The organism is Pseudomonas sp. SbOxS1 (assembly GCF_013416725.1).
In the GTDB taxonomy this organism is placed as follows: Bacteria; Pseudomonadota; Gammaproteobacteria; order Pseudomonadales; family Pseudomonadaceae; genus Aquipseudomonas.
Genome location: NZ_JAAVXC010000021.1, coordinates 189 through 56,243, shown reverse-complemented (window position 1 = coordinate 56,243; position 56,055 = coordinate 189). Strand labels below are relative to the sequence as shown.

48 protein-coding genes and 2 pseudogenes are annotated in these 56,055 nt (G+C 59.8%); 23 read left to right on the top strand and 27 right to left on the bottom strand.

The features are described from left to right. Positions 1-529 precede the first annotated feature (529 nt). From HFK74_RS18850 to HFK74_RS18825, 6 genes are all read left to right on the top strand, one after another. Complete coding sequence (locus HFK74_RS18850; RefSeq protein WP_368738167.1) at positions 530-2,314, top strand: DUF1302 domain-containing protein; 1,785 nt, start codon at positions 530-532, stop codon at positions 2,312-2,314. 22 nt (positions 2,315-2,336) lie between these two features. Next, positions 2,337-3,692 carry a DUF1329 domain-containing protein gene (locus HFK74_RS18845; protein ID WP_180204769.1) on the top strand — a complete coding sequence of 452 codons (1,356 nt, stop codon included), beginning with the start codon at positions 2,337-2,339 and terminating at the stop codon, positions 3,690-3,692. 70 nt (positions 3,693-3,762) lie between these two features. Beyond that, positions 3,763-4,728, top strand: a complete 966-nt coding sequence (locus HFK74_RS18840) for a YCF48-related protein (RefSeq protein WP_180204768.1) — start codon at positions 3,763-3,765, stop codon at positions 4,726-4,728. Further along, a complete protein-coding gene (locus HFK74_RS18835) occupies positions 4,725-7,112 on the top strand; it encodes an RND family transporter (protein ID WP_180204767.1) in 2,388 nt (795 codons plus the stop codon). The genes HFK74_RS18840 and HFK74_RS18835 overlap by 4 nt, the downstream gene beginning before the upstream one ends. A gap of 102 nt (positions 7,113-7,214) precedes the next feature. After that, complete coding sequence (locus HFK74_RS18830; RefSeq protein ID WP_180204766.1) at positions 7,215-8,627, top strand: DUF1254 domain-containing protein; 1,413 nt, start codon at positions 7,215-7,217, stop codon at positions 8,625-8,627. A 17-nt stretch (positions 8,628-8,644) separates the two neighbouring features. Further along, the gene (locus HFK74_RS18825) at positions 8,645-10,096 is read left to right on the top strand and encodes a DUF1254 domain-containing protein (RefSeq protein ID WP_180204765.1); all 1,452 of its coding nucleotides are present in this window, start codon (positions 8,645-8,647) and stop codon (positions 10,094-10,096) included. Between the two features lie 403 nt (positions 10,097-10,499). On the opposite strand, the gene HFK74_RS18820 is transcribed toward HFK74_RS18825, so the two are convergent. The 4 genes from HFK74_RS18820 to HFK74_RS18805 form a co-directional block, all read right to left on the bottom strand. Further along, positions 10,500-12,209 carry a pentapeptide repeat-containing protein gene (locus HFK74_RS18820; RefSeq protein WP_180204764.1) on the bottom strand — a complete coding sequence of 570 codons (1,710 nt, stop codon included), beginning with the start codon at positions 12,207-12,209 and terminating at the stop codon, positions 10,500-10,502. Positions 12,210-12,789: 580 nt separating this feature from the next. Further along, a complete protein-coding gene (locus HFK74_RS18815) occupies positions 12,790-14,082 on the bottom strand; it encodes a hypothetical protein (protein ID WP_180204763.1) in 1,293 nt (430 codons plus the stop codon). A 202-nt stretch (positions 14,083-14,284) separates the two neighbouring features. Further along, positions 14,285-15,370 carry a hypothetical protein gene (locus tag HFK74_RS18810; RefSeq protein WP_180204762.1) on the bottom strand — a complete coding sequence of 362 codons (1,086 nt, stop codon included), beginning with the start codon at positions 15,368-15,370 and terminating at the stop codon, positions 14,285-14,287. A gap of 175 nt (positions 15,371-15,545) precedes the next feature. Continuing rightward, on the bottom strand, positions 15,546-16,763 hold the full coding sequence (locus HFK74_RS18805) for a hypothetical protein (protein WP_180204761.1): 1,218 nt from the start codon (positions 16,761-16,763) through the stop codon (positions 15,546-15,548). 281 nt (positions 16,764-17,044) lie between these two features. Between HFK74_RS18805 and HFK74_RS18800 the strand changes: the two are divergent. From HFK74_RS18800 to HFK74_RS18780, 5 genes and pseudogenes are all read left to right on the top strand, one after another. Continuing rightward, a pseudogene (locus HFK74_RS18800) lies at positions 17,045-17,205 on the top strand (transposase); the annotation flags it as partial. A gap of 57 nt (positions 17,206-17,262) precedes the next feature. Then, a complete protein-coding gene (locus tag HFK74_RS18795) occupies positions 17,263-17,868 on the top strand; it encodes a hypothetical protein (protein WP_180204773.1) in 606 nt (201 codons plus the stop codon). A gap of 209 nt (positions 17,869-18,077) precedes the next feature. Then, the gene (locus tag HFK74_RS18790) at positions 18,078-19,172 is read left to right on the top strand and encodes an alpha/beta fold hydrolase (RefSeq protein ID WP_180204760.1); all 1,095 of its coding nucleotides are present in this window, start codon (positions 18,078-18,080) and stop codon (positions 19,170-19,172) included. A gap of 60 nt (positions 19,173-19,232) precedes the next feature. Then, on the top strand, positions 19,233-20,288 hold the full coding sequence (locus tag HFK74_RS18785) for an alpha/beta hydrolase (protein ID WP_180204759.1): 1,056 nt from the start codon (positions 19,233-19,235) through the stop codon (positions 20,286-20,288). Positions 20,289-20,307: 19 nt separating this feature from the next. Continuing rightward, complete coding sequence (locus tag HFK74_RS18780) at positions 20,308-21,480, top strand: carboxymuconolactone decarboxylase family protein (protein ID WP_180204758.1); 1,173 nt, start codon at positions 20,308-20,310, stop codon at positions 21,478-21,480. Here the strand turns inward: HFK74_RS18780 and HFK74_RS18775 are convergent. Together HFK74_RS18775 and HFK74_RS18770 are read right to left on the bottom strand one after the other, a co-directional pair. Beyond that, a complete protein-coding gene (locus tag HFK74_RS18775) occupies positions 21,468-22,361 on the bottom strand; it encodes a LysR family transcriptional regulator (RefSeq protein WP_180204757.1) in 894 nt (297 codons plus the stop codon). The genes HFK74_RS18780 and HFK74_RS18775 overlap by 13 nt on opposite strands. 60 nt (positions 22,362-22,421) lie before the next feature. Beyond that, on the bottom strand, positions 22,422-22,895 hold the full coding sequence (locus HFK74_RS18770; protein WP_180204756.1) for a GFA family protein: 474 nt from the start codon (positions 22,893-22,895) through the stop codon (positions 22,422-22,424). A 104-nt stretch (positions 22,896-22,999) separates the two neighbouring features. Between HFK74_RS18770 and HFK74_RS18765 the strand changes: the two genes are divergently transcribed. Further along, positions 23,000-23,884: a LysR family transcriptional regulator gene (locus tag HFK74_RS18765; RefSeq protein ID WP_180204755.1), complete on the top strand. Its 885-nt coding sequence runs from the start codon at positions 23,000-23,002 to the stop codon at positions 23,882-23,884. Positions 23,885-23,970: 86 nt separating this feature from the next. Here HFK74_RS18765 and HFK74_RS18760 read toward each other — a convergent pair whose 3' ends face one another. After that, positions 23,971-24,150, bottom strand: coding sequence for a hypothetical protein (locus HFK74_RS18760; protein ID WP_180204754.1), 180 nt, complete (start codon positions 24,148-24,150; stop codon positions 23,971-23,973). A 102-nt stretch (positions 24,151-24,252) separates the two neighbouring features. Continuing rightward, positions 24,253-25,035: a CHAD domain-containing protein gene (locus tag HFK74_RS18755; protein WP_180204753.1), complete on the bottom strand. Its 783-nt coding sequence runs from the start codon at positions 25,033-25,035 to the stop codon at positions 24,253-24,255. 234 nt (positions 25,036-25,269) lie between these two features. On the opposite strand from HFK74_RS18755, the gene HFK74_RS18750 reads away from it, so the two are divergent. Further along, positions 25,270-25,812 carry a hypothetical protein gene (locus tag HFK74_RS18750; protein ID WP_180204752.1) on the top strand — a complete coding sequence of 181 codons (543 nt, stop codon included), beginning with the start codon at positions 25,270-25,272 and terminating at the stop codon, positions 25,810-25,812. A gap of 68 nt (positions 25,813-25,880) precedes the next feature. Here the strand turns inward: HFK74_RS18750 and HFK74_RS33205 are convergent. The 4 genes and pseudogenes from HFK74_RS33205 to HFK74_RS18735 form a co-directional block, all read right to left on the bottom strand. Next, a pseudogene (locus HFK74_RS33205) lies at positions 25,881-25,982 on the bottom strand (NADPH:quinone reductase); the annotation flags it as partial. 37 nt (positions 25,983-26,019) lie between these two features. Beyond that, a complete protein-coding gene (locus HFK74_RS18745) occupies positions 26,020-26,445 on the bottom strand; it encodes a GNAT family N-acetyltransferase (RefSeq protein ID WP_180204751.1) in 426 nt (141 codons plus the stop codon). 89 nt (positions 26,446-26,534) lie between these two features. Further along, the gene (locus tag HFK74_RS18740; RefSeq protein WP_180204750.1) at positions 26,535-27,212 is read right to left on the bottom strand and encodes a hypothetical protein; all 678 of its coding nucleotides are present in this window, start codon (positions 27,210-27,212) and stop codon (positions 26,535-26,537) included. Positions 27,213-27,320: 108 nt separating this feature from the next. Then, on the bottom strand, positions 27,321-28,217 hold the full coding sequence (locus tag HFK74_RS18735) for an AraC family transcriptional regulator (RefSeq protein ID WP_180204749.1): 897 nt from the start codon (positions 28,215-28,217) through the stop codon (positions 27,321-27,323). Between the two features lie 138 nt (positions 28,218-28,355). Between HFK74_RS18735 and HFK74_RS18730 the strand changes: the two genes are divergently transcribed. Genes HFK74_RS18730 through HFK74_RS18720 form a run of 3 tightly spaced genes read left to right on the top strand, consistent with a single transcriptional unit; the run spans position 28,356 to position 30,502 of the window. After that, positions 28,356-29,099 (top strand): SDR family NAD(P)-dependent oxidoreductase, encoded by a 744-nt coding sequence (locus HFK74_RS18730; protein WP_180204748.1) that lies wholly within the window; start codon positions 28,356-28,358, stop codon positions 29,097-29,099. A gap of 27 nt (positions 29,100-29,126) precedes the next feature. Then, positions 29,127-29,528: a VOC family protein gene (locus tag HFK74_RS18725; RefSeq protein WP_180204747.1), complete on the top strand. Its 402-nt coding sequence runs from the start codon at positions 29,127-29,129 to the stop codon at positions 29,526-29,528. Further along, entirely contained in the window at positions 29,525-30,502 is a 978-nt protein-coding gene (locus HFK74_RS18720; protein ID WP_180204746.1) for a trans-acting enoyl reductase family protein, read from the top strand. The genes HFK74_RS18725 and HFK74_RS18720 overlap by 4 nt, the downstream gene beginning before the upstream one ends. Before the next feature lie 189 nt (positions 30,503-30,691). Here the strand turns inward: HFK74_RS18720 and HFK74_RS18715 are convergent, their stop codons facing one another. Beyond that, positions 30,692-31,105 (bottom strand): helix-turn-helix domain-containing protein, encoded by a 414-nt coding sequence (locus HFK74_RS18715; protein WP_257230361.1) that lies wholly within the window; start codon positions 31,103-31,105, stop codon positions 30,692-30,694. Positions 31,106-31,201: 96 nt separating this feature from the next. Between HFK74_RS18715 and HFK74_RS18710 the strand changes: the two genes are divergently transcribed. Then, a complete protein-coding gene (locus tag HFK74_RS18710; protein WP_180204745.1) occupies positions 31,202-31,666 on the top strand; it encodes a nuclear transport factor 2 family protein in 465 nt (154 codons plus the stop codon). A gap of 34 nt (positions 31,667-31,700) precedes the next feature. Here HFK74_RS18710 and HFK74_RS18705 read toward each other — a convergent pair whose 3' ends face one another. After that, the gene (locus HFK74_RS18705) at positions 31,701-32,609 is read right to left on the bottom strand and encodes a LysR family transcriptional regulator (RefSeq protein WP_180204744.1); all 909 of its coding nucleotides are present in this window, start codon (positions 32,607-32,609) and stop codon (positions 31,701-31,703) included. A 138-nt stretch (positions 32,610-32,747) separates the two neighbouring features. Between HFK74_RS18705 and HFK74_RS18700 the strand changes: the two genes are divergently transcribed. The 5 genes from HFK74_RS18700 to HFK74_RS18680 are packed head-to-tail and all read left to right on the top strand — an operon-like array spanning position 32,748 to position 39,905. Next, on the top strand, positions 32,748-34,121 hold the full coding sequence (locus HFK74_RS18700) for a nucleobase:cation symporter-2 family protein (protein WP_180204743.1): 1,374 nt from the start codon (positions 32,748-32,750) through the stop codon (positions 34,119-34,121). A gap of 52 nt (positions 34,122-34,173) precedes the next feature. Continuing rightward, positions 34,174-35,550: an amidohydrolase family protein gene (locus HFK74_RS18695; protein ID WP_368738168.1), complete on the top strand. Its 1,377-nt coding sequence runs from the start codon at positions 34,174-34,176 to the stop codon at positions 35,548-35,550. Positions 35,551-35,566: 16 nt separating this feature from the next. Next, on the top strand, positions 35,567-37,075 hold the full coding sequence (gene xdhA, locus HFK74_RS18690) for a xanthine dehydrogenase small subunit (protein WP_180204741.1): 1,509 nt from the start codon (positions 35,567-35,569) through the stop codon (positions 37,073-37,075). After that, the gene (xdhB, locus tag HFK74_RS18685; RefSeq protein WP_180204740.1) at positions 37,072-39,399 is read left to right on the top strand and encodes a xanthine dehydrogenase molybdopterin binding subunit; all 2,328 of its coding nucleotides are present in this window, start codon (positions 37,072-37,074) and stop codon (positions 39,397-39,399) included. The genes xdhA and xdhB overlap by 4 nt, the downstream gene beginning before the upstream one ends. After that, positions 39,396-39,905, top strand: a complete 510-nt coding sequence (locus HFK74_RS18680; protein ID WP_180204739.1) for a nucleoside deaminase — start codon at positions 39,396-39,398, stop codon at positions 39,903-39,905. Before xdhB ends, HFK74_RS18680 begins: the two co-directional genes overlap by 4 nt. 75 nt (positions 39,906-39,980) lie before the next feature. Here HFK74_RS18680 and HFK74_RS18675 read toward each other — a convergent pair whose 3' ends face one another. The 6 genes from HFK74_RS18675 to HFK74_RS18650 form a co-directional block, all read right to left on the bottom strand. Continuing rightward, entirely contained in the window at positions 39,981-40,415 is a 435-nt protein-coding gene (locus HFK74_RS18675; protein WP_180204738.1) for a VOC family protein, read from the bottom strand. 24 nt (positions 40,416-40,439) lie between these two features. Next, positions 40,440-40,835: a hypothetical protein gene (locus tag HFK74_RS18670; RefSeq protein WP_180204737.1), complete on the bottom strand. Its 396-nt coding sequence runs from the start codon at positions 40,833-40,835 to the stop codon at positions 40,440-40,442. Positions 40,836-41,002: 167 nt separating this feature from the next. Next, on the bottom strand, positions 41,003-42,718 hold the full coding sequence (locus tag HFK74_RS18665; RefSeq protein WP_257230359.1) for an FAD-dependent oxidoreductase: 1,716 nt from the start codon (positions 42,716-42,718) through the stop codon (positions 41,003-41,005). A 72-nt stretch (positions 42,719-42,790) separates the two neighbouring features. Continuing rightward, on the bottom strand, positions 42,791-43,111 hold the full coding sequence (locus HFK74_RS18660; protein WP_180204736.1) for an NIPSNAP family protein: 321 nt from the start codon (positions 43,109-43,111) through the stop codon (positions 42,791-42,793). Beyond that, positions 43,080-44,858, bottom strand: a complete 1,779-nt coding sequence (locus tag HFK74_RS18655) for an FAD-dependent oxidoreductase (protein WP_180204735.1) — start codon at positions 44,856-44,858, stop codon at positions 43,080-43,082. The genes HFK74_RS18660 and HFK74_RS18655 overlap by 32 nt, the downstream gene beginning before the upstream one ends. A 32-nt stretch (positions 44,859-44,890) precedes the next feature. Then, positions 44,891-45,709, bottom strand: a complete 819-nt coding sequence (locus HFK74_RS18650) for a shikimate dehydrogenase (protein ID WP_180204734.1) — start codon at positions 45,707-45,709, stop codon at positions 44,891-44,893. A gap of 145 nt (positions 45,710-45,854) precedes the next feature. Between HFK74_RS18650 and HFK74_RS18645 the strand changes: the two genes are divergently transcribed. Then, the gene (locus tag HFK74_RS18645) at positions 45,855-46,628 is read left to right on the top strand and encodes an IclR family transcriptional regulator C-terminal domain-containing protein (protein ID WP_180204733.1); all 774 of its coding nucleotides are present in this window, start codon (positions 45,855-45,857) and stop codon (positions 46,626-46,628) included. Here the strand turns inward: HFK74_RS18645 and HFK74_RS18640 are convergent. The 7 genes from HFK74_RS18640 to HFK74_RS18610 all read right to left on the bottom strand — a co-directional run bounded on the left by HFK74_RS18640 (position 46,615) and on the right by HFK74_RS18610 (position 55,577). After that, entirely contained in the window at positions 46,615-47,280 is a 666-nt protein-coding gene (locus HFK74_RS18640; RefSeq protein ID WP_180204732.1) for a TetR/AcrR family transcriptional regulator, read from the bottom strand. The two genes, HFK74_RS18645 and HFK74_RS18640, sit on opposite strands and share 14 nt — an antisense overlap. Beyond that, complete coding sequence (locus tag HFK74_RS18635; protein ID WP_180204731.1) at positions 47,277-48,905, bottom strand: methyl-accepting chemotaxis protein; 1,629 nt, start codon at positions 48,903-48,905, stop codon at positions 47,277-47,279. The genes HFK74_RS18640 and HFK74_RS18635 overlap by 4 nt, the downstream gene beginning before the upstream one ends. Before the next feature lie 63 nt (positions 48,906-48,968). After that, positions 48,969-50,120 carry an acyl-CoA dehydrogenase family protein gene (locus HFK74_RS18630; protein ID WP_180204730.1) on the bottom strand — a complete coding sequence of 384 codons (1,152 nt, stop codon included), beginning with the start codon at positions 50,118-50,120 and terminating at the stop codon, positions 48,969-48,971. 17 nt (positions 50,121-50,137) lie between these two features. Next, positions 50,138-51,226, bottom strand: a complete 1,089-nt coding sequence (locus HFK74_RS18625; RefSeq protein ID WP_180204729.1) for an enoyl-CoA hydratase/isomerase family protein — start codon at positions 51,224-51,226, stop codon at positions 50,138-50,140. Further along, positions 51,223-52,119, bottom strand: a complete 897-nt coding sequence (gene mmsB / locus HFK74_RS18620; RefSeq protein WP_180204728.1) for a 3-hydroxyisobutyrate dehydrogenase — start codon at positions 52,117-52,119, stop codon at positions 51,223-51,225. Before mmsB ends, HFK74_RS18625 begins: the two co-directional genes overlap by 4 nt. Positions 52,120-52,262: 143 nt before the next feature. Continuing rightward, entirely contained in the window at positions 52,263-53,771 is a 1,509-nt protein-coding gene (locus tag HFK74_RS18615) for a CoA-acylating methylmalonate-semialdehyde dehydrogenase (protein ID WP_180204727.1), read from the bottom strand. Positions 53,772-53,873: 102 nt separating this feature from the next. Next, complete coding sequence (locus tag HFK74_RS18610) at positions 53,874-55,577, bottom strand: AMP-binding protein (RefSeq protein ID WP_180204726.1); 1,704 nt, start codon at positions 55,575-55,577, stop codon at positions 53,874-53,876. Positions 55,578-56,055 lie beyond the last annotated feature (478 nt).

Here is a 56,055-nt window from a genome sequence, read left to right as displayed (position 1 = left end):
GGATGGCCCATCGCGGCGACCCACGGAGCAATGCCGGAGTGAGGGCATGCCGAGCCTAGGCGAGGCACCGAGTGGTGGGGCAAAAGCGCTTGGTTACTTGGCGCTTTTCCAAGTAACCCGCTGTAAAAGCGGAACCATTAGTGGCCGTTATCGCAGCAATGGATATGTACACCGCGCACGAGCATCCCGACGATGGAGGTAGTCACAGGTTGACGGACAGCCGACCCGGGTTTGCAGATTGATCCAATCCAGTACAGGCCCGCAGTCCATTTCCTTTGGCCTGCGGGCCTTTTTCGTTCCGTTGGCCGCTCGGCAGTCTTTTTCACCGCACGCGCGTAAAGCCAAATTCCTGTCGTCAAATGTCAAGAATGGCTTCTCTGACTTCCCATAATCATCTCAACAATAAAGCTCTGCCGACGTGCCGTGGACACCGCCACACACGCCGGCAAAAGGGCGATTCCCATAGAGGTCAGCGATGCCGCATAACAACAATAAGCTTGTGTCTCGTTTGAAACCGTTGGCGATTGCAGTGTCTGTGTCTGCCGCCGCCAGTGCACACGCCGTCACCTTCGACGTCGGTGAAGCGTGGCAAGGGGAGTGGAACACCACGCTGTCGGTCGGTTCGCAATGGCGGGCCGAAGACGCCGACAACAAATTGTATTCCGGCGCCAACGGACGCTCGGTCGGCAAGCAGGGCGGGCTTGCCGGGCGGATCGATCCGGGCAACCTGAACTATGACAAGGGCGACCGTTTTTCCAGCATTGGCAAGTTCGTCACCGATGTCTCGCTGCGCAACGGCGACATGGGTGGGCTGGTGCGGGTCAAGGGTTGGTATGACGAAGCGCTGGAAGACGAAGACGTCAACCTGGGCAGCATCTCCAACGGCTACAAGAAAGACTCGCCGCTGTCGGATCGCGGTTATGAGGACCTGCAGAAGTACAAGGGCATCTACCTGCTCGACGCCTACGTCTACAACACCTTCTACATCGATGAGTCACCGCTGCAGGTGCGCCTGGGTCGTCAGGTGGTGAACTGGGGTGAAAGCCTCTACATCCAGGGCCTGAACCAGATCAACCCGCTCGACGTCCCGGCCTTGCGTCGCCCGGGCACCGAACTCAAGGAAGCGCTGATTCCACTGTGGATGGGGTACTTCAACCTTGGCTTGCCGGCGGGCATTTCCATGGAAGGTTTCTACCAGCTCAAGTACGAAAACACGGCAGTGGAAGGCTGCGGCCATTACTGGTCGGTGACTGAAACCGCGATTGCCCGGGATGGGGGCAGTTGTGATGTCGGCATCACCCTAGGCAACCCCAATACGTTGACCTCGGCCCAGGCGATCAACGCCGGCGCCTACTTGCCCTTGAACAAAGGCAAGGACCCCAAGGACAGCGGCCAATGGGGCCTGGCCTTCCGCATTCCGGTGGACGCGCTGGATGGCGAGTTGGGCATCTACTACATGAACTACCACTCGCGCACGCCGTACCTGGCCATCCGCAACAGCGCGCCAAAAGTGCCTGATGAGTTCCCCAATGCTCCGGCCGGCGGCGCGTTGCGCGGCATCGGTCCGAGCTGGGAGTACCCGGAAGACATCCGCCTGTACGGCATCAGTTTCACCACCACGGTCAAAGGCTGGTCGCTGGCCGGTGAGCTGAGCCACTCGCCTAACCAGCCCGTGCAACTCAACGGTGCCGACCTGCTCAACGGCGCGCTGGGTGGCGTGGGGCCGCTGGCGCAACTGCAGCAGTCGGTGGTCGGTCAGCGTGTGGCCTTCACCGAAGGCTGGAACCGCTTCGAGAAAACCCAGCTGCAATTCAACGCCGTGAACCTGATCCCCAACGTGCTGGGTGCAGAGAACCTGACGGTGGTCGGTGAAGTGGGCTTCCAGTGGAACAACGTGCCCGACTTCAAGGACAACGAGCGTTACGGCCGCGCCTTCATCTTCGGCTTTGGTGCTTCGCCGAGCACCGGTGCCCTGGGCTCGCTGGGCAACACCCAGCCCGATGGCGCGAAGAACGATGGCTACATCACCGATTTCTCGTGGGGTTACCGCCTGCGTGGACAACTGGACTACTCCAACTTCCTTGGCACGTCGGTGACCGCGTCGCCATTCGTGTTCCTCGGTCAGGACGTGGAAGGGGTGTCCATGGACGGGCAGTTCAACGAAGGCCGCCTCACCGAAAGTGTCGGCGTGAGCTTCGACTACAACAAGCAGCACAAGGTCGACCTGAGCTACGTCACGTTCGACAACGCCGCTGAATACGACCCACTGCGCGACCACGATTTCTTCGCCGCCAGTTACAGCTACAGCTTCTAACAAGAATAAGAGGTACTCAACGATGAAAATATCCAACCGGGGCGTTCTCCTGACCGCCCTCGCCAGTGCAGTGATGTTCAGCCTCAGTGGTCCGGCCAGCGCCAAGATCAGCGCCGACGAAGCCGCGAAACTGGGTTCCGAGCTGACGCCGCTGGGCGGCGAAATGAAAGGCAACGCCGACGGTTCCATCCCGGCCTACACCGGTGGCCTTGCACAACCGCCGGCCGGTTGGTCGGCGGACAAGGGCTACACCGACCCGTTCGCCGCGGAAAAACCGCTGTTCACCATCACCGCGCAGAACCTTGCCCAATACAAGGACAAGGTCACCCCGGGCATGCAGGCGTTGTTTGCCAAATACCCGAACTTCCAGATGCCGGTGTACCCGACGCATCGCACCGCGACCGTGCCGGCCGGCATCGCTGCCAAGGTCAAGGCTGAAGCGGTCAATGCCGAACTCAATGGCTTCGGCCTGGCCAACCTCAATGGCACGACCACGCCATTCCCGATCCCGAAGAACGGCCTCGAAGCAATCTGGAACCACACCGTGCGCTACCTCGGCGGTGGCCTGGAGCGCACCTACAGCTCGTTCCCGGTTCGCCCCAGCGGTGACTTCTACGACGTGAAGGTGCTCGAGAGCCGGGTGTTCGACACCAACATGGACAAGTCGTCGCCCAACCGGCTGCTCAACTACACCGCGCGCTTCCTGTCGCCGGCCACCCTGGCCGGCACCATTCAACTGGTCCAGGAACCCATCGACCAGGTCGCGGAAGTGCGTTCGGCCTGGATCTACAACGTCGGCCAGCGCCGTGTGCGGCGTGCCCCGGACCTGGCCTACGACAACGTCAACGACGGTACCGAAGGCCTGCGCGTGACCGACGATTTCGACGCCTTCAACGGGGCGCCGGATCGCTTTGACTGGAAGCTGGTCGGCAAGAAGGAAATGTACGTTGCCTACAACGACTACAAGCTGGGCAACAAACAGATCCCGTACAAGGACATCCTGACCCCCGGCACGCCCAATCCGGACCTGATGCGCTATGAACTGCACCGCGTCTGGGTCGTGGAGGCCACCTTGCGCCCGGACGCCAAGCACGTCTACGGCAAGCGCTCCTTCTACCTGGACGAGGACTCCTGGTCGGTATTGGCCACTGATGCCTACGACACCCGTGGTTCGCTGTGGCGTGTCGGCGTGCATCCGCTGATCCAGTACTACGACGCCCAGGTGCCTTGGTACGCGGCCAACATCTGGCACGACCTGAGCAATGGCAGTTACTACATGGCCGGCTTGTCCAACCAGGAAAAATCGCCCTGGAAGTTCGGTGCGAAGGGTCGCTTCGTCGACTTCCAGGCCGACGCCCTGCGTCGCCTCGGTCGCTGAGTCCCGGACCCCGCGCGCGACGTGAGTCGCGCGCGGGGGCAATCGATTTCTCTCTTGGTGGATACCCCTTATGTTCTCTCATCGCCTGCCTTCACTGGCCCTGGCGCTCTGGGCGCTCGCTGCCTTGCCAGCGGCATTCGCCCAGGCGCCGGCACTCGACTATCCCATCGCCGCCGACAAAGTGCTGCTGCTCGACCTGGAAAAGGCCGGTGAACGCCTGGTCGCCGTCGGCGAACGTGGCGTGGTGTTGTATTCCGATGACCAGGGGCAGGGCTGGCACAGCCTGCGTACCCCGGTGTCGCGAACCCTGACGGCGGTGGCATTTGCCTCCGCGCAAGAAGGCGTGGCAGTGGGGCATGGCGGTGCGCTGCTGCACACCGGCGATGGCGGGCTGCACTGGCAGGCAGTCGAGGCCGATACCGGCGGTGAGTCGCTGCTGGGCGTGGTAGCCATGGGTGACCGGCGCATGGTGGCCTGGGGCGCATTCGGGGTGTATCTGGAGTCCGACGATGGCGGCGCGAGTTGGCAGCGGCGGATGATATTGGGTGAAGATTTCGACCGGCACATCGCCCAGGTCCTCAAGGCCCAAGGGCAGTGGCTGCTGGTCGGGGAAAGCGGCACCCTGGCCCGTTCGCTGGATCAGGGGCAAACCTGGGAAGCCATGGATAGCCCTTACCAGGGCAGTTTCTTCGGTGCCTTGCAAACGCGCGCCGGCACGCTGCTGGCGTATGGCATGCGCGGCAATCTCTGGCGCTCGGTAGACCAGGGGCAAAGCTGGAGCAAGATCGAAACGGCAACCACCCTGGCCATCAATGGCAGCCTGCAGCAAGACAACGGGCGCATTCTCGCCCTGGGTAACGGCGGCATCGTGCTGGCCAGTGACGATGACGGTGCGACGTTCCACGCCATCAACGGTTCGAGCAAGGCCAGCCTCGCGCAAGGCGTGCAACTGGGCAATGGCCAGGTCCTGGCCGTGGGCGATCATGGCGTCACCTCACTGGCCAAGCTTGTCATTGCCAAGGGAGCGAAGTCATGACCCAGCAAGAACTCATCCGCGACGCTGACCAGCTCGATCGCCAGGACTTTTCCCGGGGCCTGGTGGGCAAGGTCTCGTACTGGATCTTCCACCAGCGCAAGCCGCTGCTGGCCCTGTTCATTCTGCTGACCCTCGGCCTGGGTTACAGCGCCTCCAACCTCAAGGTGGAGGCCGGATTCTTCAAGATGATCCCGCTGCACCATGAATACATGGGCACCTTCCTCAAGTATCAAAAAGACTTCGGCGGGGCCAACAAGATCCTGATCGCGGTGAAGAACAACAAGGGTGAAATCTTCTCGCCCGAGTCCATGTCGGTGCTGCGCAAGGTCTCGGACGAGGTGTTCTTCCTCAACGGTGTGGAGCGCAGTTCGGTGACGTCGCTGTTCACCTCCAATGTGCGCTACACGGAAGTGGTGGAGGAGGGATTCACCGGCGGCAACCTGGTGGCGTCCGACTATGCCGGGCGGCCCGAACAGTTGGCCCAGGTGCGCGAGCGCACGCTCAAGTCGGACTGGATCGGGCGCATCGTGTCCAATGACCTGTCCTCGGCCATGGTCGTCGCCACGTTGCAGGAAAAAGACCCGGTCACCGGTGAGCGGCTGGATCTGCAGAAGGTCGCGGCGCAACTGGAAAAAATCCGCCAGGACAACCAGGGCGGCGACGTCAGCATCCACATCATCGGCTTTGCCAAATCCATTGGCGATATCGCTGAAGGCGCTTCGGGCGTGCTGCTGTTTTTCGTGGTCGCCTTTGTGATTACTGCCTTACTGTTGTACTGGTACTGCGGTTCGCTGATGTTGACCGGCTGGGCGCTGATTTGTGCCGTGGTACCGGTGGTGTGGTTGCTGGGCATCCTGCCGCTGATTGGCCTGGGGCTGGACCCGATGTCGATTCTGGTGCCGTTCCTGATCTTCTCCATCGGCGTGTCCCATGCCGTGCAGATGACCAACGCCTGGAAACTGGAAACCCTCGCCGGGGCCGACGGCGTCACCGCCTCGCGCAACTGCTTCCAGAAGCTGTTCATCCCCGGCGCCGTGGCGCTGTTGGCCAACGCCCTGGGCTTCATGGTGATTGCCCTGGTGGATATCGAGATGGTCCGCGAACTGGCGATCACGGCCACGCTCGGTGTGTCGGTGATGATCATCACCAACAAGATGCTGTTGCCGATCCTGCTGTCCTTCATGCGCCTGTCAGCAGCGGACGCGCACAAACTGCGCGGCAAGGAAACCCTGGGCAGCGGCTTGTGGGAGCGCCTGGGCCGGCTGGCGACGCGTCGCGGCAGTCTGGTCGCCTTGTCGGTGGGCGCGCTGTTGATGGTGGGTGGCCTGTACATCGCCCGGGACCTGCACGTCGGCGACCTCGGTGCCGGCGTGCCGGAGCTTCGGGAAAATTCGCGCTACAACCAGGACGTGGCGATGATCACCCGCCACTTCGCCACCGGTGTCGATCTGCTGCAGGTCATCGCCAAAGCCAAGGGTGATGAAACCCCCTGCGTGAAGCGCGAGGTGCTGGCGCCCCTGGAAGAGTTCGAACTCTACCTGCGCCAGGACGACGGCGTCGCGTCGGTGCGCAGCCTGACGGCGTTCGTCAATAACATCACCCAGGCCTATGCCGAAACCGATCTGAAGTGGCATGTGCTTCCGGAGCTGGTTCCGCAGATCGCCCAGGGCATCGGCTTTGCCACCCGCAGCGGCACCGAGTACATGAACAGCGCCTGCAACGCCATTCCGGTATCGATCTACACCAAGGATCACCAGGCCGGCACCATCAGTGAGCTGATGAACCGGATCAAGGCCTTCAAGGCCGCCTACGACAACGACGACATCACCTTTGAACTGGCCTCGGGCAACGTCGGCGTGATGGCGGCGACCAACGAAGTGGTGCATGCCGCCGACAAGGTCGTCAACAGCGCGCTGTTTGCCTCGGTGGCGTTGTTGTGCCTGTGGATGTTCCGTTCCTGGCGCGTGACCCTGTGCATCATCCTGCCGCTGGCGCTGGTCACCGTGTTGTGCAATGCGCTGATGGCGACCCTGGGCATCGGTCTCAAGGTGAACACCTTGCCCGTGGTGGCGCTGGGTGTCGGCGTGGGCGTTGATTACGGGATCTACCTGTTCGAGCGGATCAAGCACGAGATGCATGAGCGCAACCTGAGCCTGGAGGAGGCCTTCGTCGAGGCCCTCAAACAGCGCGGCACCGCGTCGGTCTTCACCGCCGTGACCATGACCTTGTCGGTGGCCACCTGGGCCTTCTCGACGCTGAAGTTCCAGGCGGACATGGGCATCCTGCTGGCGTTCATGTTCCTGGTGAACATGTTCGGGGCGATCTTGCTGTTGCCAGCGTTGGCAGCGTGGTTGTTGCAGCCAAGGCACAAGCAGGCGGTTTGACGGACGCGAACCCTGTGCCTAGGGTTCTTGCAGACATTTAGCATCAGGCGGGTGCTGCAGGCGAATTGTGCCGTCGCACCCTCTCATGAAAGGACACTCGTCATGAATGCCTCACGCAAACTTGTATTTTGTATCCTCCCACTGTGTGTCGCACTGGGTAGCGCAATGCACGCCCAGGCCAGCACGCCGGATTTACTGCTGACCACACCCGCAACACCCGATGCGGTTGAGAAGGGTATGCACGCCGATGGCTACAGCCTCGCGATCTCGGCTTACAACTGGGGCTATCCCTTGGTTCGCATGGAGCGGGTGGCGCGTGAGTACACCAAGGTTCCATCACCCAAGCCCGATACCAGCTACCGCGCAGGGCTGAACCGGATCGGCTGGGCGACTTCGTTGGCATCGCCGTCCGCCAAGGACATGCCCACCGCCAACAATGACACTTACTACATGAGTGCGGTGCTGGATCTCACCGAGCCCTACGTGTTGACCGTGCCCGATACCCACGACCGTTACTACGTGGTCGATGTATTCAACATGTGGCAGGAACTTGAGCACTACGTCGGCCGGCGCACGACCGGCACCCAGGCCGGGAAGTTCGTGCTGGTGCCGCCGGGCTGGAAGGGCGAACTGCCCAAGGACGCCAAGCGCCTTGACGTCTCGACCCGGAAAATCTGGCTGTGGGGGCGAATTCACGTCAAGCAGGGCGAAGATGTCGCGCCGATCCTGGCACTGCAAAAACAGTTCCGCGTCGAGCCATTGAGTGGCAAGGCGCATACCGATCAGACGCTGGCCGCGTTGCCGCAGACGGGTGATGATCCGTTGGGTTTCTTCACGGAGCTGGCCGCGGCGCTCAAGGACAATCCGGTCAAACCTGCTGACGCCACACTGTTTGCCCAGTTCGCCCGAATCGGCCTGACGGACCAGGGCTTTTCACCGGACAAGCTGAACCCGGCCACACGCAAGGGCCTGGAAGACGGTTTGAAGGATGCGCCGTACGTGGCGATTGCGTCGCTGGCCAGCACATCGTCGATTCGCAATGGCTGGAACTGGGTGACCGGCCTCGACAGCTTCGGCTACAACTACCCGCTGCGCGCCATGGTGGCCGGGCCGTATCTTGGCGGCCAGGGTGAACATGAGGCGATGTACCCGATCCGCTTCACCGACAGCAAGAATCAACCGCTGACGGGCACCAATCAATACGAGGTCAAACTGGCTTCAGCGCCGCCGGTGAATGCCTTCTGGTCGCTGACCATGTACGACGCCAGCGACAAGATGCTGGTCGACAACGAGATCGGTCGCTACAAGGTCGGCACCGATACGCCAGGATTGAAAGTCGCCGCTGACGGTTCGATCACCATTCCCATTTCCCATGAAAAACCACAGGGCGAGAATGCCGCCAACTGGTTGCCGGCACCTGAAGGCGGGTTCTACGTGCTGTTGCGCCTGTACCAGCCTTCGGAAGACGTGCTGTCGGGCAAGTGGCAGTTACCGCAACTGAACAAGGTCAATTGAACGCCAGGGGACAGAGCATGAAGACGTGGGCTGCGTTCGTCGCGGGCGTAAGCCTGCTGACGGTAATGGCGGGTGCAATGGCCGAAACATTGCCGCAGGGTGGGCAACCGCCTGCGGACGCCAAGGCATCGGTATCCGACTTCGACTATCAGGTCAAATACCAGCGCGCTTTCGAGGCCGTGCTCTGGGGCATTCCCGCGACCGCCATCTATAGTTTCCGGCGGGCGGGTGTCGATGATCTGGGGCTCAAGGACAATGACATCATTGCCTATTCGTCCACGGCCACGCCCAAGCTCGAAGCGATCACCGCCAACAGCACCACACCCTATATCTCGGCCTTCACCGATTTACGCAAAGGCCCCGTGGTGCTGGAAGTGCCGGTTGCCGGCGCAGAGGGCAGTGTCTACGGCCAGGTCGTCGATGCCTGGCAGCTGACCATTGCCGATGTCGGCCCCTCGGGCGTGGACAAGGGCAAAGGCGGCAAGCTGCTCTTCACGCCACCGGGTTATCAAGGTGAAATTCCCGAGGGCTACATTCACATCGCTTCGCCCAACTACCGGATTGCCCTGGCCTTTCGTTCTGTTCCCGCCCCGGGCAAGAGCGTGGCGGATGCCTACCAGTACGCCCAGAAACTGCGCATGTACTACCTGTCTGAAGCCGGGAGTCCGCCCAAGCAGCGTTTTGTCGACCCGCTCAACGAGCGTTACCCGACCCTGCCGCTCTATGACGAGCGTTTTTTTGATGACCTGCATGCCATCGTCAGCGTTGAACCGGTCAAGCCGCAAGACAAGGTCATGATGGGCATGCTGGCGTCACTTGGCATCGAGCAAGGCAAACCCTTCACACCTGACGCGACCACCAAACGAGCCATGCGACAGGCCGCCATCGATGCCTGGTACTACTTGCAACAGTGGTTCGACAACATCCCCAAGGACAGGCTGTATTGGCCGGATCGGCACTACGCCTCATTGCTGATGACCGATGCCAACAAGACATTCTCGTTCGTCGATGACAAACGCGTCGACTTGATCAACCGCGCCGCCGAGTATTTCTGGTGCACCTACATGCCCAAGACCCTGAGCGACACGCCTGCAACGCAGTACATGATGGCCATGGCCGACAAGGATGGAAAACTGCTGGAGGCGGGCAAGCTGTACAAACTGGATATTCCGGCGCAGATGCCGGTGAAGCAGTTCTGGGCATTGACGGTGTATGACCGTGCCACGATGTCGTTCATCTACAGCGAAAGCAATCGCACCACCTTGTCCTCCTACGACCTGGACAAGATGAAAAAGAATGCCGATGGAGGGGTGTCGATCTACGTAGGGCCCAAGGCTCCAGCAGGGCTGGAGTCAAACTGGATTCCAACGGCTGGGAAACGCCCTTTGCCGGCCATGCGGTTCTATGGGCCGACCGAAGAAATGAACAACAAGACCTTCAAGTTGGCGGATTTTGAATCGGTCAACTAAGTGTGGCGGGTAGGGGCCAGATACCGAGGGTATGTCCGGTTCTGGCCGATTGCTGCCCGACGAGAAGGGCTGGCCTTCATTAGCCAGTCCCAAGTGATGAGGGATCCGGTCATTCAGACCTTAAGAACGCACTTTTGGCGGTTATTTGCCTGTCACGACCGCAGTCAGCTGCCGGAGCGTGTATTAACCCGAGACGCACACAGTCATTTCTGATGCCCATTGAGTCAATTCGATTTCCAGGTGCATCCCATAGAACGCTTCTGTCCGTAGGGTGCCTATCGAGTCGGGCTACTTTCGAACGCAAGTTATCGGCGGGGTACTTTATGACCAATTGCTAGCGAAAATTCGCATCTGATTCACTTTCAGCAGATGCACGAAATGGGCTGAGTCATCACTCATTAAACTAACGAGCTTGAGGGCTTCGCTGAGGCGCCACGTCGACGTAGCCTATCTCGATCAAATACGCAGTATTAGGAGTCAGCTCAGCATCGCATGAAATATCAGTGGACCTTTCAAATCTTTTCTCTCGATACTGTTTCTTTTTATCGTCTCCGATTGCGGTACTAAAAGCTTTTACTAGTGGGATGTCGGCTAGTGCAGTCTGCGACAAGTACCCTCTGAGATACTCTGCTGTTTCAGAGCGAACATTCTCAATAGCCAAGGAGTCTATATCCGTGTATTGAACATACATTGTTGATGATGGTTTCACCTCATATTCTCGATACATGAAATTTGGAAATTGTGGATTCACATACTGAAGTGCACCCCATTGGTCTAGAAGGAATGGGTCGATAGCGGATGGCATGGCGAATTTTTGCAGCGGCAATAAAATATCGTCCCTTGGATGTTTGGATGCATACTCATTCGATATAGTTGTATGGGTCGCTATGTTGAAATTATCTAGCTTTGTATTTTTGTCAATTTTTACCAGCTTTAAACGCGGAGATGCAACTGTGAATTCTTTTTCGCGAGTCCATTTGGTTTTTGTGCCATAGTTGCGTGTAAAAACCAAGAGCGGTGTGCCGGATAAATCTGCCCCTTGTAGATTTGCACACTCTAATATAGGAAAATCAACACCCACTTTATTGTTATCTTTGAATAGACCTGTATTGTTATACAAAAAAGCATCTGATAGATCTGCTGAGAAAAATACTGTGCTACTGAGATCGGCGTTATAAAAATACGACTTTTTCAAGCTGACGCGTGTGAAGTTTGCCCTCGCCAGAAATGATTTTTCAAAATTTGTATCGTTGAGATCTGAGGCATTTTGAAAATCACAGCCCTCGCAAAAAATTCCGGAAAAGTCATAGTTTTTAGCACCCAGATTAACAAGGATTGAAACCAGCATTGCTAACCCCTTCAATGGGACTTCCTGGGCTGCATCCAATCCTTCAAAACGACCTAAAGTGTAAGTTTTAATCTTCAAGTAGTCGGCTTGTGAAAGCTTATCGAGGAAGCTCTTAGGGATGGGGTCAGGTATCTCGTTTGGCGATAATTTTTTATTCATCGAGCCGGCTATTATTTCAACATTGCGAGCATGAACTCGCGATTTATACCTTGCAAGTATTGAGCTTGTGAGATTTCGGTTTTGCTCTAGGGTTGCGCGCAGAGTACTGTCAAGTAAGTCGGCGTCTGGGTGTGAATACTTCAAGTCATGGAATACGTTGATGATTGCAGTTTGTACGATTTCATTTGTTTCAATTGAAACGGCATTTACGAGGTATTGAAGCGCATTCTTGCGAAGCCGCGTATCGCCATCAACTAGAAATAATCGTAATCCCGAGACCCCTGTGAGTCGCTCAATGGTGCTTGAGTCCGATAGACGCGATAAAGCTGCATCAAAACGGTCGGCACTACGATTCTTTTCCATCTGCTCGATTTGGCCGAAGCCGATATAGAGAGTTATTGCAGCGCCCAGTATGGCGGCGGGTACTGTAGCTGATTTCAGCCACTCCATAGTTAGCCAAGTTCGGGAAAGCTGATGGCGGAGAAGTTGTTGTTCCAGTTGCAATTTTTCCGTTTCCAGAACAATTTTCTCCTCTTGAGGGGATAGCTTCTGCGGGCCGTCATCGCTGGGAGGGCGTTGAATGTGGTTTGTTGGCTCGTCGTTCATTTGTCGGACACCAAATGTGGCGTAACAGCCTAAACAGAGTTCATAAAAAACATTCATTGAACGGTGCTGTTGGTTGTTTATTATGACTCGGCCTTTAGGCGCAGGCGTAGTAAGCGATCGTAAGCAATCGCATAATCCTCTTGAGTTTGTGTTCAGCGTAGTAGGGCTTTGCCAAAATACAATTTGAGGTGCCGTTTAATTGCGAACGTCGAACATGAGGTGCCTGTCAAGAGGAAGAAGCGAAGCTTGCAAACCACTTAAAAAGTCATTTGTGAGCGTCCAGAAGTTTCTAGATCGTTCAATCGAGTCATCTCGCCCACATTCAGGCAGTGGCGTCCTCGTTCACTTATCGGGGCTCAAGGGCGCGTTACATTTGGGCCCCCCGCAGGGCAAGGGTGCCCCTTTTCTGAGTTCTGCAGTGCTAAGTTTATTGTCCGCTCTTGGCTGATCGCTGCCTGTCGCGAAGGGCTGAAACCGACCCAAAACGGACGGTCGCAAATGGCAGCGAGAACTGGGTTGGAAGATGCAGATCAAGGTCGTAAGCGTTCCGCAGTTGTATAACGCGCGCTGCTCAAACCCTTTAACCGCATGGGGTTTGCCAGAGGGTGAAACCATAACCGATTCGGCAGTACACCGGGCCGTGTGCTCGCAACGCGAATTCAACTGCAGGGTGAGGATGAGGATGTGAGCCGAATGGGAAAGCACAGAAAACGCTGAACTCCGGCGCGATCACCCGAGCTACGTCATCGTGCCAACTAGTCTTAGCTCCATGGTGCATGACCTGGAAGACCTGAATGCAGTCAATGCGGGTTTGACCAAAATAATCCACAAGCTGTTCAAGCTGTCGCTTTGTACTTAATGACCCGTCACCAGTGAGCAGCAGCGATTTCGGCCCGCTCACTCTGGTGGTTGGGTAGAACCAGTATCCGCACCAGTGGTAGGGGTAAGAGCCTTTATTCAGGAGCTCCCAATCAGCCGACGTCAGGTCATTTGACGTGTTGTAGGCGTATCGGGGGGTAGCACCGCAGTTGATGGCACCTGCATACACGAACAATGAAATCAAATTCCGTAGGCGTGAAGAGGCTCCGAAGGTTTTGTTGTAGATCCGCTCCATAGAAGCTTTGACCGCCTCGCGATTGCCCGGGTATGCAGGATCGAGAAGAGTGGTCGTGAGCTTCCCGATTGCTTTCTGGAACGGAGCACTGGCATTTGGTATCAACGAGGAGTCGTTGTAAGGGACAAACTCCCAGATGTCCTTGACGTTGAACCGTGCGGAGGGGCTAAGCCACTCGACCGGATAGCCGCCAGCCAGGTAGCCTTCATCCACAAAGGGAGGTCGTCGGAGAGGCGGCGGCTCTATGACTACGCCATCGTCTGAAGCGAAGGGCAGTCTATCCTGGTTCTCAGGTATCTGAGTGCTGGCTGGTAGGACCAGTGCGATCCGTTCAACATTCACGTCTTGCGCGGAGGCGATATACTTGACGGGGTCGATGACGAACAGTTGCCATTCGCTAAACGTCCTTGTCTTCACCTCCATCGCGATGCTTATCCGTAAACGCATAGGTATGTACGGGAGCACTAGACGACCGACCTCGAACTTGGCTAAAAGCTCTAGGAGACCGTTGATGTGATCTCTATCGAAGTGAGAGATGAACACCATATCCAATCTCGGTTTTCCGTTGGAGCGAGATATCGCCACCGAGCGGGACAGTTGGTCGACTTCCTTAGATAGATCGAGCTGATGCTTTTTAAGATAGGTTCCGCAGTCAAAAACCCACCAGTACGGGTCAGCCCCTTTAATTTTGAGTACACCACTTGTGAAGAGACCTTGCCCGACAGGATGGAAGTTGTAAGCTGAGTGCCAATTTTTCACCGATCTTCCCTGAGAGAACTTTGCGTGATGTCATTTTGACATATTTGGATATCCCGCACAGTGTTTTTCGGTCGCCAATGATCTTGCCTCACATCAACCGCTAGGCGCGTGGCAGCTCCTAGGGGTTGGCAGCCCAAGCGAAGGACGCTCATGACGTATTGCTTTGAAATGCTTCCGGCGTGTGTCCCGTAGTGACTATCCTTTACTCGTCGACAGCATTCGATTGCTTGAGAGTGTGTGTCGGATGTCGTCCCACCTGAAGCTTGTAAAGAAGAAATAGGCCTTCCGGCATCGGCAGACCATCTTCGTAGTCTTGCCAGCGATCTTCGGTAACGAACACAAGCGCTGCGGCTTGGGCCTGGGTCTGCTCCATTGCTTCACGCAGCGCGATAATCTCTTCAGCCTTCGCTTCACGATGACTACGGCGGGGCCAGAGTCGTGGGAGGCTGCTGTTCTTATTGACAAGCCGAAGTCTAACGTCATCCCAGTCCAACAATAGGGCGATATCTGCGGTAGCGTCCCCGACGGCCCGAGCACCAAGACCGATGATTGACTCTGCACCAGCTTCCTTGTACTCGCGGATTGCCAATTCAATTGCTGACCTGGCTCGCGCTACCTGGTCTTTGGACAAGTTGCGTAAAGCCAGATGTACCTCGCCTATCGCTTGCACACTTCGTCGCGCACGCCGCCGAATATCAATTTTCTGAGGCTGCTCATCCAGAACTCGGAGCTTGAAGTCTTTATCTGCCCCAAGAGTTACTTTGTTTGCATAAAACTTTACTGTCTCGACCCAGCCGTTGGCATCTCTCATCCCATCATCGTTCGCTACAAAACCGTGCACAGCAGTAGCCTTATGCTGAACGTGGTTCCTTAAACTACACATAAATCGATAGTCCAAGCTTCGGGAAAATGCCTCATTTAGTTCCGACTTGGCCACCTGGCTGAAGCTAGGAGCTAGCTCCAAGCATTTGAAGTCTTGCACCACTTGGTCCGCATAGGCTCGCATAGCCGTAAGCGTATTCACCACATGGCGATTTGCTTTTTCTAGGATTTCAGCTGAATCCATGTACCGATGTTGGGGCTCCACTTTGGTACGCAAGCAAATTTCGGTGAAAGCCAGTTCCATGGCCAGAAAATTGCCAAGCAATAATTCGTAGCGTTGCTCGAAAGCCAGTGCCTCGGACAACACGTTTCGTGCATGTGCAAGTTCCTTGTAGCGCTCCTCGGAGATGCTCAGTTGCAAGCGCGGACCAATAATGAATTGTTCAAGAATGTATTCAGCAGACACTTTTCAACGCCTTGTATTCGACATTCCGTGAGCATAGCTTCACTGGCAAACCGGTGGCTAGGCTCTACTCACAGCGGCTACTTGGATGACCGTCCGCATCTGGCCGACTTCTGCCGGTCAGGACAGGCAGAACTGGCCAGGAGCAGTCATTTAGCGTCTAAAAATCAAGGGCGATTCATTCAGCAGTTACCATTTCAAACAGAAACTGATCAGCGCTCTTTCCGGCTTCCAGGAGTGGCGCTGAAAGCTCAACTAGAAGTGAATTGCTGTGAGTTGAGAAGAACTCACTGGCGATATCGTCTAGGTCGCCGCCGGCAGCTTGAACATGCAAATCAATTAGGGATCGACGAGTCGACAGCAAGATAATCGGCCCCCTACCATTGCGAGAGTGGATGTCCAGTACCCACGCCCCTTTCTCCTGACTGTTGAGTTTTTCGCACAACGCTAACAGGTAGCTTCGGGCCTCTTGCTGGACTTCCTCATTGAACCATAAGCCAATACCGACAGAGAGATCCGGGATTCCGTCCGTAAACGGCCCAATGTACTCATAAACTTTTCCGGTAAGGGTGCCACTCCACAAAATGAGTTGAGCGTCATGGCATTTGAATCCGTCATTGGTGAGCGTCAAGCCACAAAAAGTAGGCCAGATGAAGTCTCCACCACTACCCCCACGAGGAGCTCGAAGTTTCTCAAGACTTGTCCCTTGAAACGCGATTCTAAGGCAGTTATCCGCAACTCTACCCAGCCCTGACAACCCTTGTGTGAGTCTTTGATAGGCGGGGTAGGCGGTAATATCCGCCAGATCGATGCGGGTTCCGTTCATACCGTTGTCTCCAAGGAATTTTTTCAATTGTTTAGTGAGGTAATTCAATGCACTAGTCGACGAGTTATGGTCCGTAAAAGCGCGTAAGTACTTTTCAATAGCACGCCAGTACAAGGTCTGATGGGTCCAGTCCGATGGAGGCAAAGTGGAGTGTGTAATCAGGACAAGGCCGCCAAACGTCTCCTTCCGACTTCTACGGTATGACTGGTACATGGACAATTGATCCACTCGCCCCAGCTCATCTTGGTATTGGGTAAATCCAGCTGCGATTTTGCTCTCGATGATTAGGAAAAAATTAGAGCATCGTCCAATCAGGTCTGGGCGTTTACCCTCCGCCCCGTGGTCGCCTGGGCCGATGACGTGCTGAGTCTCCCAGACAATTGAATTGAGATTACTCAGTTCTCCAAGTTGGGTCGGTGCCAGTTTGAAGAGGTCAGTCAGCACCTCTGTGACTCGACCAGCAAGCGTCACTTGACGTAGCCACTCGGCGAAGAGCTCGGTGAGAAAATCCTCAAGGGGTGTCCGAAATTCGTTCTGTCGGAACGCGAACAAGCGGTCGAAAAAACTCATACCTTTCCTTGGGCGTTGGGGGCAAACGCAGATTCTGGCATAGTCAGATGCTCATGAGCTGGCTAAATGCCTTTACGGTTTTTGGAAACTCACTCATGTTGATCGCCTCCGCCCAAAAAACGACTTCCGAGAGCAAAAACTGGATTTAAACAGAACGTCCGCTTTTGGCCGATTTCAGCCTGTCACCCAAGGCAGCAACCGACCCTTTGCTGCCGGTTGGACACGGCAGATTTCCACCAAAACCTCCCGCCGGTCATAATGTGTAAGTAACCAAGAGTCGCCTTAATCGCAGGGTAGCGCTGGCGGGCTATCTAAAAATGGGGCTGTGCCCATCGGCAATATCCAAGTCGAGCACAAGATTCTGCCGTGGGCACTGGGTCGCTTGAACTGGCTGTTTGCCAAGTCGTCACGCAGCGGCAAACACGCGCCAGCGATCATGAGCAAGCCCCAGATGCTTTGGGACTACAAGGACGACGCAACTAACGGAGTAGTCGAAACGATGATTTTGGTTGTCGAGGGTATCAGTGCCAGCGGGAAAACCACGTGGTGCGCCAAGCATGGAGGGCAACATGTCATTGCTGAAAACGGCCGTTTTGAAAACGAGCCGGATCGGATAAAGGATCCCGTCGGAGCAGCCACTTTTTGGGCGGAGCGGAACGTGGATCGCTGGCAAAAGGCGCTGGCCATGGAAGATATTTCTTCGTGGGCTTTGTGTGACAGTGACCCTCTCAAGCTCCACTACATTTGGAGCCTTTGGCAGATCGGCGAGGCGAGCGAACACGACTGGCGAATGGAGTTGGACGCTACCAGGGAAACGATTGCACAAGGACGTATCGGCTTTGCGGACTGTTACATTGTTGGCCGAATAGATGCTCAGCTCGCGCGCGAACGAGCCAAGGCAGACACCACCCGGCGACGGAGTAAATTCGAGCTGCATGTGCGCCTTCAACAGGCGCTACTGACCTGGTACTGCGCTATGGATGAAGTGCTTCCCGGCAGAGTGCAATTTGGGTTTCCTTCAAAAATGCCCACCGTGGAAAAGTTTGAGGGAAGATATTTGGTCACGGCCTTTGATCAAATGATCGCATCGCTCCCCAGAAAATAATCAGCTCTTTTGCCGACAGGGATTTGATTGCTGCCCGTCGCAAATTGCAGCTATCGACCCAAAATTTGTCATTCGCGCCTATTGCGAACACGTCGTTTCACTCATCGAACTTATGTGAATCTGGTATCAGTGCTATGTAATTAAGGCGGTTTATCGATTAATCGCTGAAAGGTAATTTGCTCTCGGGGTTATCAAACCGAGAGCAAGCCATGATCCAGCGTTTCATCCGTCAATGCGTGCCCGCCGCGGCAAAGGCCGGCAGTCTGTGTTTTGCGCTCGGCGCCAGTGCCTTCGTCAGCGCTGAGGGGCAGGGGCCACTGGTGATCAAGGAGCAGGGCAGCCTCGTTGCCGGCGGCGGCTCGATGACCCAGCCGGGAACCTTCGACCCCTATAAACCGTTGATGCCCGATGGCCAGACCTATCACGGCGACCATGTGTACGCGTTCTATCAGGTGCCCGTCGAGGCGCGTCCGTTGCCGATTCTCATGCTGCATGGCGCGGGGCAGTCCGCGAAGTCCTGGGAGACAACGGCCGATGGTCGTGAAGGGTTCCAGAACATTTTCCTGCGGCGAGGATTCTCCACCTACCTGATCGACCAGCCGCGCCGTGGCGATGCGGGGCGGAGCCTGGTTGAAACGACGATCAAACCGGTGGCGGACGAGCAGCTGTGGTTCAACCAGTTCCGCATCGGCCTGTGGCCCGAGAGTTTCAAGGGCAGTCAGTTTCCCCGTGGGCAGGCGGCACTGGAGCAGTTCTTTCGGTCGATGACGCCCAACACCGGGCCTTACGACATTGACGTCGTATCCAATGGCGTTAGCGCGCTGTTGGAAAAGACCGGACCGGCCATCCTGTTCACCCATTCCCAGGGTGGCGGCCCGGGTTGGCTGGCGGCGATCAAAAGCCCGAATGTGCGAGCCATCGTGGCGTTCGAACCGGGCAGCAGCTTCGTGTTTCCCGAGGGCGAGGTGCCCGCGCCGATTGCCAGCGCGTTCGACACAGTCGCGGGGCAGGCCGTATCGGCGCAGCAGTTCAAGGCGCTGACCCGCATCCCCATCGTCATTTTCTACGGCGACAACATCCCCGACCAACCGGTCCGGTTGCCGGCCCAGGACAGTTGGCGCGCGCGGCTCGAGATGGCGCGCCTGTGGCGCGATGCGGTGAATCGCCATGGCGGTGACGTCAGGCTCGTCCACTTGCCGCAGATCGGTATCAAGGGCAATAGCCACTTTCCTTTTTCGGACATGAACAACCTCGAGATCGCTGATCTGGTTTCGCAGTTTCTCGCTGAAAAAAATCTGGACTGAACCAGCGCGTGGCGCTGTCGGCCACCTCTCACACTCACTTGAAATGTCAGGAGTACTCCCATGCTGCGAACCACGTTGAAGGCCTCGTTGATGGCGGCCATGATCGGGATGTCGGGCGTCGAAGCCGAAGCCGCGGACTACAAGCAGAATCCCTTCACCTTGACCTACGGTGGCGCACTGACCAGGAACGAACCGGGCAAGGTCAACATCCATCCGGTCAGCTACAAGCTGGATGGCCTGGACATTTCCGCCAACGTCTACACCCCGGCGAATTATGATGCGGCGAAAAAATACCCGGTGGTCGTGGTGGCGCACCCCAATGGCGGGGTGAAGGAGCAGGTCGCGGGACTGTATGCCCAGCGTCTGGCGGACCAGGGCTACATCACCATCACGGCGGATGCGGCGTATCAAGGCGCCAGCGGTGGCGAGCCGCGCAATGTGGACAAGCCGGCCCATCGCATCGAAGACATCCATGGCATGGCGGACTTCATTGCCCGCTACCCCGGCGTCGACAGCAAGCGCCTGGGCTTGCTGGGTATCTGCGGCGGTGGCGGCTATTCATTGGCAGCGGCGCAAACCGACAAGCGCTTCCAGTCGATCGCGACCTTGAGCATGTTCAACTCGGGGCTGGTCCGCCGTAATGGCTACCAGGACTCGCAGCTGTCGACGATTCAGCAACGCCTGCAGCAGGCGTCGGCGGCCCGCGCCCAGGAAGCGGCGGGTGGGGAAGTGCTCTATGTTGGTGATGCCAAGCTGACCGATGAGCAGATCGCCAAGCTGCCGTTCGATCTGTATCGACAGGGTTTCGAGTACTACGGCAAGACCCACGCTCACCCCAACTCGACGTTTCGATACACCCAGAGCAGCCTGATGGACCTGATGAGCTTCGATGCCACGGACCAGATCGAGCTGATCGACAAGCCGTTGCTGATGATCGCCGGCAGCAAGGCCGACAGCCTGTACATGTCGCAACAAGCCTTGGCCAAGGCCACCGGTACCCAGGACAAAAAGCTGTTCACCATCGAGGGCGCGACCCATATCGACACCTACTGGGTGCCTGCGTATGTAGACATCGCGATGGACCAGCTGACCGCGTTTTACCAAAGAACGCTCTGACTTGAAGGGATACGTGCTCATGAAAAACACCTTGATAGGCATTGCGGTGTGCGCGGCAGCTCCCTTTGCCGACGCCGCTGCAGACAAAGCTAGCGAGTCCCGCCGGCCCGAGCAGCAGATCAGCCGATCAGGCACCCAGGTTGCGGTAACGGGCGCTTCGGAAAATTTCACCGGTCGGGTACGGGTCGATCCCTTGTTTCCCGCCACGGATGAGATCAAGGCGTCCGGCGCGTATGTCAGCTTCGAAGCGGGCGCACGCTCGGCCTGGCACACCCATCCCGCAGGACAGCGATTGGTGGTGACTTCCGGCCTGGGACTGGTCCAGGAGTGGGGCAAGCCTGTGCAGGAAATTCGCCCCGGCGACGTGATTGTCTGCCCACCGGGCGTCAAGCACTGGCATGGCGCCGCGGCGACGAGCGCCATGACCCACCTGGCCGTGACGGGTTCGGTGGATGGCAAGAGCGTGCAATGGCTGGAGAAAGTCAGCGACGAGCAATACCACGCCCAGAGTTCGCTGGCACCGCAAGCCGAGCCTGTGACCCAGGCCATTTCCGAGACGCTATCCGCCAGGCAACAGGCCATCCCGTTGATCGCTGCCGCCATGGCCACGAGCAACATGTCCGGGCTCAATACCGCGTTGAACCAGGGGCTGGATGCGGGCCTGACGGTCAGCGAGGCGAAGGAAATCCTGGTGCAACTCTATGCCTACAGTGGCTTCCCGCGCAGTCTCAATGCACTCGGCGAGCTGATGAAAGTGGTGGAGGCGCGCAAGCAACGCGGCGTGCAGGACGACCCGGGGCGCGAGCCCGGTCGGCTCATTCCCGTCGGCGATGAACTGCTGGCGGCGGGTAAAGCCAACCAGACGCGCATCGCCGGTGCGCCGGTGCAGGGCCCGTTGTTCGACTTCGTTCCCGTCATCAATCAATACCTGCAGGCGCATCTGTTCGGCGACATCTTCGAGCGTGACAACCTGGACTGGCAAAGTCGTGAGCTGGCCACTGTCGCTGCGTTAGCCGTCACGCCCGGTGTCGAGCCGCAACTGCGCTCGCACATGGCGGCCAGCCTCAGGGTCGGCCTGACGGCGGCGCAGTTGCGTCAGCTGATCCGGCTGTTGGCTGACCAGGGCGATGCGGCCGCTGCCAAACGCGCCGCTGAAGCGCTCGACAGTGTCCAGGCCAATCAGCCCTCATAACGCAAGGCTTCGCGCAGCAAGGTAAAGGCCGGTGAACTCTGGCGCCGGCTCGGATAATAGAGGTGGTAGCCAGAGAAGGGTTCGCACCAGTCCTGGAGTACATGAATCAGCCGGCCCTGCGCGACATGCTCCAGCACCAGGTCCTCCGGCATATAGGCCAGTCCCAACCCCTGGAGGGCCGCCTCCAGGCGCATGGCGATATTGTTGAAGACCAGCTGGCCTTCGACCCGTACCTTCAGTTCCTGTCCGCCTTTCTCGAACTCCCAGAGGAACAGGCCGCCGTAAGTCGGCATGCGCAGGGTGATGCAGTTGTGCACCGTGAGGTCACTCGGTGTGAGTGGCCTGGGGTATCGGCTGAAATACGCCGGGGAGCCCACCACCGCCATGCGCATGTCAGGGCCAATGCGCATCGCGATCATGTCCTTGGCCACTTGCTGGCCCAGCCGCACGCCAGCGTCGAACCCCTCTGCGACGATGTCGGTCAGGCCATAGTCGACGATGATTTCGATGTTCAGGTCGGGATTGTCGGGCAGCAATTTCGCCAGCACCGGATGCAACAGCGTGATCGCTGAATGCTCACCGGCCGTGATACGCAATTTGCCGGCTGGTTTGTCACGAAACTCGCTGAGCAACGCCAGCTCACTGTCGATTTCTTCGAACCGGGGAGCGATTACCCGCAGCAGATGTTCGCCGGCTTCGGTGGGGGAGACGCTGCGCGTGGTACGGGCCAGCAACCTCACCCCCAGGCGCTCCTCCAGTTGACGCATGGCCCGGCTCAACGCCGGTTGCGACATGCCGAGACGGGCGGCGGCGCGGGTGAAGCTGCGCTCCTGGGCCACGGCTGCGAAGATCGCGAGTTGGTCGTAGCTTTCGACGGTCATTGATACGCCCCTGTTATAAACAGGTTGCGATTATGCCATCTGTGCGATTGATCGCCCGGTTTAATCCAAAGCCGGTAGCGGCGTCGTCGAAGCCAACGCCTGTTCGTTCAGGGCGCTTGCGAACGCTTCAGGCGTCGGGCTTTGTGGCCATCGCGCGACGCCCTCCGGCAGCGAGACCCAGGGTTGTTTGCGCTCGATCCAGATATGCGCCATGGGCGTCAAGCGCTCGGCGCCATTGAGCACCCCCGCACGTACCACACGCATACCGGGGGCTGCCGTCGTTTCATTGAACAGCCGGGTGAAACAGGTACCGCAGGCATGCTGGGTGGAGATCTGTCCGTCATGGGCATGGCTGTAGGTGAGCGTGTCGCCGGACACCTCCACCGCCTGTGCGCTGCACAGCATGTGCAAAGCGAACGCGCTGCCGCTCCAGCGTTGGCAATCCAGGCAGTGGCAGGCGTACAGCGGCGCAAGCGTTTCGGTGCGCAATTGAAGATGGACGCGCCCGCATCGGCATTGACCGGTGAAACCCATGGTGCTGCTCCTTATACTGCTGCGTGACAAGCGAGAGGCATATGATCGCTGTTCCTCGCGCGCGGCAGAAGACAACAAATGGAGCAACCGTTGGTAAGGAATGTATGAGCGGCCTTGAATGGGAAAGCCAGCGGGTGTTTCTGGCCGTGTTACGCAGTGGCAGCCTGTCCGGCGCGGCACGGATGCTGGGCATTGCCCAGGCGACTGCGCGGCGACGGTTGGAGAGTCTCGAATCAGGGCTGGGCGTGACTCTGTTCACCCGCACTCCCACCGGTCTTACGCCCACTGCGTCAGCGAAGGGGTTGATCCATCATGTCGAGTCCATGGCGATCGCGGCCGAGGCGTTCAATCGCATGGCCAGCGGCGAAACGGAGGTGTCCCGCGGCACCGTCAGGCTGACCAGCAGCGACTTCCTGGGCGTTGAGGTACTGCCCGGATTGATCCGCGAGTTTCACTACCGACACCCTGGCCTGAAGCTTGAGATGAGCATCAGCGACTCGCTGGAGGACATCTCCCGCCAGGAGGCGGACATTGCCGTGCGCCTGTTGCGCCCAAGCGAAGCAGGGATCGTTGCGCGACGCACCGGGGCCTTGCGCATCGGCATCTACGCCAGTGCTGAGTGCCTTGACCGCTACGGCGAACCCGCGAGTATCGAAGCGCTACGACGTGCCCCGTTGATCGGGCCCGACCGACGTTCTGCCGACCTGCGCCGGCTGGTCGACGTGGGGCTGTGTGCAGCAGACCAGTCATTCACCATTGCCACCGATAACCACCTTGCGCAACTCGCTGCGCTCAAGGCCGGCCTGGGATTCGGCTTGTGCCCGGCCACGGTGGCGGCGACCCATGGCCTGGTCCAGGTCCTGCCGGAACACTTCGGCTTCGAGGTCGACGTATGGATCGCCATGCACAACGACCTGCGCAAGGTCGGGCGCATCGCCAGGACGTTCGAAGCCCTGGGGGAGGCGTTGAACAGGTACCTGGCGAGTTGAAACAGTCGGGACAGTGAGGCTCGCATGCCAGTGAAGTTGCTGGCGCAGTGTCTGGACGATTATGTAGACGACCTCTCACGAGATGCTTACTTGATCTCCGGGTTTGCAGCATCCTGGGCAAAGGTATGAGAGGCAGCCTCTATCCGCTCTTCGAGTTGGGCGATGTAGGTCTGAGCGTCCTCCAGGTTGGGGAACGAAACGGCCGTTTCGCCAAGCCACACTTTGCAACCGCTACCTTGCTCATTTGTTTCAATGGTAATTTTCATCGGCAAACCCTTTGCTGTTGAGGCGGCGGAGGGTAGCGCATTTTTCAGATGATTCAAAATGTATCAGAGGCTCTACATCAAGCGTTTCAAGGCGATTTTATATCAGTATTTGGACTTCGCCAGGTCTTTCTCCAGGTGCGCGAGCAGTGACGCCAATTTCAGCTCGGCATCCGCCAGCGCCTGTTCTGACGCAGCTTGCCAGTAGGGGGCGATTTCGAGCAAATCAGGTTCGGCCTCGGCCCGCAGGCACCATTGGTGATGATCGTGCCAGGAGCCGAGCGACGCTTGCACCGACTTCAATTGAGCCCTGGATGTTGCCTTGAGCGGTGACAGCGTCGGAAACGCATCGGAGAGGTATCGCGCGTTTTTCACGATGATCCTCAGCTCATGCCGATCAAACTGTTTGTCCCGAAGCCCGGCGATCAGTTGAGTGATTCTTTTCTTCAGGGCTTTCTCAATCTGTCTTTTTACATCGACCAGCTCGCCGGCTCTCTCGGCTGTCCGGAACATCTCTGGCCATTGATCCAGTTCGGCAAACAGTTTGCCGAGCAGCGGGCTGGCGGCGATCTTGCGATACTGCTCTTTCAGGAGGGCGCTTCGGCGCATTGCCTGTTGCGAGTAGCCCATTTTGCGCAGTTCATCAGTGATGACCTCCAGATCTCTCGTGGGGGTCGTGGCCCTGCCTACTTCAGCGGCCGCCTGATTCAACTCGATAACCTGCGCCATGTTGCGTAGCGGTCGCAAGAGGCTTCGGATTTTTCGAACTGCGATCCTCAGATCATGCAGTGCTTCGCTATCACTGTTGGCTTGCAGCCGAGCGCGAGCGTGATAGAGGGCGACTTCCAGGGAAATGATCTGAGCCACAAAATCGTCGACAAAAGACATCATCGTCCTCGCTTGCGAGTGGGTTCGCAGAGCGTAGCAGCGATTGCGCAGGTGCGTTTTGCGTCCATCAAACGGGTCGTGTGTCGCCATGAGGGTGGGGCGGGTTACATGGCCGATGCCGGCTCGCCATAGGGTTGCCACCGGTCTACTTCCCTGCATTCAGAAAGGACTTATCTACACTTCAGCTATTGCCAGCAGTGCGCGCAATACCACCAGGTAGACGAGGAATCCGTGATGAGCACACGCGACGCTGGCATCGAATCAGTCAATTGCAAACCCTTGCGATCGCTTTTCGCCCTGGTGTGCGCCATGGCGCTGTTTTGCCCTGCGCTCGTAAACGCCGGCGCGTGGGATGACCTCACGAGAAACGTGACGAAAAGCGTTTCCGATGCCGCGAGCAAAGGGGTCGACGCTGTGACCAAGGGGGTTAGTTCGACCCTGGACGGTAGCTCATCACAGCCGGCTGCCCAGACCCCAGGCGTGCCACAATCCAGCACTTCGGCGCCTGTATCAGGCGGGCTGCGCCTGAATGCCCCAGGTTCGACCGATTGCCTGAGCGTCAAGCCTGCCGCGGACGACAAGGCCATGCTCACCAACAACTGCGGCAGCGAGATTGTGGTCTTGATTGCACCCACGACCACCGCCAATTCGTGCCTGCAATTCAACATCCCCCCCGCTAAAACCAATCGCGTTGCCTATGGCAATAACGGGGTCGTACGTGCGGTGTGCCATAGTCGTATGAATGATTCGGCAATTCATTGCAAATGCGGTACATGAGCCGAGTGGTTACAGGGCTGGACCATCGTCCAGCCCATCCTTGACGAAGTCAGACGGTGAGTGAGCGCCATGACGCGCTCGACGATATCTTCTTCGCTGACGATCACATGGGCAGCTCCGGCATCGAGCAGTGCTTGTGCCTTCGCGCGGGTTCGAGTGATCGCGATGGTATGACGTGCAGCAATCGGCTCAAGATCCACAACGTGCTCAGCGCAACGACTTTTGGTAATAGAACCGGGTATGTCCCGGCGGATAATCTGCCAGGCGTCCAAATTCGCAGTAGCCCAGTTTTTTATAAAACCCGGGTGCCTGAAAGCTGAAGGTCTCCAGCCAGATACCGATGCAGTTTTTTTTCTGCGCGACCTCTTCAGCCATCTGCATCAGCCGTTCTCCGATGCCCTGGCCACGCATCGACACGGGAACACTGACAAGATCGATCAGTAGCCATCGATAAGAGACCTTGCCATAGAGTCCACCAATGACTTCGTGACTCTCGGGGTCTCGTAGCAACAGGGCAAATGTTTCATGGGCATCGTCCCCACCCTTGGCCAGGTTATGAGCCAGCAACGGGTTCAGGATTCCCAACCGCTCTGCTTCAGTCACATTTTCCGAAAGCTGGATTTCCATAGGCATGACGCTCTCCCTGAGCGATGAGTAACCGGGTCATCAAAGGTAGCCCATTTCTGTCATTGCCAGGTGAATCGTGGTCGCTTGCGGGTCGATCACTCGGTGGTCGTTTTGAGCCAGAGCGAGGCTGACGATTTCTTTGTCTTGGCGACCTCGTCGCAGTAGTCCATGGCCTGGAAGTTCTTCGCGGCGCGCGAGGCGGGCACCCTTACCCAGTGCACATTGAGCAGAGTGCCTACAGAGGAATCCTTGACCTGGGTATTGGCGTCGTCGCGCTCGGCATAGGCGACGCTGATCTTTCCAGGCGCGCGCTGGTCGTCGAGCGGCCAGCCGCACACCATCGCGTAGAGCGGGGTGGCTTTTGGGTCCAGCGGGAACTTCGCGGGCTTCACGTTGCGTCGAGCCACCATCTGCTGCAGCGAAGGCAGGTACTCGACCGAGTGCAGCAGATGCACCTCGCCCGACTCGAACCAGCCGAACACCGCCATGCCACCCGCCGGCATGTCGCCGCTTTCAGGTGCGATGCCGTTGAGGACCGCCAGGATCGTGTACTTGCTGTCTTTGAGATTGCGACTGAAGTAGTTGCCGCCGACCAGCATCGACGCTGACGCGGTCGGGGTGTCGGCTGTGTCGTCCGCGTCAGCCGCGTGGACCGGTACCGTACCGAGCAATACGCCAAGCGCGAGCGCCACGGCAGGAAGAGCGGCTGCTGTGACCCATGTTCCGCAGCGCGATATCCGGCTTCGGGTGGTCGTGTGGGGGTAGGCGGTCATCGTCCCTCCGGCACTGATGGCGGTATGTTCATCGCAGGCGGGCGACGTCTCCCTTCAATGTAGTGTGACTTGCGAGTCCTCGCGTCGCAAAAACCGTAAACAGGCTGATCATCCCGGTGCGCTGCTGCGGATCTCCCCAAGAATGCGAGCCGCATCTCTCGAAGGCGGCAATCCGAACACGCGAGCATAGTCGCGGCTGAATTGGGTGGCGCTTTCATAACCGACTTCGAACGCCGCGCCAGTGACACTGCTGGCATGGGCCACCATCAGTGTCCGGGCCTGCAGCAGGCGCACCCGCTTTTGATACTGCAATGGACTGAGCGCCGTGACGGCCTTGAAGTGTCGGTGGAAGGCTGACACGCTCATTGACGCAAGCTGTGCCAAGGCGTCCACGCGGATCGGTTCGGCAAAGTCCTGGCGAATGTGCGCAATGGCCAGGTTGACGCGCGCCATGGCGCTGTCGGGTGCCGCGATATCGCGCAGCATCCAGCCATGGGGGCCTTGCAGGACACGGAACAGAATCTCTCGCTCGTAGACCGGCGCCAGGGCCGCGATTTCCTCAGGCTTGTTCATCAAGCGCAGCAGGCGCACCCAGGCATCCATCAGTTCGGGGGTGACGGCGGCCACCGAAAAACCTGCTTCCTGTTCATGCTGCCCGAGCGGTTTGGGCAGGTCGGCGAGGAGCGTGGTCAAGACAACCGGATCAAGTGTCAGGCTGACCGCCAGATAAGGTTCGCCGCCTGCAGAGGGGTGGACCTGGCCGACCGCTGGCAGGTCGATGGACATGACGAAGTAAGTCGCCGGGTCATATCGAAGCGTCCGGTCGGCGATGGTCATGGATTTACTGCCCTGCAGAATCAGGTTGATCATCGGTTCGTAGACGGCGGCCAGCAGGTGTTCAGGGATTTCACCCTGGACCATGGCGACGCGCGGGATACCCGTGTCCGTGCGGCGGTTTTCGGCGCGGCATGTCAGGGCACGAAGTTCTGTCAGTTGGGTTTTCATGGCGTTCATCTGAACTCACGCGGCTACGCGCACGCAAGCAAAAAGCAGAAACAGGCAGGTTTCGAGCAGGAACGGCTGCGCTGGCTGCGAGGCACAGGGCTACTGTGGTGACTCACCTCAGTGACATGGGAGCAGCGCATGAGCGTTATCGTAATTACCGGCGGCAGCCGGGGCATCGGCGCCAGTACCGCCGAGCACTGTGCCCGGCGCGGCATGGGCGTCATTCTGACCTACAGAAGCAATGTCGATGCAGCCACCTCCGTCGTCCAGCGTATACAGGCATCGGGCGGCAACGCCGTGGCGCTTGAGCTGGACGTTGCGGATGTCAGCCAGTTCGGCCATTTCCGTGAAAGGGTGCAGCAGACCCTGCAGGAAACCTGGGGCGTGGAAACGCTGGCGGGGCTGGTCAATAACGCGGGCCACGGCCTGTTCAATCCCCTGGAATCGGTCACCGAAGCGCAGTTCGACGGATTGCTCAATGTCCACCTCAAAGGTCCGTTTTTTCTGACGCAAACCTTGCTGCCCTTGCTGGGCGAGGGCGCCAGCATCGTCAATCTGACCAGCGCCACCACTCGCGTCGCCACCCCCGGTGTGGCGCCCTATGCCGCCTTCAAGGGCGGGCTGGAAGTGCTGACCCGTTACATGGCCAAGGAGTTCGCTGAGCGACGCATACGCGCCAACGCGGTGTCGCCGGGGGCTATTCGTACGGAGCTGGGTGGCGGTTTGAATGAGCAATTCGAGGCGTTGCTCGCCTCGCAAACGGCGCTCGGTCGGGTGGGCGAACCCCAGGACGTCGCTCAAGTGATTGCCATGCTGCTGTCCGAAGAAGGGCGCTGGATCAATGCCCAATCCATCGAAGTGGCGGGCGGCTATTTCATTTGAATCACTCTCTGATGGCGAGGCTACTCCATGCTTGATCACATTTTCCTGTCGGTCAGTGACATCGATCGTTCCGTTCGTTTCTACACGGCGGCATTGACCCCGCTGGGCATCACCGCAAGGCTCGATTACGACGGCAAGGATGGCCCGCCAGGGCATCCCGACCTGAAAGGTTTCGGTGCCAATGGACGGATGTTCTTCTGGCTGCGCGAAGGCGTGGTGGAGGGTCGAGCGGTGCATGTCGGCTTTGTGGCGAGCAGCAGGAGCGAGGTAGATGCGGCCTATGCGGCGGCCCTGGGAAGTGGCGCTGTCGACAACGGCGCCCCGGGTGCACGTCTGCATTACGACCCTGATTACTACGCCGCCAATGTTCTGGACCCGGATGGGTACAGCCTAGAATTCGTCTATAAAAAATGGCAGCACGCCCAATGAGCACACTTCTGATTTATGGAGCCACCGGCTATACCGGTCGTATGGCTGCAGAGCGGGCGAAAGCGCTCGGCCTGGATTTCGAAATCGCCGGGCGCAATCAGTCACGACTGGCGACACTCGCAGCGCATCTGGACGTGCCGTTTCGCGTGTTCGATTCCGGTACGCAAGCCGAGGACGCGTTATCCGGCATCTCGGTATTACTCAATTTCGCGGGGCCGTTTGCGCACACCGCAGAGACCTTGATGCGTGCCTGTATCAAGGCGGGTGTCGACTATCTGGACATCACAGCCGAGATCAACGTTTACCGGCTGGCTGAGAGACTGGGCGCAGAAGCAGCTGCAAATCACGTCATGCTATTACCGGGCGTCGGTTGGGATGTCGTGCCTACCGACTCGCTGGCGGTGCATGTCGCCAAGCGTGTCGAAGAGCCTGTTGTGCTGAGCATCGCGCTGCAGGTCCCCGGGTCCATGTCACGAGGGTCGGCCATGAGTGTCAGCGAAATCCTCGGAGCAGGTGTGCTGGCGAGGATCGATGGTGAACTCGTTGCAACACCTGATGCCCCATTGCGTCACTTTGATTTTGGTCAGGGGCCGGTCCTTTGTGCGCCACTGTCTTTCGGTGATCTGGTGACCGGGTGGCATTCGACCGGCATCCCGAATATTGCGATGTTCGTGCATATCGCGGGCGATGCGTTTCCAGAAGGAGATCTGTCGCAATTGCCTGATGGTCCGACCCCCGAGGAACGGGAGGCTCATCGGGCGCGTGCTGTGGTTGAGGTTACAGGGGCAGATGGCGCAATCGCGCGATCAACGATCGAAACCGTAAACGGCTATTCCTATACGCCGTTGGCGGCAGTGGAAGCAGCGCGCCGCGTATTGACCGGTGAACGGCAGCCGGGCTTTGCAACCCCGGCCAGGGTCTTCGGTGATGGATTTGCCGAGAGTATTGCCGGGACGCTGATCACCGATTTCTAAAGTCGGTGTTGGCTGTTCAAGAGGCCGGTACAAGTTTTCTTGCGGGGGCGACCGGCCGGAATCTCGCTGCTTCTCGCACAGGTGACCGGCGAATCCATCCGCGCTTCGGGCGGTGTTCGTGGTGTGGGTTACTGACGCAGCTGCTTGAGCCTCCAGGCGCACGCAAGCGTGTGCCTGGCTGAGCTTCGGTTAAACCTGTACCGCCTCGATTTCTCGGGAGTCGAAATCGGCTTGGGCCTTCATGACGGCGTCCAGGTGATCGAGTGTCCAGAGATACAGAGCGTTGAAAGGGTGTTCGAGTGTCCTGCCCAGCGGCGTGATGCTGTATTCAACCGCCACCTGCGAGGAGGGGATGACTCGCCTGGCCAAAATGCCGTTGCGTTCAAGACGGCGAAGGGCCTGAGTCAAGGCTTTCTGGGTGATCCCGTCCAGGCATCGTTTGAGTTCATTGAATCTCAGTGGCTTCTTGCACAGTGCTGCAAGTATCAGCACCGACCACTTGTCCGCGATCTGGTCGAGCAGGAAGCGGCTGGAGCAATCCACGCCTCGATCTGCAGATGCTGGACCGATGTTCGCTGCGGATTTATCGGCGGTCTCGAGCATGGGGTTTCCTCGGGTATACCTGATGACTTCAAAGTGCGTAATTGATATTAGGTATACACAATATACCATCAGGTTTCTACCTATCCGGAGTTACTCATGTCATCTACACACCAGACAGACGCAGCCGATCAGCTCGCGGTCGTTGATACCCTCTACCGCTTCGCCGCAGGAATCGATCTGCGTGACAAAGCACTACTCGCTTGCGCTTTTACTCAGGATGCTGTTTCCGACTTCAGGCCTGCCGCCGCAAAGGCCGGCTTCGAATATCCTGTACTTGAAGGTCGGGACGTCATCGTTGCGGCCCTGTCCAGTGCCCTGGGACAAGTCGATACCACCCATTCGGTCAGCAATCCCCGAGTGAAAATTGAAGGTGACAAAGCGCATCTGGATGCGCTGGTGGAAGCCCAACATGTGTTGAGGAACGATCCCACACGCCACTACCTCATGAAGAACCGCTACGACGTCGATCTGGTGAGGTTGGGTGAGGGATGGAGCATTCAGCGGCTGACGGTCGACAACGTCTGGCGTACAGGTGACATCGCGGTGCTCATGGGCATTTGACCGCGAAGGGGTTCCTGTTGTTTTCCTTTTCTGATCAGTTGGCTTTCACGACAGCAGTCGTGATCTGTGTCCGCCCGAGCGTGTCACGCAGCCATGTGCCCGCTTTCCCCGAACGCAAGAGTGACGACCACACCAAGTCGACACCCACGGTCCAGTCCGTGAATGGATAAGCATCCAGTTCCAGCTCAACCAGCTGCCCATCGGGACTAAGGTCCTGCATTAATTGCTTGGGTACGGTGGCCCAGCCCATTCCTTCGCGCAGCATGTTGATCAGTGTGAGATAGCTTTCGACGCGCCAATGGTTGGGTGAGTTGAGGTACTCGCTGGTGGGCAGCCTGTCCTGGAACGGCAGGTAGACGAGCTGCCGGAAGTTGCTCAGCTGGTTGAAGCTGACCGGGTGCATCTGGGTCAACGGGTGATCCCGGCACACTACATTGCTGAATGTGATGCTGCCAAGGCGTTTGAACTGCAGGTTCTTTGGGTAATGCGAGCGAGTACACATTACGCCCAACAGCACTTTTTTCTCCTCGATCATGCCAAGGGCATCCTGTCTCGATGGATGCAGTACGGTCAGGTCGACATGGGTGAAGTGCTTGGAAAAATCCTGCAGCACGGGTGCGAGTGCCTGATAGGGGATGGCATCGTCGATGCTGATCACCAGTTCGGTTTCCAGCTCTTCGGCCAAGCTGCTTGCGCGGTTCTCCATGTTGAAACATTGACCAAGAATGGCCTCGGCGTCGCGCAATAGCGCACGCCCCTCCGTCGTCAACTGGGGATAGCGCAGGCTTCGGTCGAACAGCGTGACGCCCAGGTCGATCTCAAGGTTCGCAACGGAAATGCTCACGGCTGACTGCGATTTGCCCAGTTTGCGCGCTGCGGCCGAGAAAGAGCGCTCACTGGCGACCGCAGAAAATGCGGCCAGTTGCTCCAGGGACAACCTCATAGATGCACCATAAAAAAAATCAATAGGTCCCATTTTTACAACGGGAGCGGCGGGGCGCATTTTGGCCCTGCCTTACCAGGCAACCACAACAATAACCTATCCCATCACTGCCTCGACAATAACAACCAGGAGAGGACAATGACTAATGCTGTGCACCCTGTGGATCGGCGGCTACCGCTGGCTCAAACCGTGATACTTGGCTTTCAACATGTGCTGGTGATGTATTCGGCATGCATCATCGTGCCGCTGATTCTCGGTGCCGCACTGCAACTCCCCAAAGACCAGTTGACCCTTATCATCAACGCAGACTTGTTTGCCGCGGGCCTGGCGACACTCGTGCAATGCGCAGGGAACCGGTTTTTCGGCATTCAACTGCCGATCATGATGGGCGTGACCTTCGCTTCGGTAACCCCGATGATCGCCATTGCCCTGAACCCGTCCCTGGGGCTGCCAGGCGTCTATGGTGCAATCATCGCCTCCGGCTTCTTCGGCATTCTCTTTGCCCCGGTCATGGGCCGATTGCTGCGCTTTTTTCCGCCGGTGGTAACCGGCACCGTGCTTCTGGTTATCGGCATCAGCTTGATGCGCGTGGGGATCGACTGGTCAGCCGGAGGCCATCCGCTACTGGCCGATGGCAGCTCCAATCCGGACTACGGCAATCCGGTTTACCTGGCCATTTCTCTTTTACAGCTGATCCTGATCCTGGGTATCAACCGCTTCGCCAAAGGATTCATTGCCAATATCGCGGTGCTCCTGGGGGTACTGGTCGGCTTTTTCATAGCGTTCTTTCGCGGCGATATCGTGCTTGACGGCATACATCAGACGCCATGGTTCTCGACGATTACGCCCTTCGCGTTTGGTGCGCCGAAATTCGATGTTGTCGCCATTGTTTCAATGTGTCTGGTCATGCTGGTCACCATGGTCGAGTCGACCGGAATGTTCCTGGCGCTGGGCAAGATGGTTGACCGACCGACTACTCGTCAAAGGTTGGTGCGTGGCCTTCGTTCGGATGGCCTGGGTGCCATTCTCGGCGGGGTGTTCAACGCGTTTCCCTATACCTCTTTCTCGCAAAACATTGGCCTGGTGACCATGACCGGTGTCAAGAGCCGCTATGTGTGCATAGCCGGCGCGATGATTCTGATCGGGCTGGGACTTTTTCCCAAGCTAGCCTACATCGTTGCCTCCACCCCTCAGTACGTACTCGGTGCCGCCGGCATGGTGATGTTCGGCATGGTCACGTTGATGGGGGTGCGCATCCTTTCCACCGTCGACTTCGAACAGTCGCGCTACAACCTTCTGGTCGTGGCCACGAGTGTGGGCATAGGCATGATCCCGATGGTCTCGCCGCTCTACTTTCACCATTTGCCCGACTGGAGCCGGGTGTTCACCGAAAGCGGGATCGTTCTGAGCGTTTGCAGCGCACTGATTCTCAACATCCTTTTCAACGGGCTCGGCAAGGCCGACGAAGCCGAAGCAGCAGCAGCCCGCACCGCGGCGCTGAGCGACAGTTGAACAACAGAACAACCAAAAAAATAATCAGCAAAAAGGGTTAAGTACGATGACTATTGAACTCATCAGGGCCGACCTCGTCCTCACCATGGACGCCCACAACACTGTGATCGAAGATGGCGCAGTATTGGTCAAGGACGGCCTGATCGCGGATGTCGGTCCGGCGCAGGCGCTGCTCGCGCGCCATCCCCTGGCCCCGGTACGCCGGTTGACCGATCGCCTGTTGATGCCAGGGCTGGTCAATACCCATTGCCACTCCGGCATGCTCCGAGGCACTGCAGAGGGCTTGCCGGTATGGGATTGGTTGCAGCAGTACATCGACCCCATGCATCGGGTACTGCTGCCCAGTGAGGCGCGTTTGTCTTCCATGCTTTGCTACAGCGAAGCATTGCTGTCCGGCACCACCACGGTGGTCGATATGTGGCGATACATGCACGGCAGTGCAGAGGCAGCCAATGAGCTAGGCATTCGCGCGGTGTTGGTGCCCTATGTTGCCGAACACCCGGACCATGATTACTTCGAGACCTTCGACGGCAACGAAGCCTTGATTGAGCGATGGCACGGCGGGGCGAATGGCCGCATCAGTGTGTGGGTGGGCCTGGAACATATGTTCTACGCCGTCCCGCAGGCCTTCAAGCGCATCGCGGATATCTGCAAAGCCAACAAGGTTGGTTTCCACACCCACAGTAACGAAAGCCGCTTTGACGTGGAGGAAACCATCCGGCGTTACGGAATGCGTCCCGTACAGGCCCTGGAGAAGTTCGGCCTGCTCGATGCCAGCAAGGTTCTGCTTGCTCATTGCGTGTGGGTCGACGACGAAGAGATCGCGCTGATGGCGCGCCGCAATATCGGTGTGGCACACAATCCCGTCAGCAACATGAAGCTGGCATCCGGTGCCGCTCCGATCGAAAAACTGTTGGCAGCAGGCGTTGCGGTCGGCCTGGGCACCGATGGTGAAAAAGAGAACAACAACCTGGACATGTTCGAGGAGATGAAGGTGTCCTCGCTGCTGGCCAAATTCGCCAACCTCAATGCAGCAGCACTGGATGCATGGTCGGTATGCCGCATGGCCACGATCGACGGAGCACGCGCCCTGGGCATGGACAAACAGATCGGCTCGCTGGAAGTCGGTAAAGCCGCGGACATCATCGCTGTTCGCGTTGATACGCCGAGGATGACGCCGCTTATCACCCGTGGCCCGCTGGCCAATCTTCACCACAACCTGGTGCACGCCGTGCAAGGCGGTGATGTGGACATGACAATGGTGGCCGGTCGCGTGCTGGTCGAGAACGGACAACTCAAGAACGCTGACCTGGACGTGCTGATCACCGAGGTCAACGAAACGGTCCCTGATTTGTTTGCCCGTCGAAAAGTCTGGCTGGACCAGGCCGGGGTCTCCATCAACGAGCTTGATCGAGTGAGTGGCGTTTGACCTCGAGGAAACCTTCATGCAAAACATCCGAAATGACAATTCTCCCAGGCAGGGGGTTATCCAATACGTGCTCAACGGTGAAGTGCAATCGCTTGAGCATGTCGACACTACCCGCAGCCTGCTCAATCACCTGCGCGAAGATCGCTGCCTGACGGGCACCAAGGAAGGTTGTGCCGAAGGAGACTGTGGCGCCTGCACGGTCGTCGTTGGCGAATTGCTGGATGGTGAACTGCGGATGCGCACAGTAAACGCATGCATCCAGTTCATGCCGTCCCTGGACGGTAAGGCTGTGTTTACCGTTGAGCACCTGCGCCAGGAAGCAGGGACATTACACCCGGTGCAGCAAGCGCTGGTCGATTGCCATGGATCGCAGTGCGGCTTTTGCACGCCCGGGTTCGTCATGTCCTTGTGGAGTCTCTACCTCGAACATGAGCAATGTGACGAACGTCCGGGGCGAGAGGATATCCGTTCCACGTTGACCGGTAACCTCTGCCGTTGCACCGGTTACCGACCGATCCTGGACGCAGGTGAGCAAATGTTCGAGCGGGCGCCCGTAAGATTCGAACGCGAGGCCTTGAAATTGAAGCTGGAGGTGCTCGAGCGCAGCGAGACACTCGTATACGAACATGAGGGTCGACGCTTTTTTGCTCCGAGCAATATGCAGGAGTTGATCAGGCTGCGTGCCGAATACCCCGGCGCGCTGCTGTTGGCGGGGTGTACCGATATCGGTTTGTGGACGACCAAGCAGTTTCGCGATATCGGCGACATCATTTTCGTCGGCAAGGTGCCGCAGCTCAAGCGAATCGAGCGCGATCAGCAATTTTTACGCGTTGGCTCAGCCGTATCGCTGACCGACAGCTTCGCCGCTATCGTCGAGCTCTACCCGCAACTCAAGGAACTCTGGGAGCGCTTCGCCTCCAAGCCTATCCGCAACGCTGGCACCTTGGGTGGCAACGTCGCCAATGGCTCGCCCATCGGCGATTCGATGCCGGCGCTGGTTGCGTTGGGGGCCAGGGTGGTCATGCAGGGCCTTGGTGGAAGCCGGACACTTGCACTCGAGGATTTGTACACCGGCTACATGCGCAAGGACATGCACGCCGATGAGTTTGTGGAAGCACTCTTGATTCCGTTGCCCGAAGCAGGTTGGCAGATGCGCACTTACAAACTGTCCAAGCGTTTTGACTCGGACATCTCGGCCGTCTGTGCGGCATTTTCCATTCGCCTCGACGCAGGGCGTGTCGTTGATTGTCGGGTGGCATACGGCGGTATGGCAGCAACGGTCAAAAGAGCCTGCCATTGCGAGCAACAGTTGATCGGCATGTCCTGGACCGAGGACACGCTGGAACAAGCCAAGGCCGCGCTTGATGAGGATTACCAGCCACTCTCCGATATGCGTGCCAGCGCTGAGTACAGACAGCAGTGCGCAAAGAATCTGCTCTATCGCTTCTATCTTGAAACCCGCCTGAATCAGCCAGTGCCCAAGGAACGCATTCGGGTCTTTGATGTGGCCCAGGAGCAACCATGAACAAGCCAGTCAGTCTATCCAACGAGCCATTGAGACAAGGCGCCGCCGGGCGCGCATTCACGCATGAGTCAGCTCATCTGCATGTCAGCGGTGAAGCGACTTACATCGATGATATCCCCGAACTGCAGGGCACACTGTATGCGGCACTTGGCTTGAGCCAACAGGCCCATGCGCGAATCCTGTCGATGGACTTGAGTGATGTTCTTGCAGCGCCGGGTGTGGTCGCAGTTTTGACTGCAGCTGATATTCCGGGAGCCAACGACTGCGGCCCTATCGTCCACGATGACCCAATACTCGCCGATGGCGTGGTGCAGTACATCGGCCAGCCGGTCTTTGCCGTCATCGCCGATACGTATCACGCCGCGCGCCGTGCAGCTCGACTGGGCAAGATAGATTACGAGGCGTTGCCTGCAATACTCACCCCTGAGCAAGCGAAGCAACAGGGCGCTTTTCTGTTCCCGCCGCTGCACCTGCGCCGTGGCGAAGCCGAACAGGCAATAGGAGGTGCAAGGCGCAGGCTCAAGGGCGAATTCTCCATCGGCGGCCAGGAACAGTTTTATCTGGAGGGGCAAATATCCTATGCCATGCCCAAAGAAGACAACGGCATGCATGTGCTGTGCTCCACTCAGCACCCGACAGAGATGCAAAACCTGATTTCCCATTGCCTGAATCTGCCAAACCACCAGGTTAAAGTGGAGATTCGTCGCATGGGCGGGGCATTCGGCGGCAAGGAGTCGCAATCCGGTCTGTTTGCCTGCGTGGCAGCCTTGGCCGCCGCGCGGCTGAAGCGCCCGGTCAAGGTACGCCTGGACCGTGACGACGACATGATGATCACCGGCAAGCGTCACTGTTTCAACTACGAATATGAGGTGGGTTTCGAGCCCGACGGCTTGATTCGGGGTGTGACCGTAGAGATGTGCTCGCGGGGAGGTTTTTCGACTGACTTGTCCGGCCCGGTGGCGACCCGCGCCTTGTGCCACTTCGACAATGCCTACTTCCTCAGTGACGTGGACATCCGATCCATGGCCGGCAAAACCAACACCCAGTCCAACACTGCCTTTCGCGGGTTTGGCGGCCCGCAAGGTGCGATCGCCATCGAGTACATCATCGATGACATTGCTCGCGAACTGGGTCTGGACCCGCTGGACGTTCGCAAGCGCAACTTCTATGGCAAGCTCGAGCGCAACGTTACCCCCTACGGCATGACGGTGGAAGACAATGTCATCCATGAGTTGGTGGCTGAGCTGGAGCAGACAAGCGACTACCGGGCTCGACGCCAGGCCGTCCTGGCCTTCAACCAGGAAAATGCTGTGCTCAAGAAAGGCCTTGCCCTGACGCCGCTCAAATTCGGCATTTCCTTCAACGTTGTCCACTTCAATCAGGCCGGAGCCCTGGTTCATATCTACACGGACGGTTCGGTGCTGGTGAACCACGGTGGTACCGAGATGGGGCAAGGCCTCAATACCAAGATCGCCCAGATAGTCGCCCATGAGCTGGGCATCGATCTGAGTTGGGTGCGCTCCACCGCAACGGACACCAGCAAAGTACCCAACACCTCAGCAACTGCTGCCTCAAGCGGGACTGACCTGAATGGCAAGGCCGCCCAGGATGCGGCGCGCCAAATCAAGCTCCGCTTGTCACAGATGTTGGTGAATCGATACGGCGGCACGCTCGATGACGTGGGTTATGCCAACAATCAGGCGAGCCTGCATGAGCATCGGCTCAGTTGGCCTGACCTGGTGAGGGCGGCGTATGAGAGTCGCGTGCAGCTCTGGTCCGATGGTTTCTACGCCACCCCTAAATTGAACTGGGACCGAGAGACACTGAAAGGCAGGCCGTTCTTCTACTTCAGCTATGGCGCTGCCGTATCCGAGGTGCAGATCGACAGCCTGACCGGTGAGTGGAAGTTACTGCGTGTGGACTTGTTGCATGACGCTGGCAAATCCATCAATCCGGCGCTCGATATTGGCCAGGTGGAAGGTGCCTTCATCCAGGCCATGGGCTGGCTCACGATGGAGGAACTGTGGTGGAACAAGGCCGGAAAACTAATGACCCACGCCCCTTCGACCTACAAGATTCCGGCGGTCAATGATTGCCCTGATGACTTTCGCGTCAAGCTGTTCAACAACCGCAACGCCGAGGACACCATCTTCCGTTCGAAAGCGGTAGGCGAGCCGCCTATGTTACTGGCTTTCTCGGTGTTTTTTGCGCTACGCGACGCGATTGCCAGTGTGGCGCAGTACAAACTGAACCCGCCACTGAACGGCCCTGCAACCAGCGAGCGAATCCTGCAGGCGATAACCGCAATTCGAGGCTTTGAATGACTGACTTGACCAACACGACCCCACCCGGCATTTCTGCCCTTGACGTGGAACTTCTGCGCCAGGCCATCCAGCTCTCTTCAGCGGCGAAGGCGCTTGGCCGCCACCCGTTTGCCGCATTAGTGGCCGACCAAAGCGGCAAGTTGATATCGCAGGCTGGCAACAATTCCATGCCCCCCGAAGGCGATCCCACACAACATGCCGAATTGGTCGCAGCCGCGAAAGCTGCCAGGTTGCTGAGCCCGCAGGCCTTGGCCAAATGCACCCTGTACACCAGTGCCGAACCTTGCTGCATGTGCGCCGGGGCGATTTACTGGACCGGCATCGGCCGGGTGGTCTATGCGTTATCCGAGCATGCACTGCTGGGCTTGACCGGCGACCATCCAGAAAACCCGACGTTCTCGCTGCCGTGCCGTGAAGTGTTCGCCCGTGGGCAACGACAGATCCCGGTGTTCGGGCCGATGCTGGAATCCGAAGCGGCCCAGGCTCACGTTGGTTTCTGGAAGTGAACGGCGGCGTTCCATCCATGGGGTGGATGTCGCCAGCGGTTAGGTAGCCCCGGGGGCGCGAGCGAGCCTTGCGCCTTAACCAAGCTGCTCCGCAAGCCCGACAATGATGCCCTCAGGTCCACGCATATAGGCGAGCCGGTACGATTGCTCGTATTGCATCTGGCCAATCAGTTCAGCGCCATGGACCTGCATCCGTGCAACGAGCGCATCGACGTCATCGACGGCAAACATGATGCGCCGAAGACCCAGGGCGTTCATGGGCGTGTCCACGGGCCCGAACCTGACGGGGTCTGGCGTGTGGAATTTGTCCAGTTCAATGCCTTGCCCATCGGGCGTGCGTAGCATCGCGAGGGTGGCTCGCACGTTTGCAAGCCCGATGAGGCCGCCGACGGAAGGCCCTTCAACGGTGGTTTGCCCCTCGAGCTTGAGACCCAGCGCGATGAAGAATGCCTTCACCGCTTCGAGATCGTCGACAACGATCAGGACGTTGTCCATTCGCGTGATGCTCATGTCCTTCGCCCCCTTGGCCTGGCACTAGCGACGATAGTAGCGGTGATCGTCGTCGTAGCGGTGGTGCATGGCTCGGTCCCGGTCGCGGTGGCGCTCCCAATTACGGCGTTCGGCTTCACGGCGGGCTTGCTCTCTACGCCACTGGGCCCTGCGCCATTCGTCTCGGCGCCAATCGTCCCGGCGACTGTGCCAGCGGCCGTCGTGCCAGTAGCGGTCGTCATGGGCGAGCAACGTCTGCTTGCCGGTCATGCTGGCCAAGGTCGGCCAAGGGTTGTCGGCGGCCTTGGCAGGCGCCTCGACGGCTGAGATTTGCGTTGCGACAACAGGGGTTGGCGTCTTCATCGGTGTGGCTGATGCCGAGCCCATTACCGCGAGCGCGAACAGTCCGAAGAGCACCCTCCGTGGGTCATGGAATTTCATGAGCGAAGACAACCTCTGATTGACAATTGGGCGTGTGGCCATCCTGTTGCGCGAAGCCTGCGGGTTCGCGCTAGCGAGCGGATGTGCCTATCCAAATAGACCGGCAAACAGGGAAAAGTTCTGGGGCGCCTCTGCAATTTGCACAACGCCTGCCAGAGCGCTCTGCGTCACGCCGTTGAGCCTGCAAGTGTTCTTGCGGCAATGTAGCCGAACGTCATGCCCGGTCCGAGGGTGATGCCACCGCTGGGGTAGTAGCCGTTCATGACGCTGTTCATGTCATTGCCCACGGCGAACAACCCTGGAATCGGCGCCTCGTTTTTGTCCAGTACCCGGGCACAGGCATCGGTGTGCAGGCCGGCGAAGGTGCCGAGGCTGCCGGGCACCAGCTTCACGGCGTAGAAGGGGCCTTGGCGCAGGCTGCCAAGGGACGGGTTGGGACCCTGGAGGATCTCGCCCTGGTTTTTGTTGTACAGCGACTCACCGCGGCGAAACTGTGGATCGCAGCCTTTCTCGGCAAACTGGTTGAAGGTTTCCACCGTGGCCTGCAGTTGCTGCGCATCGATCATGCACTGGCGTGCCAGTCCCGCCAGGGTCGCGTCCTTGAACAGATAGCCCTTGCGCACATAGGGCGCTGTCGGGAACGGAAAGGGTCTGGACCAGCCCAGGCCATAGCGCCGCTGGGCGCGGTGGTCGCAGATCAGCCAGGACACCGGGGTTTCTCCCGGTCCGCAGGCGTCGAACAGTGCGCACATGTAGTCATGGTAGGAGTCTGCTTCGTTGACGAAGCGTCGACCATCCTGGCGCACCGCGAGGAAACCCGGTTTGGCCCGTTCCATCAAATGCGGAAAGCCACTGAAGCCTCCGTCCTCCCGTGGCACGCGAGACACCGGTGCCCACGCAGCGGCGTGCGCCAGGTCGCAGGCGACGCGCGCGCCGACGCTTTCACCCAGGCGCAGGCCGTCGCCGGTATTGCCCTTGGGGGCAGCGCTCAAGTGGGCGCTGCCATCAGGGGCATGGGCGAACTGCCGGGCAATGCGTTGCCGGTCGTGGGGGAACCCGCCGCAAGCCATCACCACACCCCGTCGTGCGCGGATGTCGAGCAGGCGTGCGCTGCGCTCGATACGGGCGCCAACCACGCGCTGATCATCACGCAGCAGCTCATGCACCGGCGTCTCGGTCAGCAGGCGAACGTTGCGGTCCAGGGCGCTTTTCAACAGCCGGGCGACCAGGGCATTGCCGTTCACCAGGTGCATGCCCCGGCCGTGGCGCATCAGGTCACGGGCATGGCGCAGCAGGCGTTTGCCGGCATACAGCATTGACCTTGCCGAGCGGGTCGCATTGAGGAAATGGTTGAGATCGGCGCCACCGGCAATGCCCATTCCGCCAAGGCTGATAAGGTCCAGCGGACGCCGCAGCTGGTTGATCCAGGGACCCAGTCGGCGGCCATCGAACGGTAGGGCGCAGAGGGAGCGACCGCCGCGGGCATGACCTTCGCTGGCATGAAAATCAGGCATCTTGCTGCCGGAGAAAAATTGCACTTCGGTATGGCGCTGAAAAAACTCGACCATCTTCGGACCTTGTTCGAGGAACATCTCCAGGCGTGGGTCGAGCAAATCGCAGCGCAGTTCATGGCGCAGGTAGGTCCGTGCCTGTTCGAGGTCTTCCACCGTGCCTTCGGCGACTGCCAGCGGGTTGCGGGGGATCCACAGCCAGCCACCCGACCAGGCACTGGTGCCGCCGAGCACGGGTTCTTTTTCTACCACGATGACGTCGAGGCCGAGCTCGGCGCAGGTGACGGCAGTCGCCAGGCCCGAGGCGCCAGAACCAATGACCAGGACATCACAGATAAGATTGTCGACATTCATCGACGGCAAGGTGCTCATGGCGACCTCCATTTTTATTTTTTTTAGCGAAGCTGGCCGCTCCCCGGTGGCAGCGGCTCAGCAGGCCGGTGGTTACTGCAACGGTGAAAAATCGGTGGGGCGCAGCAGGCGCGATTCCAGCGTCACCACGGCGTCGAGTTCCTTGTTCTGCCGGGCAAAGTCCTGCCAGCGCGGATCGGCTGCCATGGCGTTGCGCCGGGCCATGCGATCGTCGAGGCTGGTGTAGGCCCAGATGTGCACCACCTGGTTGACCTCTCCGATTTCGGTGGTGAAGAAACCGACCAGGTTGCCCAGGTGCTCCTGCTGCACGGCCAGTGCCGCGGTTTTGTACAGGGCCAGCCAGTCGCCAAGGCGGGTCGGTTTAATCGTGTAGGTGCGCAGTTCGTAGTACATGCGGTTCTCCAGTGCGGGGTTGTTGGGTTGTGCTGGGCTCAAGACGGCTTGCGATATCACTGGCGGCGAGGTAACCGAAGGTGATGCCCGGGCCGAGGGTGATGCCGGGACCGGGGTAGGTGCCGTCCATGATCGAATTCATTTCGTTGCCAGCGGCGTACAGGCCGGGGATCGGTGCGCCACTGCGGTCGAGCACGTTGGCCTGGCCATTGGTGACCAGTCCGCGGGCCGAGCCGAGGTCACCGGTGAACAGGCGAATGGCGTAGAACGGTGCTTTGTGCAGCGGCTTCAGGCACGGGTTGGGGCCGTGAAGCGGGTCGCCCATGTAGCGGTTGTAGGCGCTGCTGCCTTTGCCGAACTGAGGGTCGACGCCAAGGGCAGCATCCGCGTTGAACTGCGCCAGGGTCTGCTCCAGGGCCGTGGCATCGATGCCGGCGATGAGCGCCAGTTCAGCGAGACTGTCGGCGCGCAGCAGATAACCGGCTTCGATCAACGCGCTGTTGTCGACCGGTCGCGGACGGGCCAGGCCCATGCCGTAGCGGTTCAAGGCTTCGCTGTCGCAGATCAGCCAGCAGGGCGCATTGGCGCCGCCGCCTGCGAACATGCCTTCGACGAAACAGTGGTAGGAGTCCGACTCGTTGACGAAACGTCGCCCGGCACGGTTGACGGCGATCACACCGGGTTTGGCCCGATCGGTTACCAGGTGCGGAAAACGCTCGAGGCTGCCGTCGGCCTTGCGCAGCACCGAGACCGGCGCCCAGAAGAAGTTTGCCGACAGGTTGTCGCCAATGGCCGCGTTGACCGAAGCGGCCAGTCGTTGTCCGTCACCCACGTTGGCCGCTGGCGACATGCTCCAGTGTTCCGAGTCCGTCGCTGGCCGCTGACCCGCGGCTTGAGCGCCGGCGGCAAATCCGCCCATGGCCAATACCACACCGCCCCTGGCCCATACCTTGCGGGTTTGTCCGCGCCAGGTGATCTGCACGCCCTTCACGCATCCCTGTTCGACCAGCAGCGCTTCGGGCGATGCTTCGAGCCACAAGTCGACACCATTGGCGAAGGCGGTGGTCGCCAGCCGGGCGATCAAGGCATTGCCCACGGTCAGGCGCGTGCCGCGTGGATGGCTGAGGCGATCCTTGGCATATCGGCCCATCAGTTTCAGGCAATGCCAGAGCGATTTTGCCGAGCGCTTGAAGCTGAGGAAATGCTGGATGTCGACACGATTGACCATCATGCCGCCGAACAGCAGCATGCCGTCCGGTGGCCGCTTCAGATCCTTGAAGTGCTCGCCGAGCTTGCGCCCGTCGTACTCGTCGATTTCCAGGGCGCGACCGGTTTGCGTGCCGCCGGGCAAGTCCGGGTAGTAGTCGGGCGACAGTGGCCGCAGGCTGTATTTGAGCTCGCTGTGGGCCTGCAAAAAGCTCAAGGCTTCACGACCATTGTCGATGAAGGCATCGATCAGCGCCGGGTTGTAGCCGGCACCGATTACTTCCTTGAGGTAGCGGCGCATCTGGTCGGCGCTCAGGTGATGCCCGGCGGCCCGGGCCTGGTCGGTGTCATGCAGCCAGACCGCGCCACCGGAAATTGCCGAGGTGCCGCCGAAGGCTTCGGTCTTTTCCACCAGCAAGACCTTGAGGCCGCGGCAGCTGGCGGTCACCGCCGCAGCGAAACCTGCGGCGCCGCTGCCAAGGACAATCACGTCGTAGGTCAGGTCGGCAGCAACAGGGAACCGGGTAGTCTTCATGTTCATTGTCTATCGCCTCTCGAGGACTCGGCCGCAGATCAGATCTGCAGCGGTGTCACACCCATGAAGTGACCAAGGTTGCCCAGTTGCGCCAGGGCCATTTGCGGGCCGGTCTGGATCGGGCAACCGCGCAGTCGGGCGAAGGCGAGAAACGGCGTGATGGCCGGCGACGTCACCACATCGGCGACCAGCGTCGTCGCTTGCAGGGTTTGCATCAGGTCTTGCGGCAACGGCAGCGGGCCCTCATCACTGGTGGCGCCCATGCCGACCGGCGAGGCGTTGACCACCAGGTCGAAGTGTTCGAGCGAGGCGGGGTCGGCGCTGATCACGATCTCGGGAAAAGCACCGCGCAACAGTTCGCCGAGCATCCCGACGCGCTCCGCGTTCAAGTCGCTGATGACCAGATGACTGACCCCGGCCTGGCACAGTGAATAAGCAATCGCACTGCCGACACCGCCGGTGCCGATCACCAGCGCCTGTTTGTCCCGCGGATTGAAATCCTGCTGGCGCGCGGCACTGAGGAAACCTTCGCCGTCGACGATATCGCCCACCAGCCGGCCGTCGGCCTCGCGCCGGATCACGTTGACCGAGCCCAGCGCCGCCGAGCGCGCACTGACGCTGTCGAGGCGGCCGGCCAGCAGCTGTTTGTAGGGAACGGTGACCACGCAGCCGCGCAGGTTTTGCCAGCCACGCAAGGTCTCGACGAAGTTCTGCAGAGCGGTCGGCGCCAGGTCGATGGCCAGCATGGCAACGTTCTGCCGGTGCTCAGCGAACCAGCGGTTGAAGTTTTCCGGCGATTTGACCTGTGTCACAGGCGAGCCGACGATGGCGACCAGTTCAGTCGAACCCTGAATCATTTGATGTACCCGCTTATTGGCTGTGTTGTGGGGCCGATAGTGCGAGCGGGGAGGGAGGCGAACAATCAAGCTGGCGAGCGTTTGCATTGATTATCGCATCGGTAATGCGATAATCGCACTACTTGTCTGAATTAGAGTCGTCGCGATGAAGCAGCCCACCATCCATCAACGGGATCTGATTGTCGGCCTGCAAAAGGGCCTGGCGTTGCTGCAGTTGTTTTCCCAGGAGCATCCGCGCCTGAGTGTGCCCGAGGTGGCGCGCATGGCCGAAATGACCCAGAGCGCCGCCCGGCGTTTCCTGCTGACGCTGGTGCATGACGACTTCGCGCAGACCGATGGGCGCTACTACTGGCTGACCGCCAAGACGTTGCGCATCGGGCAGGCCTACGTCGATTCGGCCGTGTTGCCGCGCATGCTGCGGCCGATCGTCGAACAGGTGGCGCGAACCACCCAGGAGCATGTGTCGGTGGGCATTCGCGACGGGGATGACATTGTGCATGTGGTGCGCAGCCGCTACAGCCACATCACCTCGATGTCGATTCGGCCTGGCTCACGGGTGCCCATGTATTGCACCGGCAGTGGCCGGCTCTGGCTGGCGAGCCTGAATGCCGAGGCACTCGACGCGTATTTCGAACGCAACCCGCCACAGGCAATCACGCCTTACACGCTCACAGACGAAAAGCAGATCCGCGCCGAAATCGCCTTGGCGGCGCAGCGTGGTTACGTGCTGGTGGATCAGGAATATGAAGTGGGCATGCGGGTATTGAGCGTGCCGTTGATTGATCGCGAAGGGCAGTTGCAGGCCACCTTGACGCTGACCACCCATGCGTCGCGAATGACCGTGGAGCAAATGCGCGAACGTTATCTGTCGACCTTGTATGAAGGCCAGGCATTACTGCGGCCGATCATGACGCTCTAGGTACAGCAGCCTGGAACCTGGAACCGCCAGAAGGCGTCGCCTGTAATGCACCCTGCAGGGCACCCATTACCATGTCATGCAGCAGCTTGCGCCGTGCACCCTTGCTCGCCGGCGACTCTGCGATCCAGGCCGGCAGCTGGTTGAGCAGGGACACGATGCCGCTCAAGGTCGAGCGCAGGCTGACGCTCGCCGGTGTACCGGTGAGTTGCTCTATTGTGGTCACCAGGTGGTCCTCGTAGCGCCTGCGCAACGCCAGGATCGAGGCATGCTGTTCGCTGTCCAGGCAATGGAGGTCATGCTCGGCCAGGCGAAAATGCGCGCCCATGCGCTCGTGCAGCAGCAGGTGCGCCTCCAGCAGCGCGTGCAGTCGCACAGCGGGCGCGGATTTGCGCCGGTTCACCAGGCTGGCGCCGTGCAGCAACTGTTCGTAGAGTTCCTCGATCAATTCGAACAGCAGTGCCTCTTTGCTATCGATGTGGTTGTAGATGGAGCCGACCTTGATGCCCAGGTAAGCGGCCAGGTCGCGCATGCTTACCCGGCTGAAACCACTTCGGGCAAAGAGCTCGAGGGCTTTTTGCCGGGTTTGCAGGTAGCGCGAGGGGTGCACCTGATCGATGGCCCCCGTCAACAGAGAGTGGCTCATCCCGTTCATAGGCGGAACTGCCCCAACAGCCGATTGAGCTGGCTCGCCAGTTCCCTCAGGTTCCGGCTGGCCTCATTGGACTGGTCCGCCGCCAGGGCATTCTCCTGGGCCAGCGAGGCGGCGTGGGTGACATTCTGGTTGATGTCCTCGACCACGTGGGATTGCTCCAGGGTGGCACTGGCAATCGAGGCGTTCAGTTCAGTGAGGTTGCGCAGGGCGGTGATGACCAGGTGCAGGCTTTCACCGGTTTCGCGGGCCTGTACCACGGTTTGTTGTGCGGCCTGGCTGCTGGCATTGATGACCGCTACCGCCGCTTCGGAGTTGCCCTGCAGGCGTTCGATCATGCCCTGGATCTGCGCGGTGGACTGCTGGGTACGCTGGGCCAGCAGGCGCACTTCATCGGCCACCACGGCAAAGCCGCGACCCTGTTCGCCAGCGCGCGCCGCCTCGATGGCGGCGTTCAGCGCCAGCAGGTTGGTTTGCTCGGCGATGGCGCGGATCACTTCCAGCACGCTGCCGATCTGGGTGCTTTCCTGGGCCAGGCTCTGGATTACTGCGACAGCCTGGCCGATGGTTTCGGACAACTGGTCGATCTGGCGCAGGCTGCTGTCGATGTTGTGCTGGCCCTGGCGTGCCTGCTCATCGGCCTGGCGTACTTCGTTGGCGGCGTGCTCGGCGTTCTTCGCCACTTCCTGCACGGCATGGGAGACTTCGTGGATAGCGGCGGCCACCAGTTCCATCTGCTGTGATTGCTGTTGGCTGTGGCGCTGGCTGTTGCTGGCAATCTCACCGAGCGATTGCGAGGCCTGGTCCAGGTGGCCGGCGGTCTGCATGGACTGGCCGATCACCGTGCGCAGCTTGCGGGTGAACGCGTTGAAGTGGCCGCTCAGGGCCGTCAGCTCATCGCGCCAGCGGCTGTCCAGGTTGTGGGTCAGGTCGGCTTCGCCGCTGGCGATGTTCTCCATGGCATTGACCACCTGCGCCAAGGGCGAGGCGATGCTGCGGGCGATCAGCAGGATCAGCGCGCTGAGCAGCAGGGCGATCGTCAGCACAATGACGAAGGCCTTTATCAGCTGGCGGCGAAACTCGACTTGCACGTCGTCGATGTAGATGCCCGAGCCGACGATCCAGCCCCAGGGCTTGAACAGTTCGACGTAGGACACCTTTTCCACCGGCGCATCGGAGCCCGGTTTTGGCCAGCGGTAGTGCACAAGGCCCGAGCCGTCGCGGTTGGCCACGGCGACCATCTCGTCGAACAGTGCCTTGCCGTCAGGGTCGCGGGTGCCGGCCATGCGCTTGCCCTCGAGCTTGGCATTGGGGTGCATGACCATGCGCGTGTCGAGGTCCTCGATCCAGAAGTAGTCCTCGCGGTCGTAGCGCAGGTCGCGTATGACCGCGCGGGCCTGTTGTTGCGCCTGCTCACGATCCAGACCCTGGCCTTCGAGGTTCTGGAAGTGGCGCAGGATGCCGCTGGCGGTCTCGACCACGTGCCGGGTTTTCAGGGCCTTGGCCGCATAGAGGTCGTCGTGGTTCTGCTTGAGCATCAGGCCCGCGAGAATCAGCAGCATCAGGATGGACGTCAGCAGGATCAGCCACAGGCGGCGGCTGATGGGAATGTTACGCAGGCCGGGCATGGGCAACTCCAGAAGGGGCAGGCAAGGGGGCGGCCGGCACGCAGGGCGCGTGCGGCCAAGGGCTCAGAGGGCGTAGTGGGCCAGCTCGCGGGCGATCAGCAGGCGCTGGACCTCGCTGGTGCCTTCGTAGATCTGGGTGATGCGCGCATCGCGGTAGTAGCGCTCCACCGGGTAATCCTCCAGGTAGCCATAACCGCCATGGATCTGCAGGGCGCTTGAGCACACGCGCTCGGCCATTTCCGAGGCGAACAGCTTGGCCTGCGACGCTTCTGACAGGCACGGTTGCCCGGCGCTTTTCAGGCGCGCGGCATGCAGCACCAGCAGGCGGGTCGCATTGAGCCGGGTGTGCATATCCGCGAGCAGATTGGACACGCTCTGGTGCTCGATGATCGGCTTGGCGAACTGGACGCGTTCGCGGGCATACCCCAGCGCGGCCTCGAAGGCGGCGCGGGCGATGCCCAGGGCCTGGGCGGCGATGCCGATGCGACCGCCTTCGAGGTTGGACAGGGCAATGGCCAGGCCCTTGCCGCGCTCGCCGAGCAAATGGTCCTGGGGGATGGTGCAGTTATCCAGGGTGACTGCGCAGGTATCGGAGGCCTTGATGCCCATCTTGTGTTCGCTGCGGTCGACCACGAATCCAGGGTTGTCGGTCGGCACCAGGAACGCCGACAGGCCCTTCTTGCCCAGCTCCGGATCGGTGACGGCAAACACAATGGCCAGACTCGCGCGCTTGCCGTTGCTGACGAACTGCTTGGCGCCGTTGAGTACCCAGTGGCCGTCGCGCAGTTCGGCGCGAGTGCGCAAGTTGTGGGCTTCGGTGCCCGCCTGTGGCTCGGTCAGGCAGAAGCAACCAATGGCCTGGCCGCTGGCCAAAAGCGGCAGCCAGCGGTCTTGTTGGGAGGGGCTGCCGTATTTGAGCAGAGGGCCGCAGCCGACTGAATTGTGGATGCTCATCAAGGCGCCAAGGGCGCCGTCACCGGCGGAGATTTCCTCCACGGCCAGGGCGTAGGCCACATAGTCGGTGTAGCTGCCACCCCAGGTGTCCGGCACCACCATGCCCAGCAGGCCCAGTTCACCCATTTGCGCGACCACGGCGTCATCGATCCAGCCGGCCTTTTCCCAGGCCTGGGCATGGGGGCCGACTTCGCTGCGGGCGAAGTCGCGTGCCATGTCGCGGATCATGCGTTGTTCTTCGGTCAATTCGATATCGTGCATTGCGAGTCTCCTGCCGTTCAGGCGGTACGAAGGGGTTTGCCAGAGGCCGGGCGGAAATCGTTGAAGAAGGCCTGCACCCGCGCAGGCACCAGTTCCGCCAGGGTTGGCGGGTTCCAGCGTGGGGTCTTGTCCTTGTCGATGATCAAGGCGCGCACCCCCTCCATCAGGTCGCCCTTGTCGAACCACTGGTAGTCCAGGTGCAACTCCAGGGCAAAACAGTCGGCCAGGCTCAGGTATCGACCGCGACGCAACAGTTCCAGGGTTGCCGCCATTGCCAGCGGTGAGCGGCTGTCGAGCAGCGCGACCGTCTGTTCGGCCCAGTCGCGCAGCTCGGGACGTTGCTCGCGCTGCAGCGCATTGCGAATCGCCGGCACGTCAGGCAGGGAGAAAACTTCATCGATCACCTGGCGGTAAGCCTTGAGTTCCGATCCGGCAATGCGCTCGGTGGCCAGGCCGGCCAGCAGCTCTTGCAAGTCTTCTTCGGGCGCGGGAGTCCAGTTCAAGTGATCCAGGGCGGCGTCCAGTTCGACCAGTCGCTCGCTGGGCAGGTAGTAGTCGGCCAGGTCGGCATAGAGCGCATCGGCGGCCCGTACCTGGCAGCCGGTGACGCCCAGGTAGATACCCAGTTCACCGGGAAGGCGCGGCAGGAAATAGCTGCCGCCGACATCGGGGAAAAAGCCGATGCCGACTTCCGGCATGCCCATGCGCGTGCGCTCGGTGATCACCCGGAGCGAGGCCGCCTGCGCCAGGCCCATGCCGCCGCCCAGGACGAAACCGTCGAGCAGCGCCAGCACCGGTTTGGAGTAGCCATGCAGGTACTCGTCCAGGGCGTATTCCTCCTCGAGGAACAGCTCGTGCAGGTTGTCCCCGGCCTTGTGGCTGTCGTACAGCATGCGGATGTCGCCACCGGCACAGAAGGCTTTTTCCCCGGCGCCACGCAGGGTGACGGCGACGATGTCCGGATCCTGTTCCCAGACCCACAGGTATTGGCAAAGCAGCTTCACCGTCGGCAGGTCGAGGGTGTTCAGCGCGCTGGGCCGGTTCAGCGTCAGGTGGCCGATGCGGTTGCGCACGCAGGCCAGCACCGGGGCTTGCTGCCCGCTCATGCCTGGGCTTCTCCACGGAACAGCTGGATGATGGCGGAGAAGTCCAGGCCGCCATTACCTTGCAGGCTGAAGGTCTGGTACAGCTGCTGGGCGGCAGCGCCGAGCACCACCGGTTGGCGCGCCTGTTTGGCGGCTTCGGTGGCGAGGCCGAGGTCCTTGAGCATCAGGTCCGTGCCGAAGCCGCCCGTGTAACCCCGCGAGGCCGGGGCATTTTCCAGCACGCCTGGGAACGGGTTGTTGATCTCCGAGCTCCAGCAGCGTCCAGTGGAGGTGCCGATGACACCGGCCAGCACCTTGGCGTCCATGCCCAGGGCCACACCCAGGGCCATGGCCTCGGCGACGCCGACCATGGAGATGCCGAGCAGCATGTTGTTGGCGATCTTGGCCACCTGGCCGTTACCGGCCGCGCCGCAATGCACGATGTTCCTGCCCATGGCCGAGAGGATCGGCAGGGCCTGGTCGTACACGCTGACCGGGCCGCCGACCATGAACGTCAGGGTGCCCGCCGTCGCGCCGCCGGTGCCGCCGGAGACTGGCGCGTCGAGCATCGGGTTGCCTTGGGCAAGGGCGAATTTGGCCACCTCGCGGGCACTCAGCGGGTCGATGGTCGAGCTGTCGATCAACAGCACGCCTTGGCCAATATTGGCCAGCAGGCCGTCCTTGCCGCGATAGACCTGCTTCACGTGGTCTGCGGTGGGCAGCATGGTGATGATCACTTCAACCCCGGCCTTGGCTACGCCTGCGGGCGAGTCAGCGGCGCTGGCGCCGGCCTCGACCAGGGCGGCGACCGCTTGGGGGAAGGGGTCGAAGACTGTCAGGCTGTGGCCGGCCTTGAGCAGGTTGCGGGCCATTGGGCCGCCCATGTTGCCGAGGCCGAGAAATCCGATATGCATGATGGCTACCTTTTGCGTGTAGTGGCGAGGGGATTTATCCCCGTTGGGCTGCGAAGCGGCCCCCAGCGACCGTTCAAACAGACCGAGTTATCCGGATTGGGGCCGCTTCGCGACCCAACGGGGATAAATCCCCTCGCCACAGATCATTTGAGGGTGATAGTGGTGTTCACCGCGCCAACGACCTCGTCTTCGTCAAACCAGCGCTGGGTGATCGTCTTGGTCTGGGTGTAGAAGGTCACCACTTGCTTGCCGTAAGGGCCCAGGTCACCGAGCTTGGAGGCGCGCGAACCGGAGAAGGAGAACAGCGGGACCGGTACCGGGATCGGCACGTTGATGCCCACCTGGCCGACATCGATTTCTTCCTGGAAGTGACGGGCCGCCGCGCCGGAACGGGTGAACAGGGCGGTACCGTTGCCATTGGGGTTGGCGTTGATGATCTCGATCGCTTCGCTCAGGCTGGCGGCCTGCATGACGCACAGCACCGGGCCGAAGATTTCTTCGCGGTACACCGACATGTGCGCAGTGACGTTGGAGAAGATGGTCGGGCCTACGAAATTGCCGTCCTGGTAGCCCGGCACGCTCGGGTTGCGGCCGTCCAGTTCGAGCCTGGCGCCTTCTTCGATGCCACTGGCGATCAGGCTGTTGACGCGATCCAGGGCCGCGCAGGAAATCACCGGGCCGATGTCGGTGCCAGGTTCGGTGCCGCCATTGATCTTGAGGGTTTTGGTGCGCTCGATCAGGTCCGGCAACCAGGTTTGCGCTTCACCCACCAGGATTACCACCGGCAGGGCCATGCAGCGCTGGCCAGCGGCACCGAAGGAGGCGCCCAGCAGATTGTTCAAGGTCTGTTGCTTGTTGGCATCGGGCAGGACGATGGCGTGGTTCTTCGCGCCCATCATGCACTGGGCGCGTTTGCCGTTCTGGGTGGCGCGGTTGTAGACATGGGTGCCGACCTTGGTCGAACCCACGAAGGACACGGCCTTGATGTCCGGGTGGTCGCAGATCAGGTTCACCGCATCGACGCCGCCGTGAATGACGTTGAGCACGCCCTTGGGTACACCGGCTTCCAGCGCCAGTTCGACCAGGCGCATGGTCACCAGCGGATCTTGCTCGGACGGCTTGAGGACGAAGGTGTTGCCGGTGGCGATGGCCATCGGGAACATCCACAACGGGATCATCGCCGGGAAGTTGAACGGGGTGATGCCGGCGCACACGCCCAGCGGCTGCATCAAGGTGTAGGTGTCGACGCCATTGGCGACGTTGTTGGCCAACTCGCCCATCTGCAGGTTACCGATGGAGGTGGCGTGCTCGACCACTTCCAGGCCGCGGAACACATCACCTTCGGCGTCGGGGAGGGTCTTGCCCTGTTCGGCGGTGAGCAGGGCGGCCAGTTCCTTGATGTTCTCGCGGATCAGCTGCTGGTACTTGAAGAAGATCCGCGAGCGGGCGCCGATCGGTGTCTTGCGCCAGGTCTTGAACGCTTCCTTGGCGCTGGCCACGGCGGCATCCATTTCCTCGGCCGTGGCGAAGGGCACGCGAGCGAGGATTTCCTGGGTGGCCGGGTTGACCACATTGCGCCACTCGGTGCTGCGCGATTCGACGAATTCGCCGTTGATGAGGAGCTTGACGCTTGGAACGCTGGATGAGGTCATTTTCGGGTCCTGTCTGCTTTCTTTGAGTCGAGTGAGGCCCCTCGGCCGTGTTGGCCGAGTGGTCGGATTGGAGTTCAGGAGGGCCGGCGCACCGGCCCGGGTTCAGCCCTTGAGCTGTGGGAAGTCTTCTTCGAAGTACTCTTGCGGACCGCGCGCGTCGCCCTGACGACGCTGCGTTTCCATCTGCCGCAGTTCCACCCGGCGGATTTTCCCAGAGATGGTCTTGGGCAACTCGGTGACGAACTCGATGCGTCGCACCCGCTTGTACGGCGCCAGGTGCTCGCGGGCGAAGGCGAGGATATTGCCGGCGAGTTCGGCGCTGCCGGGTTCGTCATGGGCCAGGATCAGGAAGGCCTTGGGCACGGCCAGGCGCAGCGGGTCGGGGCTGGGGACCACGGCGCATTCCATCACCGATGGGTGCTCGATCAGTGCGCTTTCCAGCTCGAAGGGGCTGATGCGGTAGTCGGAGGCCTTGAACACGTCATCGGCGCGACCGACAAAGGTGATGTAGCCTTCATCGTCGATCTGCGCGGTGTCGCCGGTGCGGTAGTAACCGTCGCGCATCACCTCGGCGGTTTTTTCCGGGCTGTCCTCGTAGCACAGCATCAGGCCGAGCGGACGCACGTCCAGCGGCAGGGCGACTTCGCCTTCATTGCCGGGTACGCCGTCGGGGTCGAGCATGGTTACCCGGTAGCCCGGCAGCGGACGGCCCATGGAGCCGGGCTTGAGCAGTTGGCCGGGCGTATTGCCGACCAGTGCGGTGGTTTCGGACTGGCCGAAGCCGTCACGCAACGGCAAGTTCCAGGCATGCAGGATCTGCTCGATGATTTCCGGGTTGAGCGGCTCACCGGCGCCCACCAGTTCGCGCAGGCGCAGGCGGTCCTTGTAACTGGCCAGGTCTTCCTGGATCAGCATGCGCCAGACCGTGGGTGGAGCGCACAGGCTGGTGACGCCATAGCGCTCCAGGGCGCCCAGCAGGGCAGGGGCGCTGAAGCGCGCGACATTGTGGATGAAGATGCAGGCGCCAGCGTTCCAGGGGGCGAAGAGGCAACTCCAGGCGTGCTTGGCCCAGCCCGGTGACGAGATGTTCAAGTGCAGGTCACCCGGCAGCAGGCCGATCCAGTACATGGTCGACAGGTGGCCGACCGGGTAGCTCTGGTGGCTGTGCAGCACCATCTTCGGCTTGGAGGTGGTGCCGGAGGTGAAGTACAGCAGCATCGGGTCGGTGGCCAGCGTCTGCCCCTCGCTGTCGAACCGCTCGGAATGCTCGCTGGCGGCGCTGTGCGGCGTCCAGCTGGCGGGGGCCGGGCCGACACAGATGCGCGTGCAGTCTTCACCCAGGCCGTCGAACTTGTCGACATGGGCGGCACCGACCACCAGGTGACGCACATGGCCACGCTCGATGCGGTCACGCAAGTCTTCAGGGGTGAGCAGGGCAGTGGCGGGGATGACCACGGCGCCGAGCTTGAAGGCGGCCAGCATTGTTTCCCACAGGGCGACGTCGTTGCCGAGCATCAGCAGGATGCGCTCGCCACGGCGTACGCCAAGGGCACGCAGGTGGTTGGCCACCTGGTTGGAGCGTGCGGCCAGTTGCTGGAAGCTGTAACGCTGCTCGCTGCCGTCTTCTTCGACGATCCACAGGGCGTTGGCCTGGTTGCCCTCGGCCATGGCATCGAAGTAATCCAGTGCCCAGTTGAATTCGTTCAGTTGCGGCCAGCGGAAGTCCCGCGTGGCAGTGGCGTAGTCGGTACGGTGGGCCAGCAGGAAGTCGCGAGCTTTGATGAAGGGTTGGCAGTTGCTGTTCATTGGAGTCTCCATCGATCGCGGGGGCGATCGGCGCGGGTAACGGGTACGGGAGGGTCAGGCGGCGAGGGTGGCGTTGCTGCGGGCAGCAATGCGTTCAAGACCCGTACAGTTACCTGGGAGCGCAGAAACGGCGGCTGGCATGGATGTCTTCACGTTGGGTGCCCTTTGTTTGTTTTTGTTGGGTCTGGCCCGGTACATGACCGGTGCTTGAGTCCAGTATATGCATGCAAAAATGAATTAAAAATGCTCATAAAAGCCGGTGCGTTGTGCAGAAAAGTCATAGCTGTATTGGGTGTATATCCATTCCTGCGGTAACGGCGTCTGGCGGTTTCGCTCTTACAGCGAGTCACTTGGAAGAGCTTGTAGGAGCCAGGCTTGCCGGCGAAGGCGTCCTGATAGACGATGATTGTCTTTCAGGTGTACATATCCATTCCTGCGGTAACGGCCACCTAGGGTTTCGCCCTTACGGCGAGTCACT

What these genes read in the sequence shown, in the direction of transcription:
- HFK74_RS18700 (WP_180204743.1), top strand. Translation starts at nt 32,748, where the DNA reads ATGACTAATGCTGTGCACCCTGTGGATCGGCGGCTACCGCTGGCTCAA.
- HFK74_RS18665 (WP_257230359.1), bottom strand. Translation starts at nt 42,718, where the DNA reads ATGAGCACCTTGCCGTCGATGAATGTCGACAATCTTATCTGTGATGTC.
- HFK74_RS18730 (WP_180204748.1), top strand. Translation starts at nt 28,356, where the DNA reads ATGAGCGTTATCGTAATTACCGGCGGCAGCCGGGGCATCGGCGCCAGT.
- HFK74_RS18795 (WP_180204773.1), top strand. Translation starts at nt 17,263, where the DNA reads ATGATTTTGGTTGTCGAGGGTATCAGTGCCAGCGGGAAAACCACGTGG.
- HFK74_RS18845 (WP_180204769.1), top strand. Translation starts at nt 2,337, where the DNA reads ATGAAAATATCCAACCGGGGCGTTCTCCTGACCGCCCTCGCCAGTGCA.
- HFK74_RS18615 (WP_180204727.1), bottom strand. Translation starts at nt 53,771, where the DNA reads ATGACCTCATCCAGCGTTCCAAGCGTCAAGCTCCTCATCAACGGCGAA.
- HFK74_RS18830 (WP_180204766.1), top strand. Translation starts at nt 7,215, where the DNA reads ATGAATGCCTCACGCAAACTTGTATTTTGTATCCTCCCACTGTGTGTC.
- mmsB (WP_180204728.1), bottom strand. Translation starts at nt 52,119, where the DNA reads ATGCATATCGGATTTCTCGGCCTCGGCAACATGGGCGGCCCAATGGCC.
- HFK74_RS18740 (WP_180204750.1), bottom strand. Translation starts at nt 27,212, where the DNA reads ATGACCGCCTACCCCCACACGACCACCCGAAGCCGGATATCGCGCTGC.
- HFK74_RS18610 (WP_180204726.1), bottom strand. Translation starts at nt 55,577, where the DNA reads ATGAACAGCAACTGCCAACCCTTCATCAAAGCTCGCGACTTCCTGCTG.
- HFK74_RS18840 (WP_180204768.1), top strand. Translation starts at nt 3,763, where the DNA reads ATGTTCTCTCATCGCCTGCCTTCACTGGCCCTGGCGCTCTGGGCGCTC.
- xdhA (WP_180204741.1), top strand. Translation starts at nt 35,567, where the DNA reads ATGCAAAACATCCGAAATGACAATTCTCCCAGGCAGGGGGTTATCCAA.
- HFK74_RS18630 (WP_180204730.1), bottom strand. Translation starts at nt 50,120, where the DNA reads ATGCACGATATCGAATTGACCGAAGAACAACGCATGATCCGCGACATG.
- HFK74_RS18680 (WP_180204739.1), top strand. Translation starts at nt 39,396, where the DNA reads ATGACTGACTTGACCAACACGACCCCACCCGGCATTTCTGCCCTTGAC.
- HFK74_RS18715 (WP_257230361.1), bottom strand. Translation starts at nt 31,105, where the DNA reads ATGCTCGAGACCGCCGATAAATCCGCAGCGAACATCGGTCCAGCATCT.
- HFK74_RS18675 (WP_180204738.1), bottom strand. Translation starts at nt 40,415, where the DNA reads ATGAGCATCACGCGAATGGACAACGTCCTGATCGTTGTCGACGATCTC.
- HFK74_RS18735 (WP_180204749.1), bottom strand. Translation starts at nt 28,217, where the DNA reads ATGAAAACCCAACTGACAGAACTTCGTGCCCTGACATGCCGCGCCGAA.
- HFK74_RS18650 (WP_180204734.1), bottom strand. Translation starts at nt 45,709, where the DNA reads ATGATTCAGGGTTCGACTGAACTGGTCGCCATCGTCGGCTCGCCTGTG.
- HFK74_RS18835 (WP_180204767.1), top strand. Translation starts at nt 4,725, where the DNA reads ATGACCCAGCAAGAACTCATCCGCGACGCTGACCAGCTCGATCGCCAG.
- HFK74_RS18705 (WP_180204744.1), bottom strand. Translation starts at nt 32,609, where the DNA reads ATGAGGTTGTCCCTGGAGCAACTGGCCGCATTTTCTGCGGTCGCCAGT.
- HFK74_RS18825 (WP_180204765.1), top strand. Translation starts at nt 8,645, where the DNA reads ATGAAGACGTGGGCTGCGTTCGTCGCGGGCGTAAGCCTGCTGACGGTA.
- HFK74_RS18780 (WP_180204758.1), top strand. Translation starts at nt 20,308, where the DNA reads ATGAAAAACACCTTGATAGGCATTGCGGTGTGCGCGGCAGCTCCCTTT.
- HFK74_RS18670 (WP_180204737.1), bottom strand. Translation starts at nt 40,835, where the DNA reads ATGAAATTCCATGACCCACGGAGGGTGCTCTTCGGACTGTTCGCGCTC.
- HFK74_RS18660 (WP_180204736.1), bottom strand. Translation starts at nt 43,111, where the DNA reads ATGTACTACGAACTGCGCACCTACACGATTAAACCGACCCGCCTTGGC.
- HFK74_RS18750 (WP_180204752.1), top strand. Translation starts at nt 25,270, where the DNA reads ATGAGCACACGCGACGCTGGCATCGAATCAGTCAATTGCAAACCCTTG.
- HFK74_RS18635 (WP_180204731.1), bottom strand. Translation starts at nt 48,905, where the DNA reads ATGCCCGGCCTGCGTAACATTCCCATCAGCCGCCGCCTGTGGCTGATC.
- HFK74_RS18755 (WP_180204753.1), bottom strand. Translation starts at nt 25,035, where the DNA reads ATGTCTTTTGTCGACGATTTTGTGGCTCAGATCATTTCCCTGGAAGTC.
- HFK74_RS18785 (WP_180204759.1), top strand. Translation starts at nt 19,233, where the DNA reads ATGCTGCGAACCACGTTGAAGGCCTCGTTGATGGCGGCCATGATCGGG.
- HFK74_RS18790 (WP_180204760.1), top strand. Translation starts at nt 18,078, where the DNA reads ATGATCCAGCGTTTCATCCGTCAATGCGTGCCCGCCGCGGCAAAGGCC.
- HFK74_RS18625 (WP_180204729.1), bottom strand. Translation starts at nt 51,226, where the DNA reads ATGAGCGGGCAGCAAGCCCCGGTGCTGGCCTGCGTGCGCAACCGCATC.
- HFK74_RS18655 (WP_180204735.1), bottom strand. Translation starts at nt 44,858, where the DNA reads ATGAACATGAAGACTACCCGGTTCCCTGTTGCTGCCGACCTGACCTAC.
- HFK74_RS18640 (WP_180204732.1), bottom strand. Translation starts at nt 47,280, where the DNA reads ATGAACGGGATGAGCCACTCTCTGTTGACGGGGGCCATCGATCAGGTG.
- HFK74_RS18770 (WP_180204756.1), bottom strand. Translation starts at nt 22,895, where the DNA reads ATGGGTTTCACCGGTCAATGCCGATGCGGGCGCGTCCATCTTCAATTG.
- HFK74_RS18805 (WP_180204761.1), bottom strand. Translation starts at nt 16,763, where the DNA reads ATGAGTTTTTTCGACCGCTTGTTCGCGTTCCGACAGAACGAATTTCGG.
- HFK74_RS18775 (WP_180204757.1), bottom strand. Translation starts at nt 22,361, where the DNA reads ATGACCGTCGAAAGCTACGACCAACTCGCGATCTTCGCAGCCGTGGCC.
- HFK74_RS18710 (WP_180204745.1), top strand. Translation starts at nt 31,202, where the DNA reads ATGTCATCTACACACCAGACAGACGCAGCCGATCAGCTCGCGGTCGTT.
- HFK74_RS18645 (WP_180204733.1), top strand. Translation starts at nt 45,855, where the DNA reads ATGAAGCAGCCCACCATCCATCAACGGGATCTGATTGTCGGCCTGCAA.
- HFK74_RS18745 (WP_180204751.1), bottom strand. Translation starts at nt 26,445, where the DNA reads ATGCCTATGGAAATCCAGCTTTCGGAAAATGTGACTGAAGCAGAGCGG.
- HFK74_RS18760 (WP_180204754.1), bottom strand. Translation starts at nt 24,150, where the DNA reads ATGAAAATTACCATTGAAACAAATGAGCAAGGTAGCGGTTGCAAAGTG.
- HFK74_RS18720 (WP_180204746.1), top strand. Translation starts at nt 29,525, where the DNA reads ATGAGCACACTTCTGATTTATGGAGCCACCGGCTATACCGGTCGTATG.
- xdhB (WP_180204740.1), top strand. Translation starts at nt 37,072, where the DNA reads ATGAACAAGCCAGTCAGTCTATCCAACGAGCCATTGAGACAAGGCGCC.
- HFK74_RS18725 (WP_180204747.1), top strand. Translation starts at nt 29,127, where the DNA reads ATGCTTGATCACATTTTCCTGTCGGTCAGTGACATCGATCGTTCCGTT.
- HFK74_RS18820 (WP_180204764.1), bottom strand. Translation starts at nt 12,209, where the DNA reads ATGAACGACGAGCCAACAAACCACATTCAACGCCCTCCCAGCGATGAC.
- HFK74_RS18765 (WP_180204755.1), top strand. Translation starts at nt 23,000, where the DNA reads ATGAGCGGCCTTGAATGGGAAAGCCAGCGGGTGTTTCTGGCCGTGTTA.